The following is a 57,671-nucleotide window of genomic DNA, read 5'->3' on the forward strand; positions in this document are numbered from 1 at the left end:
GGGGAGCCACGGGGAATCGCGGGCAAAGTGCGACGTCGGAGCAGTCGAGAAGGTGCGCAGGTCGGGGCACAGGCGTCCGCAGCGTCTTCCAAACTGATTACGCGAGTTCGATTCTCGTCATCCGCTCTGTGAAGAACAGGCCCGGACCAGGGATTTTCCCCAGGTCCGGGCCTTTTCCGTGGTCCGGTGGCGGGTCTGCGGTCAGGCCTCGTAGAGGGTCTGGCGGGTGGCCGGGGCCGGTTCGGCGGGGGCCGGTTCCGGGGTCGGCTCGGGGGCGGGCGGGCGGCGGAGCCGGCGGCTGCCGGACAGGGCGATGAGGACGGCCAGGGCGCCGGCCGCGACCGGGACGCCGAAGGCGGCCGCGGAGCCGTACTCGTCGACCGCGAGGCCGCCGATCGAGGAGCCGGCCGCGACGCCGACGGCGAGGCCGGTGGTGGTCCAGGCGAGGCCTTCGGTGAGCTGGCGGGCCGGGACGAAGTCGCCGACCAGGGCCATGGTGGTGACCATCGTGGGGGCGATCGACAGGCCGGCCAGGAAGAGTGCGCCGCCGACCCACCAGAGGTTGCCGACGAAGAGCAGCGGGACGAGGCTCGCGGCCATCACCAGGACGCCGGTGAGGAAGCGGCCCGCGGCGGTGCCGCGGGGCTTGACCATGCCGAAGACGATGCCGGCCAGGCAGGAGCCGAGGGCGTAGACCGCGAGGGCCACGCTGGCCAGGCCCTTGTGGCCCTCGTCCTCGGCGAACGCCACGGTGACCACGTCGACCGAGCCGAAGACCGCGCCGGTGGCGGCGAAGGTGAGGGCCAGGACACGCAGGCCCGGGGAGCGGATCGCGGAGCCGTGCTTGCCTTCGACGCGGGCCCGGACCGGGGGCTCGGTGCCGCGTTGAGCGCAGAAGAGGACCGAGCCGACCGCGAGGAAGAGGCCGGAGACCAGGACGCCGGCCTCGGGGAAGAGCGTGGTGGCCAGGCCGACGGACAGGATCGGGCCGGCGATGAAGCACATCTCGTCGACGACCGACTCGAAGGAGTACGCGGTGTGCAGGTCGAGCGGCCGGTCGCCGTAGATGTGCGCCCAGCGGGCCCGGACCATCGAGCCGAAGGTCGGCATGCAGCCGATCGGCACGGCGGCCGCGAACAGCGTCCACTCGGGGGCTTCGAGGCGGGCGCACAGGAGGAGCGCGGCACCGCCGGACAGCGTGACCGCGGTGGCGGGCAGCGCGATGCGGCGCTGGCCGTGCCGGTCGACGAGGCGGGCGATCTGGGGGCCGAAGAAGGCGCCGGAGATCATCATGACCGCGGTCACCGCGCCGGCCAGGCCGTACGAGCCGCGCATCTCGGAGAGCATCGTGAGGATGCCGATGCCGGTCATCGAGAGCGGCATGCGCGACAGGAACCCCGCACCGGCGAACGCGAGGGTTCCGGGCGCTTCGAATATTCGGCGGTAGGGGGACGGCACAGGGTCTCCACGAGGCAACGCGGGCGGGCAGGATCTGCTCCCGTTTGAGTACAAACGGGAGCCGACCCCAGGGTACTCGTGCAGGTGGCAACGTTTTAGCCCTGTATTTTTTCGGCCTTACGGCTGGGCGACCGCGGAGACCACCGGCAACCACGCGCTGACCGCTCCCGACCAGGCCACCGCACGCATCTGGAACTCGTACTTGTGGCCGGGGGCGAGCAGGGCCGGGGTCCAGTTGTCGGCGTCCGGGGTGAACAGGACCCAGTCGCTCCAGGCCTGGCCCGCGGTCGCGTCACGCCACTTTCCTTCGTAGGACCATTTCCCGCCGGGGGTCGGCCGCGTCCACGACAGCTTGATGGCGGCTCCGGTCAGCGCGGTCGCCTTGACGTTCGTCGGGGCCGGGGCCGCCTTGGTGTTGTCGGTGCAGTAGTCCGGCCTGGTCATCGTCCAGGGCGCGCCGGGCGGTGCCTTGGTGGGGCTGATGTAGGCGCCGCCTTGTGCGGTCGCGGGCAGCGTGAACTGCACGAACCGGGGCCGGTAGAGGTTGGCCTGCCAGTAGTTCTGCGCGGTGCAGGCGCCGTCGACGTAGAGGGAGTTGACGCTGTACGCGACCACCACGGTGTTGCCGCTGCTGAGGTGCGGCACCAGGCGGTACTCGTAGGTCCAGTTGCCCGTGTCGGTGGTCGTCTCGCGGGTCATGTGCAGGACGGTCTTGTTGCCGCCGTTGAAGCCGGTCGGCGTCGCGGAGTAGTACGCCTCCATGTTCCCGGCCAGGGCGCCGGTCAGGCCCTGGGTGATGAGGACGTACCGGCCGCCGGTGTAGGTGACCGAGAACCCTTCGGAGACGCCGTTCATCATGCGGGCCGACTGCGCCGGGTCGGTGCTCCAGGTGCTGCCGTTCCAGTACTCCCAGGTGCCGGTGAACTGCCCCTTGGGAACGCGGGCGAGGTGCAGGTACTTGTTGAGCACGCCGCCGGTGTGGTCGTACTCCGTGTTGTACAGGTACGTGTAGGTGGCGTCGCTGACCAGCGCGGTGCCCCACAGCGTGCAGTGCACGCCCGGCACGCAGTCGGCCGGCGACGGGACCGGCACCTTGCGGTACGTCGTCGGGTCGGTGATGGTGGCGACCGGCATCGCGACCAGTTCGGCGCCGTTCACCCGGAAGCAGAAGTCGCCCTGGCAGGGCGGGGGCACGGGCGCGATGCGCTGGTAGAACTTGTAGACCGTGCCGCCGGACAGCATCTGGTCGCCGCCCCACAGCCACTCCCCCGGTACCGCCGCCTCGACGAGGCTGGACGGGCCGTTGGCGCTGCCGGTGACCGTGGACATCGCCGAGCCGTTCTGGATCACCAGCGAGTTGCGCAGGAACCGGCTCTGGAACGGGCGCCGCGTGCCGTCCGGGTTGACCGGACCGTGGTAGGTGTCGTTGAAGAACCACAGCACGCGGCCGTCCGGCAGCTTCAGGGACTCGGCGCCGTCGGCGCCGTTCCAGGCTCCGGAGCTGTTGCCGTAGTTCTGGAACTGGTTGGTCAACGAGCTGTACGGCGTCGTCGGCACCGCGGCCTGCACGGGTGTGATGCCGAGGGGACTCAGCAGGGCGGCGAAGGCGGCGGCAAGGATCAGGACGGCCCGCCGCGCACGGCGGGCGGGCTTCGTGAACGGCTTCGTGGGGGTCGGCACGCGGCATCCTCCGGGTGACCGGTAGACGGTTGATGGCCCGGCGGCGCCGGGAGCAGGGGACGTGCGCCGCCGTAGGCACCATTCACCAAGGAGCCGCAGGCGAAGCGCACGGTGCGTGTTCCCGCGTTTCGTGGACAGCGCGGCCGGCGTGGCCGAAGGGGTCGGCGCGGCCGGCGCAGTGGCCAGGCTCACCCCGGGCTCGTCCTGGTTTCGTGGCCGGATCTTGGATATGACGAAGCGTCACGTCCTGAAGGAGGCACCAGCGATGTTGTCCGGCGAGAAGATCCTCATCACCGGCCCGGCGGGGCAGATCGCCTTCCCGCTGACCGAGTACCTGGCCAAGGACAACGAGGTCTGGGGCATCGCGCGGTTCTCGAACGCCGAGGACCGGGCCAAGGTGGACGCGCTGGGCGTGACCACGCGGGCGATCGACCTGGGTGCCGCGGACTACAGCGAGCTGCCGTCGGACTTCACGTACGTCCTGCACCTGGCGACCTTCCAGGCGCCCGGGTACGACTACGACGAGGCGCTGCGCGTCAACGCCGAGGGCACCGGGCTGCTGCTGCAGCACTGCCGCAAGGCCAAGGCCGCGCTGGTGATGTCGACCGCGTCGGTGCTGCGGCCGCACGAGGACCCGATGCACGTCTACGCCGAGACCTCGCCGCTGGGCGATGCGAACGTGCTGCACGCGCCCACCTATTCGGTGTCCAAGACGGGCGAGGAGGCGGTGGCCCGGTTCTGCGCGCGGGCGTTCGACCTGCCGGTCACCATCGCCCGCATGAACGCGTCGTACGGCGCCAACGGCGGCCTGCCCACCCACCACCTGTCGGCGATCCTGGAGGGCCGCCCGGTGGTGACGCGCTGGGACCCGTGCATGTACAGCCCGATCCACCAGGACGACATCAACGCGCAGACCGAGGCGCTGCTGGCCGCCGCGTCCGCCCCGGCCACGGTGGTCAACTGGGGCGGCGACGACCCGGTGAGCGTGCAGGAGTGGTCGGCGTACTTCGGCGAGCTGACCGGCCGGCCCGCCGAGGTGCAGGTCGTCGAGCAGCCCGGCACGCTGCGCGGCCAGATCCAGGACACCGCGAAGCGGATCTCGCTGACCGGCCCGTGCACGGTTCCGTGGCGCGAGGGCTTCCGGCGTACCGCCGAGGCCTGGGGCGCGCGGGGCTGAGCCCGGCGGCCGCGGGCGGGGAGTCGGCCGCGGCCGCGCAACAACGTCCGGCGACAATGGGTCGGCCGCTACACCGACGGATCACACCCCCACGGAAGGAGAGCGGCCGTGAGCCTGCTCGACACCTCGATCGCCCGCCTCGACGGCACCCCGGGCACCCTCGGCGACCTGACCGGCGGCAAGCCCGCCCTGATCGTCAACGTCGCCTCGAAGTGCGGCCTGACCCCGCAGTACACCGGCCTGGAGCAGTTGCAGAAGGAGTACGGCGACCGCGGGTTCACCGTCCTGGGCGTCCCCTGCAACCAGTTCATGGGCCAGGAGCCCGGATCGGCCGAGGAGATCCAGGAGTTCTGCTCGACCAGCTACGGCGTCTCGTTCCCGCTGACCGAGAAGATCGAGGTCAACGGCGAGGGCCGGCACCCGCTGTACGCGGCGCTGACGGAGACCGCGGACGCCGAGGGCGCGGCGGGCGACATCCAGTGGAACTTCGAGAAGGTGCTGGTCGCCGCGGACGGCACGCCGGTCGCGCGGTTCCGCCCGACGACCGACCCGCACGACCCGGCGCTGATCGCGGCGATCGAGGGCCAGCTCGCCTGACGCCCCCGCGAGACGACCGCCGAGGCCCGCGCTCCCCGTCGGAGCGCGGGCCTCGGCGGCTTTGGCAAGCCCGGCGGGCGGTCAGTGCCGGCGGATCATGATGACCGCGCAGTCGTCGGAGATGTTCGCGGCGGCCGAGTCCGCGATGCGGCGGGCGCCGTCCTTGAAGTCGTCGGCGACCAGTTTGTCGGCCTCGCCGATGAGCCGGTCGATGCCCAGCGAGATGTCCTGCCCGGGTACTTCGACCATGCCGTCGGTGAACAGGAGCAGGGCGTCGCCGGGGCCGAGGACGCCGGTCACGCCGTCGAACGCGGCGCCCGGGATCACCCCGAGCAGCGGCCCTTCGGCCTCGCGTATCTCCCACAGCCCCGAGGCGGCCACCCAGTGCACGCCGGGCGGATGGCCCGCGGAGAGCAGCTCGTACTCCCCCGTCTCCAGATCCACCGCGACGTGCACGGCGGTCGCGAAGCCCTCCGACCAGCCCTGCCGCAGCAGGTAGTCGTTGGCGGCGGGCAGGAAGCCGCGCGGCGGCAGCGAGCCGAGCAGGCCGCCGAACGCACCGGACAGCAGCAGCGCGCGGGTGCCCGCGTCCAGGCCTTTGCCGGATACGTCGACGAGGGCGATCTCCAGGGTCCGCCCGCCGCGCCGGCCGCGGGTGGCAATCACGAAGTCGCCGGAGAACGCCTGCCCGCCGGCCGGCCGCAGCGCGACGTCGGCGTGCCACTGCGGCGGGAGTTCGGGCACCAGGCCGTGCGCCCGCAGGCGGTCCCGCAGGTCGAAGAGCATGGTCTCGCCGCGGGTGCCCTGGAGGCCCAGCCGCGTGCGCTTGCGGGCCATGAAGAGCATCACGAACGCGACGGCCGCCACCACGGCCACCGCACCGGGCGTGACGTGGTCGGGTTCGCGCGCGTGGTCCTCGGCGGCCAGCACGCCGGCCACGGCCGCGTAGAGCAGCAGCAGGGTCCGCATGCGCAGCACGAGGGCGCCGATGACGACAGGCACGACGACGGTGGTGGCCGGGAACCAGGAGCCGTCCAGGGTCGGCAGCAGACCGCAGACCGTGACCGCGGCGAGGAGGACGACCAGGACGAACCGGTCGGAGGGCAGCAGGGTATGGCGTAACCACCTCGCCAACTTGCTTGCTCGCCGGGCGAATCGCCGGGAATGCGAGCCCCTGGTGTCCGCCATTGCGCGACCCTACCCAGCGCATCGGGGCCGCGTCGACGGCCACGAACACCGGTTCGGCGGCGCAACCGGGCGTATCACCCGAAATTCAGAGGCGAAGTCGACACATCTCCTGGTAGTCAGGAGAAATGAGCTCCCCTCCCGGCTTCGCCCCGGTCGTCCGCCCCGTCGCCGACGGCGAGTGGGACGCCTGGAACGCCATCGATCCGCACGCGTTCGGCGGCGAGGAGCCGCCCGAGCGGGTGGAATTCTGGAACCGCATCCTCGAGGCGGACCGGTGCATCGGCGCGTACGAGGGCAACGAACCGGTGGGCAGCGCCGCGGCGTTCTCGTTCGCCATGACGGTCCCGGGCGGTGCCTCGGTGCCGGTGGCCGGGATCAGCGCGGTCGGCGTGCTGCCCACCCACCGCAGGCGCGGCGTGCTCCGCGCGCTGATGCGCCACCAGCTCGACGGCCTGCACGAGAACGGCGAGGCCGTGGCCGCGCTGACCGCGTCCGAGCCGGCCATCTACGGCCGTTTCGGGTACGGACTGGCCACCTGGCGCATGTCGCTGCGCATCGCCCGGACGGCCGCCGTGCTGCCCGCCGAACCGGCCGCCCCCGCGGGGCTGCGGCTCCGCCTGGCCGACCCGGCCGCCGCGCTGGACACCTGCGTCAAGGTCTACGAGGAACTGCTCGGCACGCGCGCCGGGCTGATGCCCCGCTCCGGCGCCTGGAAGGAGCGCGTGCCGCTGGACCCGCCGGGCGACCGCGAGGGCGCCAGTCCGCTGCGCTGCGTGCTCGCCGAAGTCGACGGCCAGGTACGGGGGTACGCGTACTACGCGACCGTCGTCGACTGGGACGCGACCGGCCCGACCGGCACCACGCTGGTCCGCGAGGCGATCGCGGCCGACCCGGCCGTCCGGCTGGCGCTGTGGCGCTACCTGTTCGACCTGGACCTGATGACGACCATCAAGGTCGACAACCTGCCGCTGGACGACGAGTTGCTGTTCCAGCTCGCCGATCCGCGTGCCGCGGTGCCGTCGTTCCGCGATGCGCTGTTCATCCGCCTGGTCGAGGTCGGCAAGGCCCTGGAGGCGCGCACCTATTCGGCGCCGGTCGACGTGGTCCTCGACGTCGCGGACCCGTTCTGCCCCTGGAACACCGGGCGTTGGCGGTTGTCCGGCGACGCCGCCGGGGCACGCTGCGAGCGCACCGCAGACGCCGCCGAACTCCGGCTCGGCGCGCAGGAATTTGGGTCGCTCTATCTGGACGGCGTGAGCCCGGCGGCGCTGGCCGCGGCCGGCCGGATCAGCGAACTGCGCCCCGGCGCACTCGCGGAGCTGGGGCGGGCGTGTGCGCCGCTGCAGCTGCCGTGGATGTCCTTCGGCTTCTAGCCGGGGTACCCGAGGCGGTGGCCGCGCCGCCTGCGGCAGGGGCGGCCGCCGCGCGCCGCTTCCGGGCCTTGGGCTGGCACTTGGGGCACCAGAAGAGGTTGCGGCCGGCCAGTTCCTCGATGCGGACCTCGGTGTCGCAGACCAGGCACGGCATCCCGGTACGCCGGTACACGTACACCTCGCCGCCGTGGTCGTCCTGCCGCGGCGGGCGGCCCATCGCCTCGGGGGTGTGCTCGGGCCGCACCGTGTCGATGCGGTTGACCCGGACGCCCTCGGCCATGAGGTCGACCAGGTCGGCCCAGATGGCATCCCAGGTCGCCCGCTTGACGAGGCGTCCTTCGCGGTGCGGGTCGAGCCCGGCGCGGAACAGCGCCTCGGCGCGGTAGACGTTGCCGACGCCGGCCAGCACCTTCTGGTCCATGAGCAGCTCGGCGATGGGCTTGGCGCTGCGGGCGATGCGCTCCCAGGCCTGGTCCGGGTCGGCGTCCGGGCGCAGCGGGTCGGGGCCGAGGCGGGCGTGCAGCGCGTCCTTCTCGGTGCGGGTGACGATCTCGCAGGTGTTGGGGCCGCGCAGGTCGGCCCAGGAGTCGTCGCCGGCGATCCGGAGCCGGACCACCCCGACGACCGGCCCGGGGCCGTCCGCGGGGTCCGCGATCTCGCCGAACCGGAAGACCCCCGCGAGCCCGAGGTGCACGTGGATCCAGCGTTCGCCGGGGAACTCCAGGAACAGGTGCTTGCCGTGCGCCTCGGCGCCGACCAGCTCGGTGCCGTCGAGCAGCGCGGCGCCGTCCGCGAACCGGCCCTGCGGGCTGGACAGCGCGACGGTGCGGCCGGCGAAGCGGCGGGTGTTCTCTTGGGCGAGGCGGTGGATCGTGTGGCCCTCGGGCACGTACTCCCCCTTCGGCAGGTCGGACCCCACCAACGTAGCCGACCCCGCCGACACTCCCGGACGTGCGCGATCCGCCCGGAACCGGCCCGGAGACGCCGCAGGCCCGGCGGTTCCGCGAGGAACCGCCGGGCCGTGCGTCAAGCGTTGCGGGGTGTGGGTGCCGGGGCTCAGGCCTCGGGCAGCGGCGGGAGCTCGCCGGTGGTCTCGTAGGTGCTCATCTGCTCGATGCGCTTGATGTGCCGCGGCGCGTCCGAGAACGGTGTGTCCAGGAACACCTGCACGAACTTGGCGGCCTCCTCGTCCGTGTGCATGCGCGCGCCGAGGCTGATCACGTTGGCGTTGTTGTGCTCGCGGGCCAGCGCGGCGATGTCCTCGCGCCACACCAGCGCGGCACGGACGCCCTTGACCTTGTTGGCGGCGATCTGCTCGCCGTTGCCCGAGCCGCCGATCACGATGCCGAGCGAGCCCGGGTCGGCCGCGACGGCCTCGCCGGCCCGCAGGCAGAAGACGGGGTAGTCGTACGCCTCGGCCTGGACGGCCGGGCCGCAGTCCACGGCCTCGTGGCCGTGGGCGTTCAGCCACTCGATGAGGTGTTGCTTGAGGTCGTAGCCCGCGTGGTCGGAGCCGAGGTAAACGCGCATGGAGGCAGTCTCTCAGGACCCTGCGCGGAACTCACATCGCAGGGTCCGGTCGAGTGCCGCGGCCGGTCAGTAGCGGTAGTCGGACGGCGGGTACGAGGGCGGCGCGGCGGGCGGGGGCGGCGGCGAGCTCGGCGGCGGGCCGGCTGCGGCGTGCGCGGCCGGGGTGCGTCCCGCGGCGGCCGCGAGGGCGCAGACCAGTCCCACGAACCAGCCGGCCAGCAGGCCGTACCCGCCGCCGGCCGCGAGGGCGTTGAGCGCGGCGGAGAGCGTGCGCTCGTCGTCGTCCCCGAAGTGGCCGGTGACGCCGAAGCCGCCGGTGATCAGGTAGCTCGTCAGCACGCAGACGGCGCCGCCCGCGACGAGCGAGAACCAGCCGATGACGAACGGAGAGGCCGCGGACGAGCGGGCCAGGGCGAGCACCGCGCCGACCGTGACCACAAGGATGGCCGCGCCGATCAGGTAGCCGGCCACGAACTTGCCTTCCAGCCCTTCGAAGGGGCCGCTCTTGTCGAGCACGAAGTGCGGGACGTTGAGCCAGCCCAGGATGTGGTAGCCCGAGTTCTCGCCGACGTCCTCCTGCTCCAGGAGGTGCTCCCAGACCCACTGGTTGCCGAAGCCGGCGACCAGCAGGAACGAGGCCACGGTGCCGGCCCATACGACGCGTCGTGCTGTCCCGGTGTCCATGGCGCGGATGGTAGGCCGTGCGCACCGGGCGCGGGAAGCATCCGGCCGGTGAATTCCGGTGAATCCCAGGGAACTTGAGGGAATGCGCGGGAACACGCAGGAACGTGCGGGAGTCCGGCGGAACGCGGGCGGAAACGGCAAGGCCCGCCCCTGCGCCAGGAGCGGGCCTTGCGCGTCGTGCGGGAGGCGGGCTCAGCCGCGGCGGCCGACCAGCTTCCAGGCGGCGGGCAGCAGGCCCATCGCGAGGACGATCTTGAGGGCGTCGCCGAGCAGGTAGTTCTGCATGCCGATCTCGTACGCGCGCTCCAGCCCGATGTTCAGGTCGTACGCGAGGTAGGCCAGGCCGGCCGCGTAGATCACCGCGTTGCCGAGCACCATGACCCCCGCGGTGCGCAGCGGGCTGCGGTCCGCGCCACGCTCGGCGAGCGCACCGGCGAGGCCGGCCGCGAGCACGAAGCCGACGATGTAGCCGAGCGTCGGCATGCCGGTGCCGGAGCCGCCGTCGGCGAACCACGGCATGCCCGCGGCGCCCGCGGCCAGGTACAGCGCCATCGCGGCGAGGCCGCGCCACGCGCCCAGTGCGGTGCCGGCCAGCAGGACGGCGAAGGTCTGGCCGGTCACCGGCACCGGCGAGCCGGCCACCGGGATGGCGATCTGGGCGGCCAGGCCGACGAATCCGGCGGCGCCCGCGACCAGCGCGGCGTCGCGCACCAGCGCGCCGCGGAAGACGCGGGACGGGACCAGGTCGGCCAGGACGGGCAGGGAGTTGCTGGGCAGAGCGGTGCTCACGGAGCCTCCACACTCGGAATCAGTTGCGGGACTCTGCGAACGTACCGAACCGGTTAACGAACGTTTATGCCGGTCCCCGACAACCCCGCGGGCCGGACCTTGTCGCCTCCCGCACAACCCGCGGGGCGGGCAGAAACCGCGCGGTGCCCCGCCCCGGGACCGGGGCGGGGCACCGTCATGCCGCACTCACAAACTCACAGCTGGATGGATTTGACCTCCAGGTACTCCTCCAGGCCGTACTTCCCCAGCTCGCGGCCGTTGCCCGACTGCTTGTAGCCGCCGAAGGGGGCCAGCGGGTTGAAGGCGCCGCCGTTGACGTCGACCTGGCCGGTGCGCAGCTTGCGGGCGAAGGCCAGGCCCTCTTCCTGCGTGCCCGCCCAGACGGCGCCGCCGAGGCCGTAGGGGGTGTCGTTGGCGATGCGCTCGGCGTCCTCCTCGTCGGCGTACGGCAGGATCGCGAGCACCGGGCCGAAGATCTCCTCGCGGGCGATCGTCATGTCGTTGTGCACGTTCGCGAAGACCGTCGGGCGCACGAAGTAGCCGGTGTCGATGCCGTCCGGCCGGCCCGGGCCGCCGGTGGCCAGGGTCGCGCCCTCGTCGATGCCCTGGGCGATGTAGCCCTGCACGCGGTCGTACTGCACCGCGGAGACCAGCGGGCCCATCTTGCCGTCGAGTTCGGCGGCGGCTTCCACCGCGAGTCCGACCGCGCGGTCGTGGTCGTCGCGGTGCACGAGCATGCGGGTGGTGGCGTTGCAGCGCTGCCCGGTGTTGAGGTACGCGCCGTTGACGCCGGCCTTCACCGCGGCGGCCAGGTCCGCGCCGGGGAGGATGACATTGGCCGACTTGCCGCCCAGTTCGAGCGAGACGCGCTTGACGGTGGGGGCGGCCAGTTCGGCGACCCGGGTGCCGGCACGTGTCGACCCCGTGAAGGACACCATGTCGACGCCGGGGTGCGCGGCGATGGCCTCGCCGACCACGGGGCCGGTGCCGGAGACCAGGTTGACCACGCCGCGCGGGAGTCCGGCGGTGTCCAGGATGTCCATGAAGACGTACGCCGCCGAGGGGGCGACCTCGCTCGGCTTGAGCACCACGGTGCAGCCGGCCGCGAGGGCCGGGCCGAGCTTGTTGGTGATCTGGTGCAGCGGGAAGTTCCACGGCGTGATGGCGCCGACCACGCCGACCGGTTCGCGCACCACGAGGGAGTTGCCGATGCGCTCTTCCCAGGCGAACTCCTCGGCGAGCCGGACGAAGCTGCCCAGCACCCCGATCGGCAGGCCGACGTGCACGCGCTGCGCGAGCGGGCCGGGGGCGCCGATGTCGCGGACCACTGCCTCGGCCATCTCGCCGGCCCGCTCGGCGAGCAGGTCGCGGACCTTGGCGAGATACGCGGCGCGCTCCGCGGGCGGAGTGGCGGCCCAGCCGGGGAAGGCCCGGCGGGCCGCGGCGACCGCGCGGTCGACGTCCTCCGCGGTGCCGTCCGGGACGGTGGCGTGCACCTTCTCGGTGGCCGGGTCGACCACCTCCAGCCCGCCGGTGCCGGTCGAGGGCACCCAGGCCCCGTCGATATAGACGGTGTCGTACACGGTGATCTCCGCCTTGCCCTGCGCCTGTCCGGCCATGCCGCGTAGCCCTCCTCCGAGTGGGGACGTCCCCCTGCACGCTACGTCGGGCGGGCGGCGAGGTCACCCCTTCGGCCGACACGCACCGCCGCCGGATCCCCCTGCTGCTGCGGGAATAGGTTTCTTGCATAGGATCTTCAATTGCAAGTAACTTGCAACTGAGAAGCTCTCGGAGGAACTGATGACCTACACGCTGCCCGAGCTGCCGTACGACTACGCGGCGCTGGAACCCGTCATCAGCGGCCAGATCATCGAGCTGCACCACGACAAGCACCACGCGGCGTACGTCAAGGGCGCGAACGACACGCTCGAGCAGATCGCCGAGGCGCGCGACAAGGACCAGCTCGGCGGCATCGTCGGCCTGGAGCGCACCCTCGCGTTCCACCTGGCCGGGCACGTCCTGCACTCCATCTACTGGACGAACATGTCCGGCGACGGCGGCGGCGAGCCGGGCAAGGACGGCGCCGAGGGCGAGCTGCGCGAGGCGATCGAGGAACACCTCGGCGGCTTCGACAAGTTCAAGAACCAGCTCACCAAGGCCACCGCGACCACGCAGGGCTCGGGCTGGGGCGTGCTGGCCTGGGAGCCGCTGGGGCAGCGCCTCATCGTCGAGCAGGTGTACGACCACCAGGGCAACATCGGCCAGGGCGCGGTCCCGCTGCTGGTCTTCGACGCCTGGGAGCACGCGTTCTACCTGCAGTACAAGAACGTGAAGCCGGACTTCGTCGACGCCATGTGGAAGATCGTCAACTGGCAGGACGTGGCCGCGCGCTTCGGCAAGGCGAAGGCGGCCGGCGCCCTCATCTGAGGCCGCGTCATCCGCACCGCAGATTCCGGAGGGACGTGACCTCCGGGGCCTTTCGAACCGATCGTCTTCCCAACGTCGATTCAGTCAGGCCGCAGACGACCCCGCGCGGGCCAATCGCGCGGGGTCGTCGTGCTGCGCGCCAAGCGTAGCCAGGACCGGCCGTCAGGCTCCGGGCACCTCGGGCATCCCCGCACCCCCGGGCGCGCCCGCACGGGCCGGCGCGGCCCACACCAGCGGGCGGCTGCGGCCGACGACCGCGTACTCGCGGGCGAGGCCCGCCTCGTGCAGCCGGGCCAGCGGCGTGAACGACAGGCCGTACTCGTCCTCGCCCTTGTCGAAGCCCCAGTCCTTGTAGACCTCCACCTCGTAGACCACCCGCACCAGCGCCTCGGCGGCGCCGTCCGGCGCCCGGTCCGGCACCTCGGGGATGTCGCCGCCCAGGCCGGGGGTGATGTCGATGCGCCCGGTCATCCGGTACTGCAGCCCGCGCAGCGCGAGCCACCAGTCCAGGTCGTCGCCCTTGCCGATGCGCACCCCGTGCCAGTTGGTGGTCGCGTCGAACTCCCGCTCCACGCCGCCGCTCTCCTGCCAGCGGGCCACCGCGAGGTCACGCCACTCCTCCAGATGCCGGTCCGCGACCTGGCGGAACGGGCCGGTGGCGAGCGGGCCCTCGGGGTCCACCGCGAAGCGGCCCCCCGCGCGGTTGTAGTAGTGCCGCAGGGTCGCCGCGCTGTGCCGGAGGCCGGCCAGCTTCCAGCAGGCCGCGGTCGGGCGCAGGGCCACGGCGAACGCCCGGTCGCGGATCCCGGGCCGGCGTGACCCGAACGGCGCATTGCCGTTGGGGGTCCGCGGGTCGGGACGGCCGCGGCGGGCCGTACGTACCAGAGGTCTCGAGCGTTCAGGCGCGGTCATCTGTCCAGTTTATTGGGTTATGTCACGATACGTTCAGTCGTCGCTGCATGGTGTCGCCGACCGAGTCGCAGACCGGCTGGAGAGCCGCTGCAGACTCGCTGCAGAGCCGCTCCGGACCCGCTGCAGACTCGCCGCAGACCAAAGGGGCCGCATCCGGCATTGTCTCCGGATGCGGCCCCTGGCACGCAAGACGACACGGGCGCCGCCGAACAGCTGCCGTCAGTCGAAGACCGGGCCCTCGGTGCGGGTGCGCTTGAGCTCGAAGAAGCCCGGGGTGCCGGCCACCAGGACGCAGCCGTCCCAGAGCCTGCCGGCCGCCTCGCCCTTGGGTGCCGGGGTCACCACGGGGCCGAAGAACGCCACCCCGTTGACCGCGACGACGGGCGTGCCGACGTCCTCGCCGACCAGCGTGATGCCTTCCTTGTGCGAGGCGCGCAGGGCGACGTCGTACTCGTCGGAGTCCGCAGCGTCCGCGAGCTCCTTGGGCAGCCCGGCCTCGACGAGAGCTTCCTCGATGGTCGCCCGGTCGTAGTCGCGCCCGCCCGGGTGCCGCCGGGTGCCGAGCGCGGTGTAGAGCGCGCCGAGCACCTCGTTGCCGTACTTCTGCTCGGCGGCGATGCACACGCGCACCGGGCCCCAGCCCTTGGCGAGGAGTTCCTTGTACTGCTCCGGGATGTCGTCCCGGTTCTCGTTGAGCACCGACAGGCTCATCACGTGCCAGGTGACGTCCACCGGACGCACCTTCTCCACCTCGAGCATCCAGCGCGAGGTCATCCAGGCCCAGGGGCACAGCGGGTCGAACCAGAAGTGCGCCTGGTCGCGCTCAGCGGTCGTCAAGGTCGGTTCCTTCCCAACGCGGTCCGGCCGCGGGACGGGGGCCCGGCCGCAGCCATCTCAGTTGCCTTCTCCAGGCTGCAACCGCGCCGGTTCCGGGGGCATTCCTCGTCCCCCTGGCGCGGGGCGCGGCGTGAAAGGATTCGCGGGCAGGCAGAAACAATCCGCATCTGCTGCGAACGGCGCAAACAGGGAGCGTGATCCGTGCCCGGCAAGAACCTGACGCGCGACGAGGCCCGCGAACGGGCCCGGACGATCGGCGTCGAGGCGTACGACATCACCCTCGATCTGACCACCGGGCCCACGACGTTCCGGTCCGAGACGGTGATCCGGTTCGGCTGCACCGAACCCGGCACCTCGACCTTCGTCGACCTGCTCGCCCCCGAGGTGGCCGAGGTCCGCCTCAACGACCGGGTGCTCGACCCCGCCGAGGTCTTCGACGGCACCCGCATCGCCCTGGACGGCCTGGCCGCGGAGAACGAGCTGCGCGTGGTGGCCTCGTGCGCGTACAGCCGCACGGGGCAGGGCCTGCACCGCTTCGAGGACCCCGCGGACGGCGGCGTGTACACGTACACGCACTTCGAGCCCGCGGACGCCCGGCGGCTCTACGCCAACTTCGAACAGCCGGACCTGAAGGCCTCGTTCACCTTCACGGTGACCGCTCCCGAGGAGTGGACCGTGGTCTCCAACGCCGCCGAGGCGGTCCGCGAGCCCGCCGGTGCCGGCGCTGCCACGTGGCGCTTCGAGCCGACCAAGCGCATCTCGACCTACATCACCGCGCTGGCGGCCGGCACGTACCACGTGGTGCGCGCCGTATACGAGGGCGACGGAGTCGTCATCCCGCTCGGGCTGCTGTGCCGCAAGTCGCTGGCCGAGCACCTGGACGCCGACCGCCTGCTCGCGCAGACCAAGGCCGGCTTCGCGTTCTTCCACCGCGCCGACCGCTTCGCGCTGCCCTACCCGTTCGGCAAGTACGACCAGGTCTTCGTGCCCGAGTACAACATCGGCGCGATGGAGAACCCGGGCTGCGTGACCTTCCGCGACGAGTACATCTTCCGCTCGAAGGTCACCGAGGCGTCCTACGAGGGCCGCGCCAACACCGTGCTGCACGAGATGGCGCACATGTGGTTCGGCGACCTGGTCACCATGAAGTGGTGGGACGACCTGTGGCTCAAGGAGTCGTTCGCCGACTACATGGGCACCGCGGCGGTCGCCGAGGCCACCGAGTACGAGGACTCATGGGTGTCCTTCGCGATCCGCCGCAAGGCCTGGGCGTACCGCCAGGACCAGCAGCCCACCACGCACCCGATCGTCGCGGACATCCGCGACCTCGAGGACGCGATGCTGAACTTCGACGGCATCACCTATGCCAAGGGTGCCTCGGTGCTCAAGCAGCTGGTGGCGTACGTCGGCGCCGAGCACTTCTACGCGGGCGCGCGCCGCTACTTCGCGGCGCACGCGTACGGCAACACCGGCCTCGTCGACCTGCTCTCCGCGCTGGAGGAGGAGAGCGGGCGCGACCTGTCCACGTGGTCGAAGGCCTGGCTGGAGACCACCGGCATGAACCGGCTGGTGCCCGAGGTCGCGGTCGGCGCGGACGGCGCGGTCGCCGGCTTCGCGGTCCGGCAGGAAGGCGAGCCGCTGCGGCCGCACCGCATCGCGATCGGCTGCTACGACGACGACGGCAGCGGCAAGCTGGTGCGCACCCGCCGGGTCGAGGTCGACGTCGTCGGCGCCCGCACCGAAGTGCCGGAGCTGGCCGGCGGGCCGCGCCCCGCGCTGATCCTGCTCAACGACGACGACCTCACCTACTGCAAGATCGCCTTCGACGAGGTCTCCACCGCCACCATCGGCGAGCGCCTCTCCGACGTGCAGGACCCGCTGGCCCGCGCGCTCATCTGGTCGGCCATGTGGAACCTCGCCCGCGACGCGGAGCTGCCCGCCCGGGAGTTCATCGCGCTGGTGCTGCGGCACGCGGCCCGCGAGTCGCGCATCGCGGTGGTCCAGATGGTCCTGGAGCAGGCCGAGGCGGCACTGCACCACTACGCCGCACCGGACTGGCACGCCGCCGGGCAGGCCGAACTGTCCGCGGGCGCGCTGCGCGAGCTGCGCGCGGCGGCCCCGGGCAGCGACCACCAGCTGGCCTGGGCGCGCTGCTTCGGCCGCACCGCGGCCGGCGACGAGCAGCTCGCGCTGCTGCACGGCCTGGTGTCCGGCACGGAGTCGGTGCCCGGCCTGGACGTCGACAAGGAGCTGTCCTGGCTGTTCGCCGAGACGCTCACGGTGACCGGCGCCGGGACGAAGGCCGACCTGGACGCGCTGCTCGCCGCGGACGAGACCGCCGCCGGCCGCCAGCACTACACGGCCTGCCGGGCCGCGGTGGACACCACCGCCAACAAGGAGCGCGCCTGGCGTTCCGTGGTGGAGTCCGACGACCTCCCCAATGCGATGGTCGACGCGGTCATCCGCGGCTTCGACCGGACCATGGACCCCAAGAACCTCGCGCCGTTCACCGAGCCGTACTTCGCGGCCCTGGACCGGATCTGGTCGGAGCGCTCGATCGAGATCGCCCGGCGCATCGTGGTCGGCCTCTACCCGATGGGGGACGTGTCCGCCGAGCTGCTGCGGCGTACCGACGACTGGCTCGCCGACGACGGCCGGGCGCCCGCGCTGCGCCGCCTGGTGCTGGAGCGCCGGGACGACGCGGCCCGGGCGCTCAAGGCCCGCGCCGCGGACGCCCGCGCGGCCGCCGCCGGCTGACCCCGCAGACCTCTTCGCCCCGAACCACCCAACGCAAAGGAGACGACCGGCGTGCCCGGTACCAACCTCACCCGTGACGAGGCCCGCGAGCGGGCCCGGATCCTCACCGTCGACAGCTACGACATCGCCCTCGACCTGACCGGCACCGGACCGACGTTCGCCTCCGAGACCACGCTGCGCTTCTCGTGCGCCGAGCCGGGTGCCGCGACGTTCGTGGACCTGGTGGCGCCGTCCGTCTCCGCGATCACCCTGAACGGCGTGGCGCTGGACCCGGAGAAGGTGTACGCGGACAGCCGTATCCAGCTGGACGGGCTGGCCGCGCAGAACGAGTTGCGCGTGGTCGCGGCCTGCGCGTACATGAACACCGGCGAGGGCCTGCACCGCTTCCTCGACCCGGTCGACGGCAAGACCTACCTGTACACGCAGTTCGAGGTGGCGGACGCCCGCCGCGTCTTCGCGAACTTCGAGCAGCCGGACCTGAAGGCGACGTTCGCGTTCACCGTCACCGCCCCGGCCGACTGGCAGGTGGTGAGCAACTCGCCGACCCCCGAGGCGGTCCCGGCGGTGGGCTGCGACGGCGCCGCGGTGTGGGCGTTCGCGGCCACCCCGCGGATCTCCACCTACATCACCGCGCTGGTCGCGGGCCACTACCACGCGGTGCACGACAGCTACACGGCCGCGGACGGCACGGTCGTCCCGCTGGGCGTGTTCTGCCGCGCGTCGCTCGCCGAATTCCTGGACGCCGACAACATCTTCGACGTCACCAAGCAGGGCTTCGACTACTTCCTGGAGCAGTTCGACTTCCCGTACCCGTTCGCGAAGTACGACCAGCTCTTCGTGCCGGAGTACAACGCGGGCGCGATGGAGAACGCGGGCTGCGTGACGATCCTGGAGGACTACGTCTTCCGGTCCAAGGTCACCGACGCGTCCTACGAGGTGCGCGCCGAGACCATCCTGCACGAGCTCGCGCACATGTGGTTCGGCGACCTGGTCACCATGCAGTGGTGGGACGACCTGTGGCTGAACGAGTCGTTCGCGACGTACGCCTCGATCCGCTGCCAGGCCGAGGTCACCCGCTGGACGCAGGCCTGGGCGACGTTCGGCAACCGCATGAAGACCTGGGCGTACCGGCAGGACCAGCTGCCGTCCACGCACCCGATCTTCGCGGACATCCGGGACCTGGAGGACGTCGAGGTCAACTTCGACGGCATCACCTACGCCAAGGGCGCCTCGGTGCTCAAGCAGCTCGTCGCCTACGTGGGCAGCGAGCAGTTCATGTCCGGCGTGCGCACCTACTTCAAGCGCCACGCGTGGGGCAACAGCACGCTGGCCGACCTGCTGACCGCACTGGAGGAGACCTCCGGGCGCGACCTGTCGGCGTGGTCCGCGGCGTGGCTGCAGACCGCGGGCATCAACACCGTGCGCCCCGAGATCGCGGTCGACGAGTCCGGCACGATCACCTCGTTCGCGGTGCTGCAGGAGGCGCCCGAGGCGTGGCCGACGATCCGCACGCACCGCATGGCGATCGGCTTCTACAACCGCACCTCCGAGGGCCTGGTGCGCTCGCACCGGGTCGAGCTGGACGTGTCGGGGCCGCGCACCGAGGTCACCGAACTGGTCGGCCGCGCCCGTCCGGACGTCGTGCTGCTCAACGACGACGACCTGACGTACTGCAAGATCCGCCTCGACCCGCACTCGCTCGGCGTCGTCACCTCGGCCATCGGCGAGTTCGCCGACCCGCTGCCGCGCGCGCTGTGCTGGGCGGCAGCGTGGGACATGACGCGCGATGCGGAGATGGCGGCGCGCGACTACCTGACCCTGGTGCTGTCCGGCATCGGGCAGGAGAAGGACATCAACATCGTCGGGTCGCTGCACCGCCAGCTGATCAGCGCGCTGGAGCTGTTCGCCGACCCGGCGTGGCGCCCGGAGGGCCTGGCCCGCCTCGCCGAGGCGGCGGTCGGGCACCTGCGCACCGCGGCGCCGGGCAGCGACCACCAGCTCGCCTGGGCCCGCTGCCTGTCCTCGGTCGCCGTCGCGGACGACCAGATCGCGCTGCTCCAGGGCCTGCTCGCGGGCACCGAGACCATCGAGGGGCTGGCGGTGGACACCGACCTGCGCTGGGCGTTCCTGCAGCGCCTGGTCGCGGTCGGCGCGGCCGGCACGCCGGAGATCGACGCCGAGAAGGCCCGCGACGACACCGCGGCGGGCGCCCGGCACGCGGCGTCCTGCGTGGCGGCCCGTCCGACGCGCGAGGCCAAGGACGAGGCCTGGGCGCAGGTCGTGGAGTCCGACGCGCTGCCCAACGCCACGCAGGCGGCGGTGATCGGCGGGTTCGTGCAGACCGGCCAGCGCGAGCTGCTGACCGCCTACACGGACCGGTACTTCGCGGCGATCGCGGGCGTGTGGGAGTCGCGCACCAACGAGATCGCGCAGCAGATCGTGCTGGGCTTGTACCCGTCGATCCAGGTCTCCCAGGACACCCTGGACAAGACGGACGCGTGGCTGGCCACCGCCGAACCGGCGCCCGCGCTGCGCCGCCTGGTGGTGGAGAGCCGCGACGGCGTGGCCCGGGCGCTGCGCGCGCAGGCCAAGGACCGGGGCAAGTAGGGACGGATCCGCACGGCCGCGGCTGCCCTCGGGCGGCTGCGGCCTCGGGCGGCGCGGCCGGGACGGGAGCGCTTTCCCGGCCCGCCGCGTCACCCGAGAGGCTGCCCCGGTGGGGCAAGGTGGCAGTGCGCCGAGTACGGTAGATCCGTGGTCAACAAGAACGCACTGCGTGCCGGCACGGTCAGCGCCGGGCTCACGCTCATGCTGCTCATCTCGTCCCCGGCGGCCTTCGCCCTGACCCGGGACGACGGCGACGACCCCGGCTCCGGCCTGAGCATCGGCGAGACCCTCGGGTACTTCGTCGGCCTGCCGCTGCTGCTCTTCGCGGTGATCGCCTTCCTCGTCTCGCTCCCCGACATCATCGGCAAGGGCAAGAAGAACTGACGTCTCGCCGACGGGTGTTGCGCGGCTCCTGAACCGGAAGGTCAGAGGCCGCGCAGCACTCGCGCGAGCGAGGCTGCCCGGGCATTCTCGGTCAGGTCCTCCAGCAGCACGCGCCGGCCCGCGGCATCCGCGACCGGCAGCAGCCAGTTCGGGTACTCCCGTGACGTCCCCGGGAGATTCTGCGGACGCCGGTCGCCGACCGCGTCCGGCAGCCACACCCCCAGCATCCGGCAGGGCGCCCGCACCAGCAGCCTGTGCAGCGCCTCGACGGTCTCCCGCTCCCCCGCGCCGGGCCGCAGCAGCCCGCGGGTGCGCAGCAGGTCCAGCCACGCGTCGCGGTCCTTGTCCGCCTCCGCGTGCGCTTCCTCGGCGCTGCCGGCCAGCAGGCCCAGTTCCGCCCACAGGTCCACGTGTTCGCCCGCGAGCCGGGCCGCGGTGGGCGGCAGGTCGTGGGTGGTGACGGTGGCCAGCGACAGCTCGCGCCAGTCCTCGGGGGCGACCGGGCCGTCCTCGTCCTGTTCGAACCACAGCACCGAGGTGCCGAGCAGGCCGCGCTCGCGCAGGTAGTCGCGCACCCACGGCTCGACCGTCCCGAGGTCCTCCCCGACCACCGCGGCGCCCGCGCGGTGCGCCTCCAGGGCCAGGATGCCGACCATCGCCTCGTGGTCGTAGCGCACGTACGCGCCGCGGTCCGGGCGGTTGCCGCGCGGCACCCACCAGAACCGGAACAGCCCGAGGATGTGGTCCACGCGGACCGCGCCGGCGTTGCGGAAGGCGGTGCGCAGGAGTTCGCGGTACGGCGCGTAGCCGGCCTCGGCGAGCCGCACGGGATGCCAGGGCGGCTGGCCCCAGTCCTGGCCGAACGCGTTCATGGCGTCCGGCGGGGCGCCGCCCGAGGCGCCCAGTGCGAGGACCTCGCCGCCGCGCGCCGAGCCGAGCACCCACGCGTCGGAGCCGTCCGGGTGCACGCCGACCGCGAGGTCGTGCACGATCCCGACCGGCATGCCCGCGTCGCGGGCGGTCCGCTGGGCATCGGCGAGTTGGCCGTCCGCGATCCACTGGCACCAGCGGTGGAAGTCGACGGCGGCGGCCAGCCTGCGGCGGGCCTGGCGGACCGCCGGGGAGTCCGGGTCGTGCAGTTCCTCGGGCCAGTCGTGCCAGTTCCGGCCGTACTCCTCGACCAGTGCGCACCAGGTGGCGTGGTCGTCGAGCCAGCGGCCCTCGGCGGCCAGGAACGCGCGGTACTCCGCCTCGCGCCCCGGGCTGCGCGGCACGCGGTGCACGAGCGCGAGCGCCTCGCGCTTCGCGGCGCGCACCCGGTCGCGGTCCAGGCGGTCCGCATCGGCACCGTCGGCGGACTCCAAGTCGCCGGTACCGAGCTTGAGTTCCTCGACCACGGCGTGCTCGACCGGGCTCAGGTAGGCGTATTCGGGGACCGCCTCGACGCGCACGTACATCGGGTCGGTGAAGCGGCGGCTGACCGGGAGGTACGGGGACGCCTCGACCGGCGCCGCCGGGGAGGCCGCGTGCAGCGGGTTGACCAGCACGAACCCGGCGCCGTGCCGGCGCGCCGACCAGCCGGCCAGGTCGGCGAGGTCGGCCAGGTCGCCGAGACCCCACGAGCGGCGCGACAGCAGCGAGTAGAGCTGCACCATGAAGCCCCACGAGCGGCCGGCGGGCGGGGCCAGGGTCGCGGGGGTGACGGCCAGCGGGGTGCCGGCGTGCTGCTCGGCGGTGCGGGTGCCGGGTTCGCCGCCGGAGCCGAGCGGGGTGTCGTCGGACGGCAGGATGCGGGCGTGCAGGGTGTGCCAGCCGAGCGGCAGGTCGGCGGGCAGGGCGTAGGTGCGCTCCTGCACGACGTGCCCGTCGACGGCGGGCGGCAGGTGCCGGGAGCGCTCGGCGACGTCGCGGCGTACCCCGCCGTCCTCCTGCTCGATCCACAGCTCGACGCGCGCGCCCGGTTCGGTGTGCACCGAGAACGACTCGGCGCGCCCGGCGCGCGTGACGATCACCGGCGGCAGCACGCGCTTGCGGCGGGCGGCCTCGTGGCCGGCCAGCGCGGCGCCGATCTCCTCGGGGGTCTCGGCGGGTACGCCGAGCGCGCCGAGGACCGCGCGCACGGTCGCCTCGTCGGCATGCACGACATCGCCGCGCCAGCCGTGGTGCTCGGTGGCGACGCCGTATGCCGCCGCGAGGCGGGCCAGGTCGCCGGTCACCGGTCCCGCCGTACGTGCTTCCTCGGTGCTCGTGCGCTCCATTGGGCGAGCATCGCACCTGAACGGGCGATTTATGGGTTGTTCGCACACGACGTCGCCCGAAGGGGCGCTCCGGACGGCACGGAGCGCCCCTTCGGTCTCGCCCGCCGGCCCCGGGTGGAGGGGCCGGCGGGCCGCTCAGGAGAGCCGGCCGAACGCGTAGTCGCCCTCGACGCCTTGGGAGCGTTTGCCGAAGTAGCCGAAGCTCTCGGGGGCGACCGGGTCCGTGGCAGCGTCGATGTCGGCGGCGCTGCCGCTGCCCGACACGAAGTTGCCTTCCGGCGTGACGCAGCCGTCGGTGACGAACTCGCCCTGCGGGCAGGGCGGGACCTTGGCCCTGTCCTTGGCCGCCTGCTGTTCCTCGGCCCACATCTTGGCCTCCTCCTCGGGGTCGCCCCATCCCGGGAAGGTCCCCGGCAGCACCCCTTCGGTGCGGGCCCGGCCGACCGGGGCGCCGTTCGCGTCCAGGCCCTGGACGACCACGGATGCACCGGCCGGGGCGATGACGGCGACCGCGAAGTAGCTCACCCCGGCCGCCTCGGGCGCCCTGGCGGTGTCCGCGACGGCGACGACGACGCCGTCCACGCGGATCTCGGCCTTGGCGGCGTCCGGCGGGGCGATCCCGTACATCAGGAACTCCCCCTCGTCCGGGGTCGGCCGGTAGCCCGTGAAGGCCGTGCCGTCCGCGAACGTCAGGGGCAGTGCCGGGTCTTCGTAGTACGCGACGTCGCCGCGCGAGGTGCCGGCGTGGGCGACCAGGCAGCGGACGTCGGACAGCGTGAACTGCGGCTGCGGCCATGCCCAGACGCGGCTCGGGTCCACCCCGATGGGCGGCCACATGACCTCGGCCGCGCGGCCGGCCGGGTCCGACCCGTCCTTCGGGCATGCCGACGCACGCACCCACCAGGGGCCGAAGGAGGCGTTCCCGGAGATCGCCCCGGGCGGTGCCGGGGTCGGGGTCCTGGGCGCCACCGCCGGGCCCGCGTCGCGGTGCGGGAGGCCGAGGTATTCGGGGGCCGCGAATGCGGTGGCCACGAGTGCCGCGGCGACGCCCGCTGCTGCTGCGGCCCGCAGGCGGTCGCGGCGCCGCCGCCGCCGTACGCCGGTCATGACCCGGTCGAACGGGTCCGGGTCGCCCGGGTAGTCGTCCGGGAGGCGTCCGGCGTCGACGAGCCGGGATGTGAAGCGGTCGGTCATGCGGCACCTCCCGGGATCGCCGTGTCGCCGAGGATCCCGACGGAGCGCAGGGCCTCCAGGCCGCGGGACGCGTAGGTCTTGGCGGTGCCCACCGAGCAGCCCATCAGTTCGGCGACCTCGGTTTCCGGAAGGCCGTGGGCGTAGCGCAGGACCACGGCGACGCGCTGCCGCGTACCGAGTCCTGCCAGCGCGCGGCGCATGGCGTCGCGGTCCTCGGCCTCGCCGGCCCCGCCGGCCGGGGCGTCGGCGGCGACGTCGGACGGTGCGGTCGGTTCGGACGGTCCGGCCGCGGCGCGGCCGGTCCACCATCTGCGGCGGCCGGACGCGACGGCGAGGTTCACCACGATCCGGCGACTGTAGGCCTCGGGCTGCTCGTCCCGCAGCTTCGGCCAGACCTTCCACAGCCGGGCCAAGGCCTCCTGGGCCAACTCCTCGGCGCGGTCGACGTCGTGGACCAGGCTGTACGCGAAAGCGGTCAGCGCGGTCCAGCGGCCGCGGGTGAAGTCGGCGAACTCTTCCTGTGCAGTGGCGTCCATCGGCTCAGGCCAATCTGCCGAAGCCGTGGTCGCCTTCGATGGCCTGCGACCGCGAGCCGCGGGCACCGAAGTCGTCGGGGGACGCCAGAATCGCCTCCGCGTCGGCGCGGGTGATGCCCTCGGAGCCCAGCGGGCGGTCGATCATGCCCAGCCGACCGGGCACGCGGCAGGTGCGGGGCCCTGGAAGGGTCTCGGGGCATACCGGAACATCGGCGATCTGCCGTTCCTGCTCCTGCTCTTCGGCCCATGCCGCCGCCTCGGCCTTGGGGTCGCCCACTCCGGGGAAGGTCCCGGGCATGACGTCCTGTGTGCGGGCCCGGCCCACCGGTGCGCCGTTCGCGGCGAAGCCCTGCACGGTCACGGAGGCACCGGCCGGGGCATCGAGCAGCAGGGCGAAGAAGTTCATGCCGGCCGCTTCGGGCGCCGCCGCGGTGTCCGCGGTGGCGACGACGGCGTCGTCGACCCGGATCTCGGCTTTGGCGGCGCCGGCCGGAGCGATTCCGTACAGCACGAACTCTCCTTGGTCCGGGGTGGGCCGGTAGCCCGTGAAGGCCGTGCCGTCGGCGAACGTGAGCGGCAGCGCGGGGTCTTCGAAGAACGTGATGTCGCCGCGCGAGGTGTTCGCGTGCGCCAGCAGGCACCGGACGTTCGCCTTCCAGCGGTCCTGCTCCGGCGGGACCTCCTCGCCGGTCGGCACGGCGCCGACCGGCGGCCACGCGATGAGGCGCCGTTCGCTCAACGGATCCCCGGGGTCCCGTTCGCGGCATTCCGAGGCGCCCACCCACCAGGGGCCGAACGACGCGGTCCCGGAGATCGCCCCGGGCGGCGCCGGGGTCGCCGGCCTCGGGCTGCCCGGGGTCTCGGGTGCCGGCACGGGGACCGTCACGTCTCCGTCGCCGCCGCCGCTCCAGGGCCGGGGCACGGTCAGGGCGGCGACCGCGAGCGCCGCGGCGAGGCCGGTCGCGGCCGCCGCGCGCAGGCGGTTGCGGCGCCTTCTGCGGCGCACGCCAGCCATGACGCGCACGAGCGGGTCGGCGTCGGCCACGTAGTCGTCGGGCAGGCGGCCGGCGTCGGCCAGCCGTCCGCCGAGGCGGTCCGTCATGCCGCACCTCCCCGGTCGCGCCGGGACGCGGACTGCGGGCGAGGCCGCGGGAGGACGGCCATCACGCGTTCGCCGGGGTCGGGGCGTCCGCCGGGGGGTCCTTCGTCCGGGCCGAGGACCCCGCTGGACCGCAGGGCCTCCAGGCCGCGGGACGCGTGGGTCTTGACGGTGCCCACCGAGCAGCCGAGCAATTCGGCGACCTCGGTCTCGGGGAGGTCGTGGGCGTACCGCAGGACGACCACGACGCGCTGCCGGGCGCTGAGCCCGGCGAGTGCGCGGCGCATGATGTCGCGGTCCTCGACCTGGCCGCCGGGGCCGTCGACCGCGATGTCGGGCATCTTCGCGGTGGCGCGCTCGCCCCACCACCGGCGGCGGCCGGAGGATATGGCGAGGTTGACCAGGATGCGGCGGATGTAGGCCTCGGGCTGCTCGGTGCGCAGCTTGGGCCATACCTTCCAGAGCCTGACGAGGGCTTCCTGCACGAGGTCCTCGGCGCGGCCGACGTCGTGGACCAGGCTGTGCGCGAATGCGGTCAAAGCCGTCCAGCGGCCGCGGGTGAACTCCGCGAACTCCTCCTGCTCCGTGGCGTCCATCCATCCCCCGGTCGCGCCTGCCTGTCCCCCGGGGAACGCGATGGCGGGCAGGTCGCGTTGACACGGCCGGGAAAAAATACGGCCGGCGGCCCGAAGGCTCGGGGTGCGAGCCTAGGGGCCGCCGGCCGGACGGCCGTGCGCGGGATACCCGGGATACGGCGACGGCGGCGGACTGGCTGCCTCGTCCGGCAGAGCCCGCCGCCGTTATGCGCTTGCGGCTTGGTCGAAATTATCAAATTGTCCAAAATGCCCATCGCGGGCGCCGTGCCCAAAATGCTGATGCTGATGTTGGTGCTGGTGTTGGTGATGCGGCTGGTACTGGTGATCGGTGCGGGACCCGTACTCGTCGGCCCCGTACGGCGCCAGGTAGGGCTCCCAGCGCGGATCGCGGAACCCCGTCCCGATGATCCGCCACGCCAGACCGCTCGGCTGGGTGGGCTTGCGGTGCATCCGCCACCCCAGCTCCGCGATGTAGCGGTCGCTCTTGACGTGGTTGCAGCGCCGGCACGCCGAGACCACGTTCTCCCAGGTGTGCTGCCCGCCCCGGCTGCGCGGAATGACGTGGTCGACGCTGGTAGCGGCGCCCCCGCAGTACACGCAGCGTCCGCCGTCCCGTGCGAAAAGCGCACGGCGGGTGAGCGGAACCTGCCCCCGAAAAGGGATGCGGACGAATCGCGTCAGGCGGATGACGCTCGGAACCGGGATCTCGGTGGTGGCGCTGTGCAGAATGCTGCCGGATTCCTCCAGGCAGGTGGCCTTGTTGTTGAGCACGAGGATCAGTGCTCGCCGCACGGAGACCACGCACAGCGGCTCGTACGACGCGTTGAGGACCAGTGAATGCGGCACGTAATGCCTCCTTTAACGCCTGCGGCACGTGGCTCGTGCCGGGACGATCGGATCCCAGTGTCGCTGCCCGCCTACCCCTCGCGCTACAAAGAATCCCCAAGGTCACACGTCGTTCACCTGTGGGTGCCCTGATCCGGGCGGCATTAGGATCCACGCCATGACGCGCCCGGAGTATCCCGCCGCCCCCAGGTCGGACACCGTCGACGTGCTCGCCGGGCGGCCCGTGGCCGACCCGTTCCGGCCACTCGAGGACGCGGACTCCGCGGCCACCCGGGCATGGTCCGCGGCCCAGGAAGAGCTGTTCCGGGCGGCCGCCGGCGACCTGCCCGCCCGCGACCGGATCCGGGACCGCATCGCCGGTCTGCTGGCCACCGGAACGGTCGGCACGCCGGTCTGGCGCGGCGACCGCTGCTTCTTCCGGCGCCGGCTGCCCGGCCAGGAACACGCCGTCCTGCTGACCGCCGGCCCGGATGGGGCCGAACGGGTGCTTCTGGACCCGGTGGCGCTCGATCCGGACGGCACCACCACGCTCGACGACTGGCGGCCCTCGCTCGAAGGCGACCTGCTGGCGTACCGCATCTCCCGCGGCGGCACCGAGGAGTCCGAGCTCCATGTGATCGACGTGGCCACCGGCGCGCGCGTCGACGGACCGGTCACCCGCACCCGCGAATCGCCGCTGGCCTGGCTGCCCGGCGGCCGGGCCATGTACATCCAGCGCAACCTGCCGCCCGGGCAGGTCCCGGCGGACGAGGCGCAGTACCACCGCCGCGTCTACCTGCACCGGCTCGGCACCGACCCGGACACCGACGACGTCGAGGTGTTCGGCGCCGGGCAGGACAAGACGTCCTTCTTCCGGGTGTCCGTCTCGCGCGACGGCCGCCACCTGGTGGTCAGCGCCTCGGAGGGCACCGCGCCGCGCAACGACCTGTGGCTCGCCGACCTGGCCGCGTCCGCCCCGGAGGCGCCGGTGCTGCGCCCTGTCCAGGTCGGCCTCGACGCGCGGACCGGCGCGTACCCGGCCCGCGACGGGCGGCTCTACATCTTCACCGACCTCGACGCGCCGCGCGGCCGCCTGTGCGTGGCCGACCCGGACGCCGCCGACCTGGGCCCGGGCACCTGGACCACGCTCATCGCCGAGGACCCGGCCGCGGTGCTGGAGGACTACGCGATCCTCGACGGCCCCGAACTCGGCGACGCGCCCGTGCTGCTGGCCGCCTGGACCCGGCACGCGGCCGGCGAGCTCACCCGGCACGACCTGCGCACCGGAGCCCTGCTCGGCCCCGTGCCGCCCGGCGGCACCGGACCGGACGGCACCGGACCGGCGGCCGGCCCGGGGTCGATCGGCAGCCTCGTGGAACGCGACGGGGGCGGCTGCGAGGCCTGGTTCGGCTGGTCCGACTACCGCACGCCGTCCTCGGTGCGCCGCTACGACGCCCGCACCGGCGAGGTGACCACCTGGGCCACCGCACCCGGCAGCGTGGACGTCCCGGACGTCCACGTGCGGCAGGAGGAGTACACCTCCAAGGACGGCACCACCGTCCGCATGTTCGTCATCTCGCCCACCCCCGAGCCCGACATGCCACGGCCGACCGTGCTCTACGGCTACGGCGGCTTCGCGATCCCGATGACGCCCGGCTACTCGGCCGGCGTGCTCACCTGGGTCGAGGCCGGCGGCGTCTACGCCATCGCCGGCCTGCGCGGCGGCAGCGAGGAGGGCGAGGACTGGCACCGCGCGGGCATGCGCGAGCACAAGCAGCGCGTCTTCGACGACTTCCACGCGGCCGCCGAGCACCTGGTCGCGGAGGGCTGGGCGGCGCCCGGCGGGCTGGGCATCTCGGGCGGCTCCAACGGCGGCCTGCTGGTCGGCGCGGCGCTGACCCAGCGGCCCGAGCTGTACGCCGCGGTGGTCTGCTCCGCACCGCTCCTGGACATGGTCCGGTACGAGAACTTCGGCCTGGGCCGGCTGTGGACCGACGAGTACGGCACGGTCGAGGTGCCCGAGGAACTGGACTGGCTGCTCGGCTACTCGCCGTACCACCACGTGGCCGAGGGCGTGGAGTACCCCGCGGTGCTGTTCACGGTGTTCGACGGCGACACCCGCGTCGACCCGCTGCACGCCCGCAAGATGTGCGCCGCGCTGCAGGCCGCCGGGGCGGGCAGCCGCCCGGTGCTGCTGCGCGCCGAGTCCGACGTCGGCCACGCCGACCGCTCGGTCACCCGCTCGGTCGAACTGTCCGCGGACACTTTGGCGTTCCTGGCACGCTGGACCGGACTGACGCCCGCGCCCTGAGGGCAGAAACCGGGCATGGACCGCCGTGCCGTTACCGTGGTGGGGGAAACCAGCCCCTGCAGAGAGGTCCGTTCGTGTTCGTTCCGGGAATGCCGGCCGTCCTGCTCGCCGCCGACGATGGGCAGCAGAACGAAAAGGTGTCGACCTGGTTCGACCGGCACGGCGAGGCCCTCGTGGTGACCCCCATCCGGATCCTGGTCATCATCATCGTGGCGCTGATCCTGCGGGCCATCACCCGCAAGATGATCACCCAGCTGATCGCCCGGATGGCCAACGACGGCTCGAACGGCAGCGGCCGCCCGGTCACCGGGTTCCTGCTCAACGCCGAGCGCCGCAGGCAGCGCGCCGAGACGGTCGGCTCGGTCATGCGCAGCATGGCGTCCTTCGTGATCCTCGGCATCGCCACGCTGCTGGTGCTCAGCGAGCTCAACGTGAACCTGGCCCCGCTGCTGGCCAGCGCCGGCATCGCGGGCGTGGCGATCGGCTTCGGCGCGCGGAACCTGGTCACCGACTTCCTGTCCGGCATGTTCATGATCCTCGAGGACCAGTACGGCGTCGGGGACTTGGTGGACGCCGGTCCCGCGTCCGGCACGGTCATCGAGGTCGGGCTGCGCATCACCAAGCTGCGGGACGTCGACGGCACGGTCTGGTACGTCCGCAACGGCGAGATCAAACGGGTCGGGAACCGCAGCCAGGGCTGGGGCACCGCCAAGGTCGACGTGCAGGTCGGCTACCGCGAGGACGTCGAGAAGGTGCGCGACCTGATCGTCACCGCCACCGAGCAGCTCGCCGACGACGAGCAGTGGAACGAGACGGTGTGGGGCCCGGGCGAGGTGATCGGCATGGAGTCGGTCACCGCGGAGTCGGTGGTGCTGCAGGTCCAGATCAAGACGATGCCGGGGCAGGAGCTGCCGGTCGCGCGCGAGCTGCGGGGCCGCCTCAAGCACGCGTTCGACGACGCGGGGGTGCGGCTCAGCGAGCCGGTCGTGGTGCCCACCGGCGTACCCGAGGCTGCCTCCGCGGGTGCCTCGGCGCCGGCCGAGCCCGCCCCGCCGGCCCCGCCGCCGGCCGCTCCCCAGCCGCCTGCGTAGCCCGCGGATTCCCCCGTTCGGGGGTTCCCGTCTGCGAGGATGGTCGGGTGAGTGATTCGACGGCGGACCAGCCCCCTTCCTTCTACGACGCGGTCGGCGGCGAGGAGACCTTCGCCAAGCTCGTGCACCGCTTCTACGAAGGCGTGCGGACCGACCCGCTGCTGCGTCCGATGTACCCGGAAGAGGATCTGGCGGGCGCCGAGGACCGGCTGCGGCTGTTCCTCATGCAGTACTGGGGCGGGCCGCGGACCTACAGCGACGAGCGTGGCCATCCCCGGCTGCGCATGCGGCATGCGCCGTTCGCGGTCACCCCGGCCGCGCGCGACGCCTGGCTGCGGCACATGCACGCGGCGGTGGAGGAGCTCGCGCTGGAGGACGCGTACCGCGACCAGCTGTGGGACTACCTCGTGTACGCCGCCGAGTCGATGGTGAACCAGGCGGAGTAGCGCGCCTCCGCCGCCCGGTGCGGTTCGCTCGGGCGCGGGCGGCTCCGGTTCAGTCGGGTTCAGCCGGGTTCGGTTTCCTTCGATTCGGTTCGGTGCGGTCCGCTTCGGGAACGATCCGTACGGCTCAGAAGGCCCGGACGGCTCGGACGGCTGCGGAGGTGGCGACCCACGTGGACGGCGGCGAATGGTGGCGGGACGCGGTCTTCTACCAGGTGTACCCGCGCAGTTTCGCGGACGCGGACGGCGACGGCGTCGGTGATCTGCCCGGTGTGGTCGAGCGGCTGCCGCATCTGCGCGACCTGGGCGTCGACGCGCTGTGGCTGAGCCCCTTCTACCCGTCGCCGATGGCCGACGCCGGCTACGACGTCGCCGATCCGCGCGGCGTGGACCCGCTGTTCGGCACGCTCGCCGACTTCGACCTGCTGGTGGACCGGGCGCATGCACTCGGGCTGCGGGTGGTCGTCGACGTCGTGCCCAACCACACCTCGCACGAGCACGCGTGGTTCCGGGCGGCGCTGGCCGCCGCGCCCGGTTCGCCGGAGCGGGCCCGCTACCTGTTCCGCGACGGCCGCGGCCCGGGCGGGGACGCCCCTCCCAACGACTGGACGTCGCAGTTCGGCGGCGCCGCGTGGACGCGCACCGCCGATGCGGACGGCCGTCCCGGGCAGTGGTACCTGCACCTGTACGCGCCCGAGCAGCCCGACTTGAACTGGCGCAACCTCGAAGTGCGCGCCGAGTACTTGTCGATCCTGCGGCACTGGCTCGACCGCGGCGTGGACGGGTTCCGCATCGACGTGGCGCACGGCCTGGTCAAGGCGGTCGGCCTGCCGGACGCGGGCGAGATCCCGCAGGGCTGGGAAGGCCGCATGAACCACCGGCTGCCGTACTGGGACCAGCCCGAGGTGCACGACATCTACCGCGGCTGGCGGCAGGTCCTCGACGCGTACCCGGGCGACCGGATCGCGGTCGCCGAGGCGTGGGTCCCGCAGCCGGAGCGGCTGGCCGCGTACACCCGGCCCGACGAGCTGCATCAGGCGTTCAACTTCCCCTATCTGATGGCCGGTTGGGATGCGGAGCGGATCCGGTCGGTGGTGGACTCGTCGCTCGCCGCGGCGGACAAGACCGGTGCCCCGCCGACGTGGGTGCTGGCCAACCACGACGTGGTGCGGGCGCCGACCCGGTTGGGCGGGCTGGACCGGGCGCTTGCCGCGCTGCTCGTCGAACTCGCGCTGCCCGGCTCGGTGTACCTCTACCAGGGCGAGGAACTGGGCCTGGAGGAAGTACTCGACCTGCCCGACGAGTTGCGCCAGGACCCGGTGTTCCTGCGGTCCGGCGGCAAGGTGCGGGGCCGGGACGGGTGCCGGGTGCCGCTGCCGTGGTCGGACGACGGGCCCGCGCTGGGGTTCTCGCCGAGCGGGCGCTCCTGGCTGCCGCAGCCGGCCGCCTGGCGGGCGCTGAACGCGGCGTCGCAGGCCGCCGATCCGGCGTCCACGCTGCAGTTCTACCGGCGGGCGCTGCGGCTGCGCCGCGAACACCCGGCGCTGGGCCGCGGGACCGGGCCGGCGGAGCGGGCGGGGCGCCTGACGTGGATGCGGACGCCGCCGGGGACACTGGCGTTCGTCCGCGATCCCGGGTTCGTGTGCACCGCGAATCCGACGGACGCGCCGGTGGAGTACGGGCCGATCGGGGCGCTGCTGCTGGCGAGCGGGCCGGTGGACGCGAGCCCGGACGGCGGGCACGTGCTGCCCGCGCACACCACGGCGTGGTGGAGCGTGGGCGGCTGACCCGTACGCCGTGCCGGCGCCGGGCGGCGCTCCTGCCGGACATGCCAAGGGCGGCCTCCTGGGGGTGAGACCGCCCTTGCCGGGATGCCCCCACATGCCGTCCCCCCCTCGGGTCGGCACGCGGGTCCCGCGATCCGCCGGTCACCACGGGGCAGTCCGGCGGGCTGGGTCCAGATTGGCGGCGCCCCGGCGGCGGCACCATGGGTTCGGGACCGCGGTTACCGGTCCAGGACACAGGAGTTGCGTGCCGCGCACGTTCGTACATATCCGGTGACACGTGGCGGCCCGGCAGGGATGGGGAGTGTATGTCACGCAAAGGGGCGCGCGGTAGACCAAGATTCGCATCTCGGACCACCACGCGCCCCTGGCGGTACGGCTGCTGACGGAGCGTCGGCGGCCGTACGCGCCCTGCTGCATACCTGCCGGTTGCTGCTGTTGCTTGTTGCTTGTTGCTAGACGAGCACCTTGTCGCGGTCGTCGCTGCCCTGGCCGCCGGCACCGCCGTCGTCGTCGGGCTCGTCGGGCCGGTTCGCCAGCTCGCCCGGCCACCAGATCTTGCGGCCGATGTCGTGGGTCAGCGCGGTCACCAGGACCGAGCGGACCACGAAGGTGTCGAGCAGGACGCCGAGGGCGACCGCGAAGCCCATCGTCACGAAGCCGACCAGCGGCATCGCGGTGAACACCGCGAACGTCGCGGCGAGCACGAGGCCGGCCGAGGTGATGACGCCGCCGGTGGCGGACAGGCCGATCAGGGCGCCCTTGCGGGTGCCGTGCTTGACGGACTCCTCGCGGACCCGGTGCATCAGGAAGATGTTGTAGTCGATGCCCAGGGCGACGAGGAAGACGAACACGAACAGCGGCAGTGACGGGTCGCCGCCGACGAATCCGAAGACGTTCTCGAAGAAGAACGCGCTGATGCCGAGCGCCGCGGCGAACGACAGCACCACGGTGGCGATGAGGATGAGCGGCGCGATGATCGAGCGCAGCAGCACGCACAGCACCAGGAACACGGCGATCAGGATGAGCGGGATGATCACCTTGTCGTCGCGTTCGGACGCCTTCATCATGTCGAGCACCAGGGCCGGGCCGCCGCCGACGATGGCGTCGGCCTGGGGCACCGCGTGCACCGCCTTGCGCATCGCGGTGACGGTGTCCCGGGCTTCGTCGGTGTCCGTCGGCACAGTGAGCGTGACCGACAGCTCGACCCGGTCGCCCGCTTCCCCGGTGGGGATGATGCCGTTCGGGTCGACGTTCTTGACCGAGGCCAGTGCGGCCTGGACGGCGCCCTGCTGGCTCTTGTTCGCCAGCACGTGCACCGGGTCGCCGGAGCCCTGCGGGAAGTACTTGCCGGACACCTCGGCACCGACGATGGACGACGGCTTGTTGGTGAACTGGTCCTCGTTCTTCACGCCGCCGGTCTGCAGCTGCATGATGCCGAACGAGAGCGCACCGAGGATGATCGCGGTGACGACCCAGACCGAGCGCGAACGGCGGCCGATGAGGCCGCCCACGCGGTCCCAGATGCCGCCCTTGTGCACCGAGACCTCGCCCACCCGGGGCTTCTTGGGCCAGAAGATCCAGCGGCCGCAGATGACCAGCAGCGCGGGCAGCAGGGTCAGCATGACGACGAGGCCGACCGCGATGCCGATCGCGCAGACCGGGCCCATGCCCTGCGTCGAGTTCATGTCCGCGGCGAGCAGCACCAGCATGCTCAGCGCCACGGTCGCGGCGCTGGCCACGATGGCCGGGCCGGCGCGGTGCAGCGCGTGCGCCATCGCCTCGTGCCGGTCCTCGAAGTTGGCGAGCTCCTCGCGGTACCGGGCGATGAGCAGCAGCGCGTAGTCGGTGCCCGCGCCGAAGATCATGATGTTGAGCACCGCGAAGCTCTGGCCGTTGACCGTGACACCGGCCTTGGTGCTCAGGTACACCGCGGACCACGCGGTGAACATCGCGAACACCGCGGAGAGCACCGGGACGATCCACAGGACCGGCGAGCGGTACGTCAGCAGCAGGATGAGGATGACGACGCCCATGGTGGCGTAGAGGATCGTGCCTTCCAGACCCTCGAACGCGGACGCCTGGTCGGCCCCGATACCCGCCGGGCCGGTCGTGTAGTGCTTGAGCCCCGCGGGGTTGTTCGCCGCGGTCTCCTCGATCGCGTCGACCGTCTTGAGGAGGTCGCCCCAGCCTTCCTTGGCGATCTCGATCGGGATGACGATCTGCGCGGCCTTGCCGCTCGGGTCGTACGTGACACCGGGCAGCGGGCCGATGACGCCCTTGATGCCGGCGAACGCCTTGGCGTCGTCGTCGATCGCGGCGCGGTCGGCGTCGGTCAGGCCCGACGCGCGCTCCCACACCACGACACCCGGCGCGAAGAGCTCGTCGCGGAACTTCTCCTGCTCCTCGACGACCTTCGTGGACTCGGCGCTGCCGGGCAGCCACGCGGCCATCTCGTTGTTCTGCGCGCCGGCCAGCTTCGACCCCAGCGTCGGCATCAGTGCCATGACGATGATCAGCCAGCCGACGACCACTACCCATTTACTTCGCCGACCGCATGGCAGCGCGGACAGCTTTTCCCAGCTCTTCATGTAGCCCCCACAAACGCGATATGTCGCGAGCCTTCTCACGGACACGATGTATCGCGTTTACGCAAGGTGTCAAGGAAACAATCGGCTAGTTGGCAACCCGGTCGGATTGGTCCAGACCATGGCCGCAAACGCGCGTAGTCCGACCCTCAATCCAACAGGTCGCGACACCTTCTGCGCCATCCGTTTTTCGCGTACATCGCGCAGTGCCGCGGGCACCGCCGGGCAGGCGGGGGCGTCCGCCGAACCGCCGGGCACGGCTGCCGCTCATGCGGTGCCGTACCGGCGGGGCCGCCTCCGGACCGTCCGCCGAAGTTGCCGCACATGCCGCTGCCCGCTGCCCGCTGCGCACGATGCCATGCGGCTTTCCGCCTGGCGCAGTTCCACGGCACCCGGCGGCGGGAGGTGGGCCCGCCTCTTTCCCTGTCCGCGGTAGGGAGCCCCTGCCCTAGAGCGGGGCGGCGTCTCCTTCCGTATCGGCCGCAATCCGGTGTGCCCCTTGGCTCTACGGCGAGGGCCTCCTCTCCCGTCTCCCCCTCCGCAGCGCGGCGTGCCCCGTCGCCCTCTCGCGCGGCCGCGCCTCCTTGAGCCCCTCCGCAGCCCGGCGTGCCCCATGGCCCTATGGCGACGCCTCGTCTCCCTCCTCCCCCTCCGCAGCGCGGCGCGGCCTCTGGCCCTATGCTCGGCCGCCACGTGGGGGCGGTCGCGACGGAGGGGGCTCCGGTGTTTCGGAGAAGCGTGTTCGGATCGGTTTTGGCGGTACTCGCAGGCTTGTTGGCCTGCTGGGCCGCGCTGTTCCACTACTACGGCTGGGGACTGGTGTCCGATGTCGGCGGCGAGTGCGGCGACGACGGACCGGCCTGCCCCACGGGCACCGCACCGCTGATCGTGCTCGCGTTCGTCTGCACCTTCGCCGCTGTCTTCGTGCTGATCGCGGCGCTCGCGCTCACCACCCCGAAGAGGCTGGCCATAGTCCTCGCCGCGGTCGGCATCGGCGCGGCCATCTTCCCGGGGCAGTCCATCGAGCGGGCCCTCACGTCCGACGGCCGCGTGCCGGTCGCCTGGACCGCGCCGCCCGACCGCCCGGCAGGCATGGCCGCTGTCGCGATGTGGCAGCACGGCACGACGGTGGTGCGCATCCGCCCCGACCAGGCCACCGGGTACGACACCGCCAAGCCCGCCACGGCCTGGACGTTCACGCTGCCCGGCACCGACGTCGTGTGCTCGGCGAGCCCGCGGCCCGATGCCGGGGTCGGCCTCCTGCTGCACGGCCCGTCCGACGCCGCGTGCGCCACGGTGACCGCGCTCGACCTGGGCACCGGGCGCGCGTTGTGGACGTACCGGATCGGCGAGCCGGACCGGGCGCTGACCAACGCGCTGATCAAGGGGAACGACAAGCAGTCCGGCAAGGTCGCGGCGGCCGGCGGGGTCGCCGTCGTGGTCGAGCACGAGAAGCTGCAGGGCCTCGACGCCCGGACCGGCGCACCGCTGTGGCAGGCGGCGACCGGGGAGAACCAGTACGCCGTGGACGTCGACGCGGACGCCCGCGAAGTCGTGGTGGCCACGCTCGGCGGCACGGTCCGCTCGCTGTCCCCGGCGGACGGCACCGAGCGCTGGGCCGCGAAGCTGCCGCGCCCGGACAAGGCGACTTCCGTCGCGATCATCGGCACGGGTCCGGTGGCGGTGTGGCACCAGGGCCAGCAGCCGCGCTCGAACCCGGCCGTCACGGCGTTCGACGGCAGCGGCAAGGCGCAGGCCGACATCCCGGTCACCGGCGCCGACGAGGACCTGGTGATCGGCCGCTGGGACCGGTTCGGTGCGCAACTCCCGCGCCTGAGCGCGGTCGTCGGCGGCATCATGGTCACCGCGGCCAAGGCGGCCGGCACCGACGAGTACCGGGTGTCCGGCTATTCGCTGGCCGACGGCCGGCGCGTGTGGTCGCAGGACGTCGACCGGACGGTGGTGGGGCTGCGCGCCGAAGCGGGCGGGGTGCTGGTCGCCACCGACGCCTCGTACGGATCGTCGCCGCGCATGCGGACCTTCGAGCCGGGCACCGGCAAGGTGCTGCGCGACGACCAGATGCGCGAGGTGCACGGCAAGAGCCCCGTCGACTCGAAGTACGCGGTGGCCCCGGTCGGTCCGGGCCGCTACGCCGTGGTCAACGAGACCAGCACGCCGACGACGCGGCCGCTGGTGCTGATCGGCTGACCCGGCGGACTCAGGGGCGCCGGACTCAGGGGGCGCCGCGGCCGTAGTGCAGCGGGGACCACGCGGCCAGCCAGACGAATCCGGCGGCGAACAGAACTGTCACGATCACGAACGTCCGGCCGCGCAATCTGGCTGCCGCGGCGATGAACAAGGGGAACGCGGTCCACACGAACCGCGGTTTGCTGCCCTGTGCAGATGCCGTGAACGAGAGGAACAACACAGTCAGCGTGAACACCGTGACCGGTGCCGGGAGCCGCTCGCGCAGCAGCCACACGACACCGATCACGGCGAGCACGAAGAAGACGGTGTGCATGAGGTTCTGCGCGGGCTCGGCGCGTACCCCGGCGTCCAGCCACAGCACCCGCCGGACGGTCGCCGCGCCCCAGTCGGTGTGCTGGTTCCAGCCTTCTGCCTGGGTCTTGAACCAGAAGCGCGGGTCGTCGTAGCGCAGCGACCCCCACGCCAGGTACGCGGCGCCGCCGATCGGCGACAGCAGCGGGGCCCACAGCGCACGCCAGTCCCGGCTGCGGTGCACCGCGATCGCGGCCGCCACCGCGCAGGCCGCGCACAGCGCCACCATGTTGGGACGTACCGCGGTGCCGATTCCGGCCAGCACGCCGGCCGTGACCCATTGCCGCTTCACCAGCGCAAGGAGGCAGAACGCGGCGAGCAGTGCGGCGAGGGACTCGGAGTAGAGGAAGCCGAAGACGAACGCCCCGGGGAACAGGCAGTACAGCACCACCGCCCGGTCGGCGATGCGCCGGCCGCGCAGGTGGTCGGCCAGCTTCCACACCGCGAACGCGCTTGCCGCGCCCAGCACGACGGACACGACGAGGGCGGCCAGGACGTAGCGGCCGCCGAGCGGCACCGCGACTGCCTTGACGAGCATGGGCAGCAGCGGGAAGAAGGCCGTGTTGTTGGCCTTGACCGAGCCGTCGGCGTCCAGCGGCAGCGCGTCGGGGTAGCCGAAGCGTGCGACGTCCAGGTAGTTCGAGGCGTCCTTGAAGACGAAGTGCAGTTCCCAGCCGTGGTACTTGCGGCGCTCCACGGAGGGCACCTGGGCGACGTTGCGGTCGCCGAGCCAGGCCCAGACGCCGAGCGTGAGGATCCAGGTCGAGGCGTACGCCAGCAGCGGGAACAGCCAGGGGCGGGGCAGCCTGCCGCTGAGCGGGGGTGGTCCGTCGGGGTCGGCGGCCGCAGCGGCCGGCTCCTCGATCGTGCGGGTGCTCATGTGCGGCTGCTCTCTGCGCTCGTCCGATGACGCTACGTGCTCGCCTCAGACGATAGAGGCTCCCGCGGGCGGACCCGGGAGCCCCTCACACGAAAGAGGAACGCGCAAAGAGGAACGCACACAGCGCGGCGCGCCGGATCGCCACCCGGATCAGCGCGGGGCGAAGAGAGTAGTCGCGCCCGGGCGGCGTACCGAGACCGAGCCGTACGGGCCGTCGAGGCGGAGCCAGCCGCCGACCGACAGGACCGTCGCCTCGGTGCCCGCGTCGACCGCGCCCAGGAAGCCGAGCGAGGCCGCGGCGTGCGCGGCGCGCAGCGGGACGTGGGTGCCGGGGACACCGGGGAGGGCCTTGCTCCACACGTCCTCGGCGATCCGGTCGAGTGCCGGGCGGGTCCGCTCCTCGGCGGGCAGTGCCTCGGTACGGGCCCGGAACCGGCCGACCGCTTCGGCGACTTCGCGGACCAGGCCGGGGATCGGCAGGGATGCCAACTGCGCCCAGCCGGTGCGCGGCGGCAGCATCGCGGACCACGGCGGGCCGGTCACCGCAGCGGGGAGCACGACGTCGATCGCCCGGGTGGGCGGGGTAGTCGGGGGCAGTGCAGCCTCGTGGCACGCGGGCGCGGCCGCCTCGGTGGCCGCGGCCTCGGCCTCTGCGGTCTCCCCGGGCGCTGCGGTCTTGTCCGGCTGCCCGGCTTCCGCGGTCCCGCCGGCCGGGTCCGCAGCGCTCAAGGCGTCCAGCAGTTGCCCGGCCGAGTAGGCCGCGTCCAGGCGGGCCGGCTCGGCGAGTTCGGTGGTGCGCAGGGCGATGACGCCCGAGGTGCCGCCGCCGAAGGGCAGGCGTCCGAAGGTGCCGAGCACCGGGCCGTCGGCGCGCAGGTGGACGACCGCGGCGCGGTCGTAGCGCAGCAGTCGGACGAGGTATCCGGCAAGGTCGGCGAGACCCGATCGGTCACCGAGGTGCAAGGCGGTCATGGTGGTTCTCAGGGCTCCAGGAAGCCTTCGAGGTAGCGGCGTTCCTCGTCGTTGACGCGGCGCGGCCGCTGGCCGTCCAGCGAGTAGGGCACCAGGACCGACGCGGCGCGCGCGTACACGCCGTCGTCGTCCAGGACTTCGTAGGCGAGCGCGAAGCTGGCCGCGCGGATCTGCGTCACCCAGGTCTCGATGCGGATCGGCTCGGGGCGCCAGACCAGCGGGCGCTTGTAGTCGATCTCGTGCCGGGCGATGACGACGCCTTCGGACAGCGTCTTGGCGCCTTCGCGCTGGCCGAGCGTGAACATCATGTCGACGCGGGCCTCCTCCAGGTAGCGGAGGTACTGCACGTTGTTGATGTGCCGGTAGGCGTCCATGTCGGACCACCGCAGGGTTGCCTGGTACACGTGCCTGGCCACGATAGGCCCTTTCTGTGGTGGTGCCGGGCGCCCGGGGCGCAGCGCGGCCCCCCGGTGCGGTCTGCCCGCACCGAGGGGCCGCGCCCGACCGCGGCCGATCCGCCGCGGGTGAGCTTCTTGTAGGTCGCGCGGTGCGGACGGGCCGCCTCCGCACCGAGGCGCTCGATCTTGTTCTTCTCGTACGACTCGAAGTTGCCCTCGAACCAGAACCACTTCGACTCGCCCTCGTAGGCGAGGATGTGCGTCGCGACGCGGTCCAGGAACCAGCGGTCGTGGGACACGACCACCGCGCAGCCGGGGAACTCGAGCAGGGCGTTCTCCAGCGAGGAGAGCGTCTCGACGTCGAGGTCGTTGGTCGGCTCGTCCAGGAGCAGCAGGTTGCCGCCCTGTTTGAGGGTGAGCGCGAGGTTGAGGCGGTTGCGCTCACCGCCGGACAGCACGCCCGCGGGCTTCTGCTGGTCCGGGCCCTTGAAGCCGAACGCCGACACGTAGGCGCGCGACGGCATTTCGACCTGGCCGACGTTGATGTAGTCCAGGCCGTCGGAGACGACCTCCCACAGCGTCTTCTTGGGGTCGATGTTGGACCGGCCCTGGTCGACGTACGAGATCTTGACGGTCTCGCCGACCTTGACGTTGCCGCCATCCGGGTTCTCGGCGCCGATCAGCATCTTGAACAGCGTGGTCTTGCCCGCGCCGTTCGGGCCGATGATGCCGACGATGCCGTTGCGCGGCAGCGTGAACGACAGGTCGTCGATCAGGATCTTCTCGCCGAACGCCTTGTTGAGCGCGTCGACCTCGATGACCACGTTGCCCAGGCGCGGACCCGGCGGGATCTGGATCTCCTCGAAGTCCAGCTTCCGCATCTTGTCCGCCTCGGCGGCCATCTCCTCGTAGCGGGCCAGACGCGCCTTGCTCTTGGCCTGCCGGCCCTTCGCGTTGGAGCGGACCCACTCGAGCTCGTCCTTGAGCCGCTTGGCGCGCTTGGCGTCCTTCTGGCCCTCGACCTTGAGACGGGTCTGCTTGGTCTCCAGGTAGGTCGAGTAGTTGCCCTCGTACGGGAACGCGCGGCCGCGGTCCAGCTCGAGGATCCACTGCGCGACGTTGTCGAGGAAGTACCGGTCGTGGGTGACCGCGACGACGGTGCCCGGGTACTTCTCCAGGTGCTGCTCCAGCCACTGCACCGACTCGGCGTCGAGGTGGTTGGTGGGCTCGTCGAGCAGCAGCAGGTCGGGCGCCTCGAGCAGCAGCTTGCACAGCGCGACGCGGCGGCGCTCACCACCGGACAGGTTGGTGACCGGCCAGTCGCCGGGCGGGCAGCCCAGCGCGTCCATCGCCTGCTCCAGCTGCCCGTCGATGTCCCACGCGTTGGCGTGGTCCAGCTCCTCCTGCAGCTTGCCCATCTCGTCCATGAGCGCGTCGGAGTAGTCGGTCGCCATGAGCTCGGCGATCTCGTTGAAGCGGTTGAGCTTCCCGAGCGTGGCCGCGGCGCCTTCCTGGACGTTCTCCAGGACCGTCTTCTCCTCGTTCAGCGGAGGCTCCTGCTGGAGCATGCCGACCGAGTAGCCGGGCGACAGGAACGCGTCGCCGTTCGACGGCTGCTCCAGGCCCGCCATGATCTTGAGCACGGTCGACTTGCCCGCGCCGTTCGGACCCAGGACGCCGATCTTGGCGCCCGGCAGGAACGACAAGGTCACGTCGTCGAGAATGACCTTGTCCCCATGGGCCTTGCGCGTCTTGCGCATCGTGTAGATGTACTCCGCCATACTCCGATCCTAGGGTCTGCGGGTGAGGTCCTCGGACACGAGTGTCTTCCGGCCCCCCACCACGACGCGAACGGATTCCCCCGGGGACCCGCGCAAATGTGACGCAGGTCGCTTTCCACCCGTCGCACCCGTCCGCAGACCGGGACGCCCGAGCACCGCCCCGTACGGACACCGTGACGCTCCGTCAGACCTACCCGGTGCAACCCTCGTCAGCGGTCCCGCCCTGACCCGCACGGCCATCACCGCGTACCGCCGGCGTGACACTCCGTCAGCGGCTCCCGCGCTTCGGGGCCCCGGGCGCGGACTTGCGGGTCTGGAGGAATGCGTCGATCTCGGCGAGCTGCTCGGCGGTGAAGGCGGTCTGGGACCGTGGCGATCGCTCCGCCCGGAATCCGCACGACGAGGTGTCCGAGCCTGCGGTACCGCCTTCGCCTTGGCACTCCCTCTTCGCCGTTGTCCGGCTCCGGCTAGGGCCGGTCCGCCGCGGGTGCCGGGCCGCCATGCGCTCGCGCTCCTCGGTCAGCGGGTAGAGCGGCCGCAATGCGGCCGCGATCTCCTGGTCGGTCACTGCTTGCATGCTCGGTGCTTCCTTTCGCGGCGCAGCCGGGGCGGCGGTGCGAGTGGCAGGTGCCGGATGCTCCGGCATTGCCGCGAGAGTGGCACCGGTGGGCGCGGCTCAAACCCGTCGGGCCGTGCTGTGCGTCCACCGGGCGTTCAGCGGTGGCGGCGTTGGGCTCGGGTCCAGTGGGACTTGTCCTTTCGGTAGGCGCGGGTGTCCGGGTGTTTGGGGCCGAGGACGCGCTCGGTGTCGGCGACGAGTGCTTCCAGGAGCCGGCGGGCGTTCAGGGGGTCGCCGAGCTCGCCGGTGCACACCGCGTGGACGCGGCGGGTCCGGAGGGTGTCGCGGTGGTCCGGGCCCAGGATGCGGGTCTGGTCGGCGAGGAGCGGGGTCAGCAGGGCCATGGTCTCGGGGACGCCGACGACCGCGCCGGCGCACAGGGCGTACATGTACTGCGAGTCCATCGAGTCCCGGTGTTCGCGGCCCAGGACGCGGGCGCGGTCGGCTGCGACCTGGGCGAACAAGGCGTACGCCTCGGCCGTGCGGTCGTCCTGGTCGGTCCAGTAGGCGTGGTGGTGGCGGCTCTCCAAGGTGAGTGGATGGTCGGGGCCCAGGACCCGGGAGCGGTCCCAGGCCGCCGAGGCGAAGAGTGCGGCGGCGACGTGCGTGTCCCCGGCGGCTCCGACGGACTGGGCGTACAGGTGGCGGGCCCGCAAGGTCTCGGGGTGATCGGCGCCGAGCACCCGGGCCCAGTCGGTGGCCAGCGCGGCGCGCAGCTTGCGGGCCTTGCCGGCGTTGCCGCTGCGGAGGACGTAGGCCGCGTGGAAGTCCCGGACGGTCAGGGTGTCGGGGTGCTGGGGGCCGAGCACCCGGATCAGGCGCTCGACCAACTTGGCGTACTGCGCGACGGCTTGGCCGGTGTCGCCGGCCTCGGCCACGCACCACAGGTAGGTGTCCCTGGCCCGCAGCGCCTCGGGGTGGTCGGGGCCGAGCACTTCGGCGCGCTCGTCCACCGCTTCCCCGAGCCGGTCGCGGACCACCGCCGCGGTCCGCAGGTCGCCGCGGAGCACGAGGTGCTGGTGCTGCGCCGCCAAGGTGTCCGGGTGCTCGCGGCCCAGGTGGGCGATGCAGAGCTCGGTCAGCTCGGCGAACAGCGCCACGCCGTCGGCCGGTTCCCAGGTCCAGTCCTGCCCGCGGGCGTCCCGGAAGCGGGCGCGGGTCCCCTCGGCGGCCGTCATCCTGCACTCCCAACCGCGCACTCGCGCTGGTCCCGGCGTGCCTTCGTCGCTCCCTTCATCATCCCGAACCGCCCTGCCGTGGAACAGAGTCCAGACCTCCCGAGGCCTGGGCAGGTACCGCATGTGCCGAGCTTGTCGCGGACACGCACCGGGCGTACCCGGAGTCGACGAGACCCCGGGCACCGTAGCCGGGCGACGCGGAGTCGGATCCCCTCCCTCCGACGCCACGGGCTCAGGCGGCCCGGGCTGTCGTCTGGTGCTCCTTTCTCTCCCCGAGGTGGGTGGCCGCAGGTGACGATGCGGGCTCGCGCTGCTCGCCGAGGAGGGCGGATTCCTCGGGGCGCCCGGGTGGTTCGGGGCGTTCGGCGGCCGCGGCGAGGGTGCGCTGCGTGTCGGGGTCGCGGCGGCCGGCCCGGGTGAAGCGGGAGGTGCCGCGGGTGAGGTCGTGGCCCAGGGACCAGGCCTCGACCTCGGCGTTGACGTGCCAGCGGTCGTCGCGCATCCACTCGCGGACGTTCAACCGCCCGGTCACGACGAGCGGATCGCCGCGGTCCACCGAGCTGAGCGTGTGCTCGGCCAGGCGGCGCCAGGCCACCACCGTGTAGTAGCTGGAATCGCCGTACGTCCACTCGTTGCGCTCGCGGTCGAAGCGGCGCGGCGAGACACCGAAGCGGAACTTGGCCATGGGCACGCCGTTCGCGGTGGTCGCGGAGCGGATCTCGCCGACGACGTTGCCGATCAGGGTCACGTAGGTGTCGTTCACGGGGTCCTCCCGGTGGGGTGAGGCGGGGTGCGGTGCTGGTCGGTGGCTGCGGCGGCCCGGCGTGGGCGCTGCCGTACGACCACGATCCCCGCATCCGGCACGGCTCCGCGGCACCTCGGGCCCGGTCTGTGGACAACGGGAGGGGGACGCCCGTCCCAACGGGGTTGCCGCACACCGGCGAGCGCGGCGCAATCCCTCGGGGGCGTGAAACGGCCCATGGGGGCTGGGCCGTTGTCCACAGGGAAGAGGAATCCGACTTGCGGCCCCGGCGGTCTCAGCGCATGCGCTCAGCGCACGTGCAGCGGTTCCCGGGCCGCGACGAACAGCGCGTGTGCCTCGCGGTACCGCTCCAACTCCACGGTGGCCGGTTCGACCAGGTACTCGTCGACGACTTCGGCGACCCGCTCTGCCAATTGCCGTTCCGCGTCGTCCCGCCGATCGCGCTCGGCCTCGGCGCGCCACTGCTGCCCCAGGTACATGGCGCCCACCGCGAGCAGGATCCCGAGGACGAGCGGGAGCAGCGCCGCGTACCAGCCGTTCCAGCGTCCGACCGGTTCGACATCGGCAAGGGCCAGCGCGACGCCGACGATGCCCAGGCAGGCCAGCACGATCCCGGCCCACATCGCTGCCGCGGCGCCGAGCACGCGGCCGGGCATGCCCAGGCAGCCCACCGGCCCGGCGGCCATCTCCACTTCCAGGGCCGCCGGTACGCGCCGGGCCCCGCGTCCCAGCACTCTCCGTACGCCCTCGGCCCACGGCTCCGGGAGCCCGCGCGTGAGTTCGGCGGCCGCGTGCCGGACCGTGAGGTCGACCTGGTGCGCCTGCACCGGAACGGGCTGCGGCACGGCACCCGCCTCGCGGGCCGCGGCCGCCGCGACGGTCCCGATCCCCGCGGCCGCGCCCAGGCCGTGGAGGAGTCCGGCGCGTACCGACGCGGACACCGGCTCGGCGCCGGGCACGACGCCGGTGAACTCCGGGTCGAAGCCTTCGGCGAGCAGGTCAAGGTCGGCCGACAGCCGCAGGACTGCGGCCCGGCGCCCGGCGGCGACGGCCGTGACGATGTCGCGGAGTTCGCGTACCCCTTCGCCGGTCACCGCCGACGTGGTGACCACGCGTACGTCGGGCAGCCCGTCGGCGGCCAGCAGCCGCCGCAGGTCGGCACGGCAGGTGTCGGCCGTGCCCTCGGGAAGCCGGTCGATCTGGTTGAGCACGACGGTCATGACGTCGCCGTGCCTGGCGAGCGGCCGCAAGTAGCGTTCGTGGACGAGCGCGTCGGCGTATTTCTGCGGGTCGAGGACCCAGATCAGGTGGTCCGCGGCGGCGACGAAGCGGTCGACCTCGTCGCGGTGCCCGGTCTCGACGGAGTCGTGGTCGGGCAGGTCGACGAGCACGAGCCGGGACAGCACCGGGTCCTGGAGCGGCCCGGTGCTGTCCAGGGCGCCGTGCCGCGGGATCTGCCGGGCCCGCGGCAGGCCGAGGAGGTCGAGCAGCGGGCGGGCCCCGTCGGGGTCCCAGGCGCACGAGATCGCGGTGACGGTCGTCGGCCGCCGCGCGCCGGTCTGCGAGAGGCCGAGTCCGACGAGTTCGTTGAACAGCGACGATTTGCCCGAGCCGGTGGCGCCGGCCAGCGCCACGACGGCGTGCTGGGGTGCGGTGCGCAGCCGTGCGTCGGCCCGGTCGAGCAAGGCACGGGCGCGGGCGAGCTGTTCGGCGGGCAGCCGGCCGTCGGCGGCGTCCGCCATGCGTTCGAGGGCGGAGAGCCGGGCGAGCAGCCGCGACGGCTCCTCCTCGGTTCCGTAGTCGTGGCCCGGGAAGGGCCCGGTGAAGCGTTCCGCCAGCGCGTTCATCCCGCCCTCCTCACCGCGCTCATCGCCTGGTGCAGTCCCTCGGCGGGATCGGTGCGGAGGGCCCGCACGGCGCCGAGCTGCCGTTCCCTCGCTGCCCCGAGAACGGCGGCGGCACACTCCCGGATCCGGTTCCGGGCGGGTTCGACCTGGTCGGCGAGTCCGGCGGGCAGGAGGTCGCGGGCCTGGGCGCCCGCCTCGCCGTCCGGGTCGGTGAGGGCGGCGACGGTCAGGAGTACGGCCGCGCGCCGGCGGTTCTCGAGCCCCGCGGGCACCTGTGCGTCGGTATCGCGGTGCCATGCGCGGACGGCTTCCGCGGCCTCGGCGTATGCCTCCGCTTTCGAGGCGGACGGCATCGCCACGCCGCCGGGGCGGCCGCGCCAGCAGGTGTCGGTGAGCCCGGCGGCGCGTTCGGCGATGTCGCGCAGCAGGCTCTCCGTGCCGTGCGCCAACGCCTGTTCGACCGCGGCGGCGCCCGCCTCGGGCAGCCCGGACGCGTGCCAGGCCCGCCACGCGGCGAGGACGTCGCCGGTGAGGAGTGCGCCGCTGCACAGCGAGTGGTCGGCATGGCGTACGGCCGCGGCGTACGCCCGTTCGGCACACGCGGCCAAGGCGGCGGCCGCCTCGTGCTGGCGTCCCGCGGCCCGGCCGAGCACCCCGGCGCGCCGCGGCAGGCTGCCGAGCGCGCCGCCGAGGGTGCGGCGCAGCGCCGCCGCGCGCACGTCGGGGTCGACGGCCAAGCCGTACAACCAGTTCCGTACCGGGGCGACCTGATCACGCGTCAGCATCCGGTGCCGGAGCGTGGACTCGGGCAGCAGGAACAGCGGGACGCTGCCGAGCCCGGCGCTGGTGAGCATGGCCTCGAAATGCGCGCGGACTTCGTCGAGGTCTTCCTCGGGCACCCGGTCGAGGACGATGCCGATCTCGGCGGTGCGCTCGCGGGCGACACGCAGTATGTGCCACGGCACGGCGTCGGCGTACCGCGCCGCAGTGGTGACGAAGACCCACACGTCGGCGGCGCCAAGCAGCCGTACCGCCAGGTCGCGGTTCGCGGAGTCGACCGAGTCGACGTCCGGGATGTCGAGGACGGCCAGCCCCTCCGGGATGCGGTCGTCCACCTGCAGGACGACCGCCGGCCCCTCGTCCCCGGTCGTCGCGCCCGCTGCCACGCGGCGCAGTCCGGGAAGTACGCGCGTGCCCGAGAACCAGCGCCGATCGGCCGCACGGCATACGAGCACAGGTACGCGCGTGGTCGGCCGGAGGACGCCTGCCGGGCTCACCTCGCGGCCGACCAATGAGTTCACCAAGGTCGAACGGCCTGCTCCCGTCGACCCGCCGACCACCGCGAGCAGCGGTGCATCCGGCTCCCGCAGACGCGGCAGGACGTAGTCGTCGAGCTGGGCGACCAACTCGCGCCGCGTACGGCGGGCTTCGTCCGCGCCGGGCAGGTCGAGCGGCAGCCGCACCCCGTCGGCCTCGTCCCGGAGCCGCGCCACGGCGCCCGGCAGTTCCCCGCCGGAAGAGCTCACCACGTCATCACCACGACTGGACAATCCCCCGATCTCGGGGAAAATCACCCATCCGTTCCAGTGACGAAACACGCCCGAACGCCGCGCGCGACGTTCGGGCGAACGCTTCTCGGGGTGGACGCAACGGGTGGTGGAAGGTGAGGGCCCAGCATGCGCCGACCCGTCAGCCCTCGACCTTCGGCAGCGCCACCACCCTCCCCGCCCGCGCCGACTGCTGGGCCGCCGCGATCGTCTCCAGTACCGCGATCGACTCCGCGAGCGGGACCGGCGGTGCGGCGCCCTCCCGCACCGCGGCCGCGACGGCCCGGTAGAAGTCGCCGTACGCCCCCGGCAGCGTCCGCACCGCCGCCATAGCGTCCGGCGTGCCGAGCCTCCCCCACGCCTCCGGCTCCTCCGCGCCCCACTCCGCGCCGACCGGCGCCTGCCCCGCCCGCAGCAGCGCCTCCTGCACGTCCATGCCGTACTTCACATACGCCGCCCGGCTCCCCAGCACCCGGAAGCGCGGGCCGAGGTCCGCGGCCGCCGCACTCGTCCACAGGTGCGAGCGGACCCCGCCCGGATGCGTGAGCGCCACGAACGAGTCATCGTCCACCACGACCCCGGGCCGCGTCAGGTCCAGTTCCGCGTACACGCTCTCCGGGCGCCCGAACAGCGCCACGGCCTGGTCGATCAGGTGGCTGCCGAGGTCATAGAGGATGCCGCCCAATGCCGCCGGGTCCGCGTCCTCCTTCCACCCGCCCGCGGCCGGCTGCGGACGCCACCGCTCGAACCGCGACTCGAAGCGGTGCACATCCCCCAGCTCACCGGCCTCCATCAACTGCCGCACCGTCCGGAAATCGCCGTCCCAGCGGCGGTTCTGGAAGACGCACAGCAGTCGGCCGCTCGTGTCCGCAAGGCGCGCGAGAGCCCGCCCCTCCCCCGGCGTCCCGGCGAACGGCTTGTCGACCACGACATGAAGACCCGCCTCCAGCGCCTGCGCGGCCAGCGGCGCATGGAAGCGGTTCGGCACCGTCACCACCGCAAGATCGAATTCCTCGGCCCGCGCGGTCAGAAGATCCGGAGTGGCGAAAATCTCGGTGGAGTCGCCGTACCTGGCCCGGACCTCCGCCGCCCGCTCGGGATTGCCGGTGACCACGGCCGCCAGTTCGAATTCCGGCAGCGCGCCCAGAAAGGGAGCATGGAAGGCGGCGCCGCCCAGCCCGTACCCGATGAGCGCCGCGCGCAGCGGCCTGGTGCCGTTCACTTATGTACGTCCTCGCAGGTGGGTGGCCATGAACCGGGCGGTTCCGGAGCCCCTGCCGACCGGCGGTCGGACGCCCCGGGCCGGCCCGTGTCCGATTTGCCACGAACCGGAACCCCGCCCGATCACATTCTGGCCGCCAACTGCGTCTGATCAGGTAACGGTCGCTGCGGCGCGGGCAGTACCAACGGGTACCGGCCCTATTGTGTTGTGCCGCGACCGGATCCCGTGCATGATCCTCAATCGCCCCAGCCCCCGTAGCTCAGCGGACAGAGCAGGTGCCTTCTAAGCACTTGGTCGCAGGTTCGATTCCTGCCGGGGGCACACTCAAAGGCTTTCGCCTGGTCAGACTAGGTATAACGAGCGTAAGAACGGCGTAAGCGCCAGGTTGGCCGGTAGCACGTCTGTCATCCACCAAGTGCCTTCCAGGGGCTTTACCTTCGCCTTTATGACGAAGCGCGCACACATCCAGGACGAGCAGCCGTACGACCTGACGCCGCTCATCGGTTCGTGGCTCCGCGCCCTGAAGGACCAAGACCTCTCCCCCAACACGATCAAAATCTACGAGCGGGCCGCCCGCGGCCTGGCCGCGTCCCTGCTCGCATACACACCTCCGGATGAAAAGGCCCGGCCGGCACCGGCAACGATCGAGGCAATTCACCGCGAGCACATCGGGGCGTACATCACAGCCGTACGCGAGCGGACCAGCCGGACCACCGCGAACCAACATTTCCGCAGCCTCAAGACGTTCTTCGGGTGGCTGGTCGACGAAGAGGAGATCGACCGCCACCCGATGCGGACGATGAAAGCACCGAAGCCCGAGGACACTGTCGTGCCCGTACTCGCCGACGACGCGATCCTGAAGCTGCTGAAGACGTGTGCCGGCAAGGAGTTCGCGGACCGCCGAGACACGGCGATCCTGATGCTGCTGCTCGACACCGGGGCACGCCTGTCCGAGATCACGCTGACCACGATCGACGACGCTGACCTGAACCAGAACGTGCTGCGCGTCCTCGGGAAGGGACGGCGGCCCCGCGCGGTCCCGTTCGGTAGGGCCTCGGCACTGGCCGTGGACCGCTACCTACGTGCCCTGTCGCGCCATGCCGGGGCCTCGGCAACAGAGCCTGAGTCGCCGCTGTGGATCGGCATCAAGTCGAAGCGGGCAATGGGCGTGTTCGGCATCGGGCAGATGCTCGGGCGCCGGGCGAAGGCCGCCGGCCTGGAGCACATCCACCCGCACCAGTTCCGGCACACCCTCGCGCACACCTGGAAGTTGCAGGGCGGCGGCGAGGACGAGCTCATGCGCATCATGGGCTGGTCGTCGCGGGCGATGCTGAGCCGCTACGGGGCCTCTGCGGGCGACGAGCGGGCGCGTGAGGCCCATAAGCGGCTGAGCCCCGGCGACCGGCTCAAATGAGCCGGGCCGGGGCGTCCAGTGGCCCGTCCTATCGGGCCGCGGGAATCACCGTGGTGGGCTGCTGCATGTTGGGCGTCAGGCTCAGCTGTCCTGCGCTCCAGGCGTCTCGGAGGTAGGTCGTCAGCGCGGCAGCGATTGCTGCCGGCGGGGCTTCCTCTTCGAGGATCATGCGGTAGACCTCTGGGTGGTTGTAGACCAGGAGGTCACAGCCGGGATCGAGTCGGTCGGCCTCGACGAGGATTCGTGGCCGTGGCACGCGGTGCAGAGTCGGGGTGTGGTCGGTCATGCAGCCCCCCGGGGCATGACTACTCGAACTCTCGTTCGAGCGGGAGAGGACTGCCAACAATACGCCTGCCCCGTACACGTTTGGCGGAAACTCACCGGGGGAGCTTGATCCGTTTTGGTTAGTCGCCGAACTCTTCCTGTTCGATTCGGTCGATGTGGGCGCGGTTGCGGGATCCGTCCCGCACCGCGCCCGGCCGGTGTACGACCGTGGCGACGGCGTCCGGGGCAGTCTCGCCCTCGAAGACCTGGGTGGCCCGGAGGCCGGCGAACTGGACAGCCGCCGCGATGGCGACGCGCTGCGGATCGAGGCCGAGGCCGGCGGCCAGGGCAGCCACGAGCTTGGGGTTCAGCTTGACGGAATGCCCCAGCTTGATGTCGCCGATCAACGTCTTGCTCGGCGTGTAGCCGCTATCAGGGTCGATGCACCGCGCGGCCAGTTCGCGCACGGTGAGGCCTCCGTCCAGTGCCTCCTGGATGAGGCGGCTCAGTGGCTGGTCCTCCATCAGTACGTCCTTCATGTCGCCCCCGGGTACGTGCGGTCCGCGGCGTCCGGCAACGCCGCCGGTTGCCATTGTCCACAGACGCGGACGCGGACAGCCATACGGCCTGCGCAGTTTGGCGAGATGTTGCCCGAATCTGTGGACACTGGCGAGATTCTGGCGAGGTTGTGGACATGAAGGGACAGACGTGCTTAGCTTGTCCGTGTCCGGGGACACGGACAGCAAGGAGTAGCCGAACTTGCGCCAGACCCGATACCGCCTGCATGACGGCCTGCTCCTGCGGCGCCTCATGGAAGGCCCGACCCCCCAGGGATCCCGGCATTCCGTGCGCAGCCTGGCTGCCAAGACCGGGATCTCGAAGAGCAAGGTTCAGTACATGATCAGCGGCGACGGCCGGCGGGACTCCGTCACGGAGGACGACGCCGACCGCATCGCCGCAGCACTGCACGTGAACCGCAGGTCTCTTTTTCGGCCCATCTTGTCCGCGTCCGGGGACACGGACGACAAAGGAGTGATCGATGACCCCCGCTCAGCGTTCGATGCGCGCCCGGCAGGCGGCTCACATGAGCTGGAGCAACACGACGGACCGCCGGGCCCGTACGGCCGCGGCCACCAAGTCCAGCCACTGGACGCGCCACGAGAAGGCCGTCCGTGAGGAGGCCGCCGCCCGCGGCGAAGAGCTGACGGACGAGCAGCTCGAAGCCCGCACCCGGTCCCGGCAGCAGGCGGCGTTCAACAAGCTCGCCGCGGCCGGTGTCGCCGCCAGGCAGGCCAAGAAGGCGGCCGCCGAGGCCGCCGACCGCGCGCAGGCGGAGGCCAAGCTCCGCCGCCGTTCCCGCGCCGCCTGATCTGTCCCCAGACATGAGGGCGGCCGCCCCGATCTCTCACCCCCGGGACGGCCAGACCCCGCCACCCACCTGAACCCTGAAGAGGAGTGGATGACGTTGCAGAACCACGGTATCCCCCCGACCCCCGCCGAGTGCACCGGTTCCGGTGTCGTCGCGGTCCCGCCCGGCTCGGCCGTCGTCGGCCGGCGGATCGTCGAGGACGCGCCCGGCCACCGCATGGTGGAGGTGACCGTCGAGCGCCCGGCCGGGCGGACGCCGGCGCGGCGCAGCGTGGACCGCACGCTGGGGCGCGGCGTGTCGGCCGCGTTCGCCGGTCTGCCGGTTCCGCCGCCGGAGCTCGGCCCGGCGATGCCGACGACCGCATACATCGTGTGGGCGATGGACCCGGACAAGCAGGCCAGCGAGGGCCTGTATTGGACGCGCACCGCTGCCTACGCCGCTGCGCTGACGATTGCCGGGGCCGGCGCCCGGACGGTTCCGTACGAGCACGGGCGCGGCGCGGTGGTGTACACCGCGTTCCCGGAGCTGCGCATGGTCGCGTCCGTGACCGAGATGCCGGTGCACCGCGACGTTCCGGCGCACGGGCTGCCGGTCGTCGACCAGGCCGCCGTCGTTGCCGCGCTGGACGACCTCGGCGCGGCACCGGTGCAGGACGGCTGCTACTCCGACCCGGCCGTCCGGAACGCCATCGCCGCGCACCTCGCCACCGTCGACCCGTACGACGGCATGACCAACGACGACATCGGCGAGGGCTGGAGCTACGAGGACGAGCGAGACGCCGAGTTCGCCCTCGACGCGCTCGACGACGAGCGCAACGCCGAGCTCGCCGCCGCGGACGACGTGTACGACCCGGCCGAGGACGAGCCGTACCAGGGCCTCGGCTACGACGACTACGACCCGTGCGACCCCGCCGACGACGGCCCCGCTACGGCCGATGAGAACGGGGTGCCCACCGAATACGGCCTGACCGCCATGTTCGGCGCCATCGACGACGCGGACCGCGAGTGATTCGCGGCTCGGCGATGACGGGGCCGCCGCCCGCCCCCCGGGTGGCGGCCCCGAACGACCCGGACCTGATCCCGTGCGAGATCTGCCGCGAGACCGGCATCGCACCTGATGACCCCGCCGCCGACTGCGAGTTCTGCATCCGCGGCTACCGACCCACGGACCACGAAGAGGTTCCGGCATGACCGAACTCGCCATCCGCCCCGCCGCCCCGACGCTGCTGGACAAGGTCAACTACGCCGAGAAGTTGGCGAACTCCGGCCTGCTGCCCTCGCAGTACCGCGCGCAGCCCGCGAACGTGCTGTACGCCATCGAGTACGGCGAGATGCTGAACCTGTCGCCGATGGCCGCCATCAACGGCATCCACGTCATCGAGGGCAAGCCGACCGCGAGCGCCGGACTCATCGCTGCGCTCGTCCGCCGTGCCGGCCATCGCCTCAGGGTCTCCGGTGACGACCGGCGAGCCGTCGCAGAGATCGTGCGCTCCGACGACCCGGAGTTCGTGTTCCGTGCCGAGTGGACGATCGAGCGCGCAATCGCTGCCGGTCTGGTGGAAGAGAAGAACGGCAAGCTGTGGTCGCGCGACTCGAAGGGCCGCCCGAAGCCCTGGGAGCGGTACCCGGCAGCGATGCTGAAGGCGCGCGCCGTGAGCGAGGCCGCCCGCGACGCGTGCGAAGAGGCCTTGTCCGGCGTGCACTACACCCCGGAGGAACTCGGCGCCGACGTGGACGAAGAAGGCGTTCCCGTCGTTACCGCCGAACAGGCCGGGCCCGCGCAGGCGCACCCGTGGGCAGCACCCGCAACGCGGGACTTCCTCGCGGAGGCGAACGCGGCCACGAACGCGGAAACGGTGCGCGAGATCTACCGCGCAGCCTTCGAGGCGTCCATGCCGGACGTGGTGCTCACGCAGATCACCAACATCGGCAAGCGCCTGGCTGAGGCCGCTGCGTCGCCGGATCGGGCCGAGCAGCCCGCGGGCGAGGGCGATGGCAGTGATCAGGGCAACGACAGCAACGTGATCGAGGCGGAGATCGTACCCGGTCCGGGAGCGGACCGCGAGCAGGCCCTCGCCGCGCTGCGCGCCGAGGCGGCCCGGCACAACGTGGCCGAGACCGACCTCGACGGCTACGCAGGCGACAGGCACGGCCGGCACCTCTCCGAGCTGACCATCGCCGAAATCCGCGAGATGACGCAGGTCTTGGCGGGTGCGAAGTGAGCATCAAGGACATCGCCCAGCGGACCGCGGTGCTGCGAAACCTCGCAGCCTCGATCAACTCCGCGTTGGCCAACGCCGAGACGGAGTTGAAGACCGCGCTGCGCGAGCAGAAGAAGGCCACCGGAACCACGAAGATCAGCATCGAGTTGCCGGACGCGACGCCGATCGGTTCGGTCACGTTGGTGCAGCCGCCCCCGGCCGCGACGGTCGTCGACGAGGCCGCGTGGCGGGACTGGGTCCGGAGCGTGATGCCGGGCGAGATCGAGCCGACGTTCACCGTGCGGGTGCGCCCGTCGACGGAGAAGGCGCTGCTGAAGTCCATTTCGGCGGCCAGCAGCACGGTTCCGCAGTGGTGCGACCCGGAGACGGGTGAGGTCCACAACGTGCCGGGCGTGGAGGTCCAGCCGCGCGCGGCGTACGCGCGGATGACGCTCCCCGCCGACAGCAACCAGGCCATCGCCGCAGCGTGGCAGCGCGGTGACCTGGCACACCTCGTCCTCCCCGCGCTGACGGCGGGCGGCGAGTCGTGATGGCGACCGTCATCGCGTCGGGGCGGCCCTCCGCGGCCGCCCCGGTCCGCCCCGAACTCGTCCGCCTGCTGCCGCCGTTCACAGAGCACCTCGGATGGTGCCCGGTATGCGTGTCGCATACGCCCCGCCTCGGCCGTCTGACGGCCGCCGGATGGTGCTGCCCGGTTTGCGGGGAGGTGACCCCATGTGGCCTGTGATCCTCATGGCCTGCGGGCTCGCCTCGCTCGCGCTCCTGGCCTGGATGCCGGTCTGCGCCGCGGACTACCAGCGCCGCGAGAAGGCCGCCAACCCGGAGCCGGCCGAACTGCCGCCCGACGTCAGCCCCATGTCGCCGGAGCGCTGCGAGCTGTGCACGCCGCACGGACGGCACGCCCGCATCGAGCTGTGCCCGGCCTGCGCGCTGCTCGCCGCCGTGTTCCCCGAACATACGGCCCCGCCACGGCCCGACAGCGCCCCGGACGGCCCGTCATGACCGGCCGGTACCGCGTCGACACCACCGATACGACGCTTGGCGACATCGACGTGATCGCCGTGGAACGCGTCGTCAACGGCGACAACGGGCCGCACCCGACGCTGACCGACGCCGAACAGCAGTTCGCCGCGGTCGCGATGTTCCGGCGCGGCGCCGGACCGCGGACGGTTGCCGAGGCAGTCGGCGCTACGGAGCGGGTGGTCCAGCGGTGGCGCCGTGAGGCCGGCCTCGTGCCGCAGGCCCGCGGGGAGCCGCCGCCGTGCGGGACGAGGTCCGCGTACCAGCGGCACCTGCGCCGCGGCGAGACGCCCGATCACGCGTGCCGTGAGGCGAACAACGCTGCGCACCGACGGCTGCTCGCGACCGGCAGCACGCTCGCCGGAGGCCGGGCATGAGAGTGCTCATGTGCGCCTGGTGCCGCGCAATCGCAGGCGTGCGCCTGTACGCGGTGGGGGCGCGCTGCCCCGCACACACGCCCGCGGCGCTCGCTGGCCTTCCGGAGCCGGGCCGATCGGTGTACTGCCCGCCACGGATCTGCTGGTGCGGCACCTGCCCGCACGCGGACCAGCTCGTTCCCGCCGCTCCGTCCTCGACGGCGATCGACGCGGCGCACGTCATCAGCGGCAAGCGCCGGTCGACGTACCAGCGAGTACGGATCCTGCGCGACGCAACCCCGGCAACTACCTGAACTCCGGCGCCCGACCGCGACTCCCCGGCGGTCGGGCGCCGGCACCAACCCCGAGCAGCACGACCGAGAGAGAGATCCGAGTGAGCCACGAGGCGGTGACCTGGGCGATGCGCGACGCGCCCATGCTGCGCACCGAGGCCGGCAAGCCGGACCACACGGCGCGGCATGTGCTCCAGGTGCTCGCTGAGTTCGCGCAGAAAGACGGCTCCGAGGCTCGCCCTTCGACCGTGACGATCCGGTATCGCACCGGTCTGGACCGCAGCACGGTGCAGCGCGCTCTCCGGCGCCTGGAGGAGGCCCGGCTCATTGCCGCGGTCGGCATCGTGAACGGCTGCACGAACTACACGCTCGCGCTTTCGCAGGTCCGTCCGGCGTCCGACTGGGACGAGTTGGTCGAAGAGGAGGAGCGTCGTCGAGCGGCCGCTGCGGAGCGCAAGCGGAAGTCCCGCGCAGGCGCTGTCACGGACTCTGCGTCCGTGACGGTCACATACGCAGAGTGTGTGACCGAACCCGATGTCACGCCCTCAGAGTTCGTGACCGAGGGGGAAGTCACAGACTCTGCGCCCGGACGTCACGCACTTGAAGTGTGTGACACCCCCGATGTCACACACTCTGCGCCTGGCCGTCACACACTCAACGCGGCCGTACCCGTTATAGACCCGTCCCTAAAAGAAGAACCGTCCGTAGACCCGTCTGCTGCGGACGCACTTCCCGGGATCGACGCTCCGCCCGCTGAGGCCCCCGTCGCGGACAAGCCGCGCCGCGCGCAGAAGGCCGCCGCGCCGACGCCCAACCGGCACGCCATCGCCGACGAGCTCACCTCGGCGTTCTGGGACGTCCACGGCGCCGGCCGCGCGCAGTCCTTCATCGCGACCCGCGGCGTCATCCGAACCGCCATCACCAACGGCGTGGCCCGCGACACCCTCGCCTGCGCGCTCGACCTCATCGCCCGCGAAGGCCGGTCGATCTCCGGCGGAACCATCCAAACCGCCCTCGGCCAACTTCAGCACCCGCAGCAGCACCGCGACCGGCCCGTTGCCGGCGGCCTCACGCAGGCGCAGTGGGACGCCGCGTACGCCCGCGCGCAGGCCCGCGACGCCGCCGAGGCCGCAGCACACCAGGAGGCATCGTGAACTCCACCGAGACCATCCAACTCGTCCGCTACGTCGCCGCGCTGTTCCCTGCGGTCCGAACCGATCCGCACACCGCCGACGCGTGGCACGACGTGCTTCACCGCTACCCGATCGAGCAGGCCCGCGCCGCAGCCGTCCGCGTGTCCGAGCGGCAGACGTTCTGCTCGCTTGCCGACATCGTCGCCGAGCTGAAACGCACCCGCGCCGTAGCACTCGACGGATTCCGGTACGTGCCCGTCCCCGGCGACGACGACCCGACCGTCTATCTCGCCGCGCGTCGCGAGCAGCTCGCCGCGGTCGCCGCCGGCCACCGCGCCGCCGACCCCGAAGCGCTGACCGCGGCCCGCCCGCGGCCCGTCGCCGAACTCACCGCCGCCACCGGCCGCGACATCCCGGAGGAACTGTGACCGCCATCGCGCCGCCCGCCGTTGCCGCCGCCATCCGCGGCGCCCTCACTGACCGCCTGCGTGCGTTCCGAGTACCCCGAGCCGAGCACCTGGCCACCGTTCTCGCCGACACCGCGATCCGCACCATTCGCAGCTACGGCTGGGAAATCCGGCCCGAACCCGCGCGGCGCTCGGACATCCCGCGGATCACCCACCGCCGCCGCCAGGTCCTCGTATTGGTTGCCGCGGGCCTGACGTCGGAGCAGGCCGCCCAGCACCTGGACCTCACCGACCGCGGCATCC

Annotated in this window: 49 protein-coding genes, 1 tRNA gene and 2 pseudogenes (1 of these 52 running past the window's edge); 23 read left to right on the plus strand and 29 right to left on the minus strand. The window is 72.4% G+C overall.

The window, feature by feature from the left end:
* Positions 1-201 precede the first annotated feature (201 nt).
* On the minus strand, positions 202-1,458 hold the full coding sequence (locus tag LZ495_RS31285) for an MFS transporter (RefSeq protein WP_235056329.1): 1,257 nt from the start codon (positions 1,456-1,458) through the stop codon (positions 202-204).
* Between the two features lie 117 nt (positions 1,459-1,575).
* Entirely contained in the window at positions 1,576-3,138 is a 1,563-nt protein-coding gene (locus LZ495_RS31290; RefSeq protein WP_235056330.1) for a DUF5005 domain-containing protein, read from the minus strand.
* A 229-nt stretch (positions 3,139-3,367) separates the two neighbouring features.
* On the opposite strand from LZ495_RS31290, the gene LZ495_RS31295 reads away from it, so the two are divergent.
* Positions 3,368-4,315, plus strand: a complete 948-nt coding sequence (locus tag LZ495_RS31295; RefSeq protein WP_235056331.1) for an NAD-dependent epimerase/dehydratase family protein — start codon at positions 3,368-3,370, stop codon at positions 4,313-4,315.
* Between the two features lie 108 nt (positions 4,316-4,423).
* Positions 4,424-4,912 carry a glutathione peroxidase gene (locus LZ495_RS31300; RefSeq protein ID WP_308268670.1) on the plus strand — a complete coding sequence of 163 codons (489 nt, stop codon included), beginning with the start codon at positions 4,424-4,426 and terminating at the stop codon, positions 4,910-4,912.
* A gap of 81 nt (positions 4,913-4,993) precedes the next feature.
* On the opposite strand, the gene LZ495_RS31305 is transcribed toward LZ495_RS31300, so the two are convergent.
* Positions 4,994-6,100, minus strand: coding sequence for a PP2C family protein-serine/threonine phosphatase (locus LZ495_RS31305; protein WP_235056332.1), 1,107 nt, complete (start codon positions 6,098-6,100; stop codon positions 4,994-4,996).
* A 125-nt stretch (positions 6,101-6,225) separates the two neighbouring features.
* Here LZ495_RS31305 and LZ495_RS31310 point away from each other — a divergent pair, with 125 nt between their 5' ends.
* Entirely contained in the window at positions 6,226-7,473 is a 1,248-nt protein-coding gene (locus tag LZ495_RS31310) for a GNAT family N-acetyltransferase (protein WP_235056333.1), read from the plus strand.
* Between the two features lie 70 nt (positions 7,474-7,543).
* On the opposite strand, the pseudogene LZ495_RS31315 reads toward LZ495_RS31310, so the two are convergent.
* The 5 genes and pseudogenes from LZ495_RS31315 to LZ495_RS31335 form a co-directional block, all read right to left on the minus strand.
* A pseudogene (locus LZ495_RS31315) lies at positions 7,544-8,362 on the minus strand (Fpg/Nei family DNA glycosylase); the annotation flags it as partial.
* 167 nt (positions 8,363-8,529) lie between these two features.
* Positions 8,530-9,003, minus strand: coding sequence for a ribose-5-phosphate isomerase (locus LZ495_RS31320; protein WP_235056334.1), 474 nt, complete (start codon positions 9,001-9,003; stop codon positions 8,530-8,532).
* Positions 9,004-9,069: 66 nt separating this feature from the next.
* A complete protein-coding gene (locus LZ495_RS31325) occupies positions 9,070-9,687 on the minus strand; it encodes a hypothetical protein (protein ID WP_235056335.1) in 618 nt (205 codons plus the stop codon).
* A gap of 192 nt (positions 9,688-9,879) precedes the next feature.
* Positions 9,880-10,476: a biotin transporter BioY gene (locus LZ495_RS31330; RefSeq protein ID WP_235056336.1), complete on the minus strand. Its 597-nt coding sequence runs from the start codon at positions 10,474-10,476 to the stop codon at positions 9,880-9,882.
* Positions 10,477-10,670: 194 nt separating this feature from the next.
* Positions 10,671-12,065 carry an aldehyde dehydrogenase family protein gene (locus LZ495_RS31335; protein ID WP_235056455.1) on the minus strand — a complete coding sequence of 465 codons (1,395 nt, stop codon included), beginning with the start codon at positions 12,063-12,065 and terminating at the stop codon, positions 10,671-10,673.
* Positions 12,066-12,273: 208 nt separating this feature from the next.
* Between LZ495_RS31335 and LZ495_RS31340 the strand changes: the two genes are divergently transcribed.
* On the plus strand, positions 12,274-12,903 hold the full coding sequence (locus tag LZ495_RS31340) for a superoxide dismutase (protein WP_235056456.1): 630 nt from the start codon (positions 12,274-12,276) through the stop codon (positions 12,901-12,903).
* A gap of 162 nt (positions 12,904-13,065) precedes the next feature.
* Here LZ495_RS31340 and LZ495_RS31345 read toward each other — a convergent pair whose 3' ends face one another.
* Positions 13,066-13,815, minus strand: a complete 750-nt coding sequence (locus LZ495_RS31345) for a hypothetical protein (RefSeq protein WP_235056337.1) — start codon at positions 13,813-13,815, stop codon at positions 13,066-13,068.
* Between the two features lie 219 nt (positions 13,816-14,034).
* Positions 14,035-14,652, minus strand: coding sequence for a mycothiol-dependent nitroreductase Rv2466c family protein (locus LZ495_RS31350; protein WP_235056338.1), 618 nt, complete (start codon positions 14,650-14,652; stop codon positions 14,035-14,037).
* A 201-nt stretch (positions 14,653-14,853) separates the two neighbouring features.
* On the opposite strand from LZ495_RS31350, the gene pepN (LZ495_RS31355) reads away from it, so the two are divergent.
* The 3 genes from pepN (LZ495_RS31355) to LZ495_RS31365 all read left to right on the plus strand — a co-directional run bounded on the left by pepN (LZ495_RS31355) (position 14,854) and on the right by LZ495_RS31365 (position 20,400).
* Positions 14,854-17,409: an aminopeptidase N gene (gene pepN, locus LZ495_RS31355; protein ID WP_235056339.1), complete on the plus strand. Its 2,556-nt coding sequence runs from the start codon at positions 14,854-14,856 to the stop codon at positions 17,407-17,409.
* A 51-nt stretch (positions 17,410-17,460) separates the two neighbouring features.
* Positions 17,461-20,016, plus strand: coding sequence for an aminopeptidase N (gene pepN, locus LZ495_RS31360; RefSeq protein WP_235056340.1), 2,556 nt, complete (start codon positions 17,461-17,463; stop codon positions 20,014-20,016).
* A gap of 147 nt (positions 20,017-20,163) precedes the next feature.
* On the plus strand, positions 20,164-20,400 hold the full coding sequence (locus tag LZ495_RS31365) for a hypothetical protein (RefSeq protein ID WP_372498670.1): 237 nt from the start codon (positions 20,164-20,166) through the stop codon (positions 20,398-20,400).
* A 41-nt stretch (positions 20,401-20,441) separates the two neighbouring features.
* On the opposite strand, the gene malQ is transcribed toward LZ495_RS31365, so the two are convergent.
* From malQ to LZ495_RS31395, 6 genes are all read right to left on the minus strand, one after another.
* Positions 20,442-22,658, minus strand: coding sequence for a 4-alpha-glucanotransferase (gene malQ / locus LZ495_RS31370; protein ID WP_235056341.1), 2,217 nt, complete (start codon positions 22,656-22,658; stop codon positions 20,442-20,444).
* A 135-nt stretch (positions 22,659-22,793) separates the two neighbouring features.
* Positions 22,794-23,852 carry a hypothetical protein gene (locus LZ495_RS31375; protein WP_235056342.1) on the minus strand — a complete coding sequence of 353 codons (1,059 nt, stop codon included), beginning with the start codon at positions 23,850-23,852 and terminating at the stop codon, positions 22,794-22,796.
* Positions 23,849-24,388: a SigE family RNA polymerase sigma factor gene (locus LZ495_RS31380; protein ID WP_235056343.1), complete on the minus strand. Its 540-nt coding sequence runs from the start codon at positions 24,386-24,388 to the stop codon at positions 23,849-23,851. Before LZ495_RS31380 ends, LZ495_RS31375 begins: the two co-directional genes overlap by 4 nt.
* 4 nt (positions 24,389-24,392) lie before the next feature.
* Entirely contained in the window at positions 24,393-25,490 is a 1,098-nt protein-coding gene (locus LZ495_RS31385) for a hypothetical protein (protein ID WP_235056344.1), read from the minus strand.
* Entirely contained in the window at positions 25,487-26,083 is a 597-nt protein-coding gene (locus LZ495_RS31390; RefSeq protein ID WP_235056345.1) for a SigE family RNA polymerase sigma factor, read from the minus strand. Before LZ495_RS31390 ends, LZ495_RS31385 begins: the two co-directional genes overlap by 4 nt.
* A 204-nt stretch (positions 26,084-26,287) precedes the next feature.
* Positions 26,288-26,929 (minus strand): HNH endonuclease, encoded by a 642-nt coding sequence (locus tag LZ495_RS31395; RefSeq protein ID WP_235056346.1) that lies wholly within the window; start codon positions 26,927-26,929, stop codon positions 26,288-26,290.
* Positions 26,930-27,086: 157 nt separating this feature from the next.
* Between LZ495_RS31395 and LZ495_RS31400 the strand changes: the two genes are divergently transcribed.
* The 4 genes from LZ495_RS31400 to LZ495_RS31415 all read left to right on the plus strand — a co-directional run bounded on the left by LZ495_RS31400 (position 27,087) and on the right by LZ495_RS31415 (position 32,540).
* Positions 27,087-29,219 carry a prolyl oligopeptidase family serine peptidase gene (locus LZ495_RS31400; protein WP_235056347.1) on the plus strand — a complete coding sequence of 711 codons (2,133 nt, stop codon included), beginning with the start codon at positions 27,087-27,089 and terminating at the stop codon, positions 29,217-29,219.
* Between the two features lie 74 nt (positions 29,220-29,293).
* A complete protein-coding gene (locus tag LZ495_RS31405; protein ID WP_235056348.1) occupies positions 29,294-30,310 on the plus strand; it encodes a mechanosensitive ion channel family protein in 1,017 nt (338 codons plus the stop codon).
* A gap of 47 nt (positions 30,311-30,357) precedes the next feature.
* Positions 30,358-30,756 carry a globin gene (locus tag LZ495_RS31410; RefSeq protein ID WP_235056349.1) on the plus strand — a complete coding sequence of 133 codons (399 nt, stop codon included), beginning with the start codon at positions 30,358-30,360 and terminating at the stop codon, positions 30,754-30,756.
* 158 nt (positions 30,757-30,914) lie between these two features.
* Positions 30,915-32,540 carry a glycoside hydrolase family 13 protein gene (locus tag LZ495_RS31415; RefSeq protein WP_235056350.1) on the plus strand — a complete coding sequence of 542 codons (1,626 nt, stop codon included), beginning with the start codon at positions 30,915-30,917 and terminating at the stop codon, positions 32,538-32,540.
* 452 nt (positions 32,541-32,992) lie between these two features.
* On the opposite strand, the gene LZ495_RS31420 is transcribed toward LZ495_RS31415, so the two are convergent.
* Positions 32,993-35,128: an MMPL family transporter gene (locus LZ495_RS31420; RefSeq protein WP_235056351.1), complete on the minus strand. Its 2,136-nt coding sequence runs from the start codon at positions 35,126-35,128 to the stop codon at positions 32,993-32,995.
* Positions 35,129-35,878: 750 nt separating this feature from the next.
* On the opposite strand from LZ495_RS31420, the gene LZ495_RS31425 reads away from it, so the two are divergent.
* Positions 35,879-37,333 (plus strand): outer membrane protein assembly factor BamB family protein, encoded by a 1,455-nt coding sequence (locus LZ495_RS31425; RefSeq protein ID WP_235056352.1) that lies wholly within the window; start codon positions 35,879-35,881, stop codon positions 37,331-37,333.
* A 25-nt stretch (positions 37,334-37,358) separates the two neighbouring features.
* On the opposite strand, the gene LZ495_RS31430 is transcribed toward LZ495_RS31425, so the two are convergent.
* The 10 genes and pseudogenes from LZ495_RS31430 to LZ495_RS31475 form a co-directional block, all read right to left on the minus strand.
* Positions 37,359-38,564 (minus strand): glycosyltransferase family 39 protein, encoded by a 1,206-nt coding sequence (locus LZ495_RS31430; protein ID WP_235056353.1) that lies wholly within the window; start codon positions 38,562-38,564, stop codon positions 37,359-37,361.
* A gap of 150 nt (positions 38,565-38,714) precedes the next feature.
* Positions 38,715-39,536: a DUF8185 domain-containing protein gene (locus LZ495_RS31435; RefSeq protein ID WP_235056354.1), complete on the minus strand. Its 822-nt coding sequence runs from the start codon at positions 39,534-39,536 to the stop codon at positions 38,715-38,717.
* Positions 39,537-39,544: 8 nt separating this feature from the next.
* Positions 39,545-39,952 carry an acyl-CoA thioesterase gene (locus LZ495_RS31440; protein ID WP_235056355.1) on the minus strand — a complete coding sequence of 136 codons (408 nt, stop codon included), beginning with the start codon at positions 39,950-39,952 and terminating at the stop codon, positions 39,545-39,547.
* Positions 39,953-40,053: 101 nt separating this feature from the next.
* Positions 40,054-41,715 (minus strand): annotated as a pseudogene (gene ettA / locus LZ495_RS31445) (energy-dependent translational throttle protein EttA); the annotation flags it as partial.
* A gap of 268 nt (positions 41,716-41,983) precedes the next feature.
* Entirely contained in the window at positions 41,984-42,292 is a 309-nt protein-coding gene (locus tag LZ495_RS31450) for a hypothetical protein (RefSeq protein ID WP_235056356.1), read from the minus strand.
* Positions 42,293-42,429: 137 nt separating this feature from the next.
* Positions 42,430-43,512: a tetratricopeptide repeat protein gene (locus tag LZ495_RS31455; protein WP_235056357.1), complete on the minus strand. Its 1,083-nt coding sequence runs from the start codon at positions 43,510-43,512 to the stop codon at positions 42,430-42,432.
* Between the two features lie 232 nt (positions 43,513-43,744).
* A complete protein-coding gene (locus tag LZ495_RS31460; RefSeq protein WP_235056358.1) occupies positions 43,745-44,275 on the minus strand; it encodes a single-stranded DNA-binding protein in 531 nt (176 codons plus the stop codon).
* 287 nt (positions 44,276-44,562) lie between these two features.
* Positions 44,563-46,122 (minus strand): GTPase, encoded by a 1,560-nt coding sequence (locus LZ495_RS31465; protein ID WP_235056359.1) that lies wholly within the window; start codon positions 46,120-46,122, stop codon positions 44,563-44,565.
* Complete coding sequence (locus LZ495_RS31470; RefSeq protein ID WP_235056360.1) at positions 46,119-47,651, minus strand: dynamin family protein; 1,533 nt, start codon at positions 47,649-47,651, stop codon at positions 46,119-46,121. Before LZ495_RS31470 ends, LZ495_RS31465 begins: the two co-directional genes overlap by 4 nt.
* A 160-nt stretch (positions 47,652-47,811) precedes the next feature.
* Positions 47,812-48,891 (minus strand): Gfo/Idh/MocA family protein, encoded by a 1,080-nt coding sequence (locus LZ495_RS31475; protein WP_235056361.1) that lies wholly within the window; start codon positions 48,889-48,891, stop codon positions 47,812-47,814.
* Between the two features lie 248 nt (positions 48,892-49,139).
* Between LZ495_RS31475 and LZ495_RS31480 the strand changes: the two genes are divergently transcribed.
* Positions 49,140-49,212: transfer RNA gene (locus tag LZ495_RS31480), tRNA-Arg, on the plus strand.
* A gap of 124 nt (positions 49,213-49,336) precedes the next feature.
* Complete coding sequence (locus LZ495_RS31485) at positions 49,337-50,305, plus strand: tyrosine-type recombinase/integrase (protein ID WP_235056362.1); 969 nt, start codon at positions 49,337-49,339, stop codon at positions 50,303-50,305.
* 28 nt (positions 50,306-50,333) lie between these two features.
* Here the strand turns inward: LZ495_RS31485 and LZ495_RS31490 are convergent, their stop codons facing one another.
* Positions 50,334-50,561 carry a hypothetical protein gene (locus LZ495_RS31490; RefSeq protein WP_235056363.1) on the minus strand — a complete coding sequence of 76 codons (228 nt, stop codon included), beginning with the start codon at positions 50,559-50,561 and terminating at the stop codon, positions 50,334-50,336.
* Between the two features lie 148 nt (positions 50,562-50,709).
* Positions 50,710-51,093: a hypothetical protein gene (locus LZ495_RS31495; RefSeq protein WP_235056364.1), complete on the minus strand. Its 384-nt coding sequence runs from the start codon at positions 51,091-51,093 to the stop codon at positions 50,710-50,712.
* Positions 51,094-51,608: 515 nt separating this feature from the next.
* Here LZ495_RS31495 and LZ495_RS31500 point away from each other — a divergent pair.
* The 9 genes from LZ495_RS31500 to LZ495_RS45055 form a co-directional block, all read left to right on the plus strand.
* Positions 51,609-51,938, plus strand: coding sequence for a hypothetical protein (locus LZ495_RS31500; protein WP_235056365.1), 330 nt, complete (start codon positions 51,609-51,611; stop codon positions 51,936-51,938).
* A gap of 90 nt (positions 51,939-52,028) precedes the next feature.
* On the plus strand, positions 52,029-52,946 hold the full coding sequence (locus tag LZ495_RS31505; RefSeq protein WP_235056366.1) for a hypothetical protein: 918 nt from the start codon (positions 52,029-52,031) through the stop codon (positions 52,944-52,946).
* Between the two features lie 178 nt (positions 52,947-53,124).
* A complete protein-coding gene (locus LZ495_RS31510) occupies positions 53,125-54,159 on the plus strand; it encodes a recombinase family protein (RefSeq protein ID WP_235056367.1) in 1,035 nt (344 codons plus the stop codon).
* Positions 54,156-54,689, plus strand: coding sequence for a hypothetical protein (locus LZ495_RS31515; protein ID WP_235056368.1), 534 nt, complete (start codon positions 54,156-54,158; stop codon positions 54,687-54,689). Before LZ495_RS31510 ends, LZ495_RS31515 begins: the two co-directional genes overlap by 4 nt.
* Positions 54,690-54,873: 184 nt before the next feature.
* The gene (locus tag LZ495_RS31520) at positions 54,874-55,161 is read left to right on the plus strand and encodes a hypothetical protein (protein ID WP_235056369.1); all 288 of its coding nucleotides are present in this window, start codon (positions 54,874-54,876) and stop codon (positions 55,159-55,161) included.
* On the plus strand, positions 55,158-55,556 hold the full coding sequence (locus tag LZ495_RS31525; protein ID WP_235056370.1) for a hypothetical protein: 399 nt from the start codon (positions 55,158-55,160) through the stop codon (positions 55,554-55,556). The genes LZ495_RS31520 and LZ495_RS31525 overlap by 4 nt, the downstream gene beginning before the upstream one ends.
* Positions 55,557-55,929: 373 nt before the next feature.
* Entirely contained in the window at positions 55,930-56,982 is a 1,053-nt protein-coding gene (locus LZ495_RS31530; RefSeq protein WP_235056371.1) for a helix-turn-helix domain-containing protein, read from the plus strand.
* Positions 56,979-57,389, plus strand: coding sequence for a replicative helicase loader/inhibitor (locus LZ495_RS45050; RefSeq protein ID WP_235056372.1), 411 nt, complete (start codon positions 56,979-56,981; stop codon positions 57,387-57,389). Before LZ495_RS31530 ends, LZ495_RS45050 begins: the two co-directional genes overlap by 4 nt.
* A protein-coding gene (locus LZ495_RS45055; RefSeq protein WP_235056373.1) for a response regulator transcription factor crosses the window boundary here: on the plus strand, positions 57,386-57,671 show its 5' portion. Its footprint extends 146 nt past the window's final position; 286 of the gene's 432 nt are visible here — the first part of the coding sequence; it begins with the start codon at positions 57,386-57,388; its stop codon lies beyond the right edge, outside the window. Before LZ495_RS45050 ends, LZ495_RS45055 begins: the two co-directional genes overlap by 4 nt.

It is taken from the genome of Yinghuangia soli, from assembly GCF_021502675.1.
Lineage (GTDB): Bacteria > Actinomycetota > Actinomycetes > Streptomycetales > Streptomycetaceae > Yinghuangia > Yinghuangia soli.

What these genes read in the sequence shown, in the direction of transcription:
- LZ495_RS31295 (WP_235056331.1), top strand. Translation starts at nt 3,368, where the DNA reads ATGACGAAGCGTCACGTCCTGAAGGAGGCACCAGCGATGTTGTCCGGC.
- LZ495_RS31305 (WP_235056332.1), bottom strand. Translation starts at nt 6,100, where the DNA reads ATGGCGGACACCAGGGGCTCGCATTCCCGGCGATTCGCCCGGCGAGCA.
- LZ495_RS31310 (WP_235056333.1), top strand. Translation starts at nt 6,226, where the DNA reads ATGAGCTCCCCTCCCGGCTTCGCCCCGGTCGTCCGCCCCGTCGCCGAC.
- LZ495_RS31320 (WP_235056334.1), bottom strand. Translation starts at nt 9,003, where the DNA reads ATGCGCGTTTACCTCGGCTCCGACCACGCGGGCTACGACCTCAAGCAA.
- LZ495_RS31325 (WP_235056335.1), bottom strand. Translation starts at nt 9,687, where the DNA reads ATGGACACCGGGACAGCACGACGCGTCGTATGGGCCGGCACCGTGGCC.
- LZ495_RS31345 (WP_235056337.1), bottom strand. Translation starts at nt 13,815, where the DNA reads ATGACCGCGCCTGAACGCTCGAGACCTCTGGTACGTACGGCCCGCCGC.
- malQ (WP_235056341.1), bottom strand. Translation starts at nt 22,658, where the DNA reads ATGGAGCGCACGAGCACCGAGGAAGCACGTACGGCGGGACCGGTGACC.
- LZ495_RS31375 (WP_235056342.1), bottom strand. Translation starts at nt 23,852, where the DNA reads ATGACCGACCGCTTCACATCCCGGCTCGTCGACGCCGGACGCCTCCCG.
- LZ495_RS31380 (WP_235056343.1), bottom strand. Translation starts at nt 24,388, where the DNA reads ATGGACGCCACTGCACAGGAAGAGTTCGCCGACTTCACCCGCGGCCGC.
- LZ495_RS31385 (WP_235056344.1), bottom strand. Translation starts at nt 25,490, where the DNA reads ATGACGGACCGCCTCGGCGGACGGCTGGCCGACGCCGGCCGCCTGCCC.
- LZ495_RS31390 (WP_235056345.1), bottom strand. Translation starts at nt 26,083, where the DNA reads ATGGACGCCACGGAGCAGGAGGAGTTCGCGGAGTTCACCCGCGGCCGC.
- LZ495_RS31400 (WP_235056347.1), top strand. Translation starts at nt 27,087, where the DNA reads ATGACGCGCCCGGAGTATCCCGCCGCCCCCAGGTCGGACACCGTCGAC.
- LZ495_RS31420 (WP_235056351.1), bottom strand. Translation starts at nt 35,128, where the DNA reads ATGAAGAGCTGGGAAAAGCTGTCCGCGCTGCCATGCGGTCGGCGAAGT.
- LZ495_RS31430 (WP_235056353.1), bottom strand. Translation starts at nt 38,564, where the DNA reads ATGAGCACCCGCACGATCGAGGAGCCGGCCGCTGCGGCCGCCGACCCC.
- LZ495_RS31435 (WP_235056354.1), bottom strand. Translation starts at nt 39,536, where the DNA reads ATGACCGCCTTGCACCTCGGTGACCGATCGGGTCTCGCCGACCTTGCC.
- LZ495_RS31450 (WP_235056356.1), bottom strand. Translation starts at nt 42,292, where the DNA reads ATGCAAGCAGTGACCGACCAGGAGATCGCGGCCGCATTGCGGCCGCTC.
- LZ495_RS31455 (WP_235056357.1), bottom strand. Translation starts at nt 43,512, where the DNA reads ATGACGGCCGCCGAGGGGACCCGCGCCCGCTTCCGGGACGCCCGCGGG.
- LZ495_RS31465 (WP_235056359.1), bottom strand. Translation starts at nt 46,122, where the DNA reads ATGAACGCGCTGGCGGAACGCTTCACCGGGCCCTTCCCGGGCCACGAC.
- LZ495_RS31485 (WP_235056362.1), top strand. Translation starts at nt 49,337, where the DNA reads ATGACGAAGCGCGCACACATCCAGGACGAGCAGCCGTACGACCTGACG.
- LZ495_RS31495 (WP_235056364.1), bottom strand. Translation starts at nt 51,093, where the DNA reads ATGGAGGACCAGCCACTGAGCCGCCTCATCCAGGAGGCACTGGACGGA.
- LZ495_RS31500 (WP_235056365.1), top strand. Translation starts at nt 51,609, where the DNA reads ATGACCCCCGCTCAGCGTTCGATGCGCGCCCGGCAGGCGGCTCACATG.
- LZ495_RS31505 (WP_235056366.1), top strand. Translation starts at nt 52,029, where the DNA reads ATGACGTTGCAGAACCACGGTATCCCCCCGACCCCCGCCGAGTGCACC.
- LZ495_RS31510 (WP_235056367.1), top strand. Translation starts at nt 53,125, where the DNA reads ATGACCGAACTCGCCATCCGCCCCGCCGCCCCGACGCTGCTGGACAAG.
- LZ495_RS31520 (WP_235056369.1), top strand. Translation starts at nt 54,874, where the DNA reads ATGTGGCCTGTGATCCTCATGGCCTGCGGGCTCGCCTCGCTCGCGCTC.
- LZ495_RS31525 (WP_235056370.1), top strand. Translation starts at nt 55,158, where the DNA reads ATGACCGGCCGGTACCGCGTCGACACCACCGATACGACGCTTGGCGAC.